44 protein-coding genes (1 of these 44 running past the window's edge) are annotated in these 57,671 nt (G+C 63.3%); 17 read left to right on the top strand and 27 right to left on the bottom strand.

Features of this window, described 5'->3' with window-relative positions; genetic code table 11:
- On the top strand, window positions 1-387 hold the 3' portion of the coding sequence (locus tag M5C71_RS15600; RefSeq protein WP_248768180.1) for an ABC transporter ATP-binding protein. The gene continues 1,257 nt to the left of window position 1, outside the view; only the last 387 of its 1,644 coding nucleotides appear in the window; its start codon lies off the left edge, out of view; its stop codon occupies window positions 385-387.
- Window positions 388-424: 37 nt separating this feature from the next.
- Window positions 425-1,261: an alpha/beta hydrolase gene (locus tag M5C71_RS15595; protein ID WP_248747680.1), complete on the top strand. Its 837-nt coding sequence runs from the start codon at window positions 425-427 to the stop codon at window positions 1,259-1,261.
- Here M5C71_RS15595 and M5C71_RS15590 read toward each other — a convergent pair whose 3' ends face one another.
- Both M5C71_RS15590 and M5C71_RS15585 read right to left on the bottom strand, forming a co-directional pair.
- Window positions 1,262-2,620 (bottom strand): HAMP domain-containing sensor histidine kinase, encoded by a 1,359-nt coding sequence (locus M5C71_RS15590; RefSeq protein ID WP_248768179.1) that lies wholly within the window; start codon window positions 2,618-2,620, stop codon window positions 1,262-1,264.
- A complete protein-coding gene (locus M5C71_RS15585) occupies window positions 2,598-3,287 on the bottom strand; it encodes a response regulator transcription factor (RefSeq protein ID WP_103495106.1) in 690 nt (229 codons plus the stop codon). Before M5C71_RS15585 ends, M5C71_RS15590 begins: the two co-directional genes overlap by 23 nt.
- A 172-nt stretch (window positions 3,288-3,459) precedes the next feature.
- Between M5C71_RS15585 and M5C71_RS15580 the strand changes: the two genes are divergently transcribed.
- The 5 genes from M5C71_RS15580 to M5C71_RS15560 all read left to right on the top strand — a co-directional run bounded on the left by M5C71_RS15580 (window position 3,460) and on the right by M5C71_RS15560 (window position 10,549).
- Window positions 3,460-4,182 carry a response regulator transcription factor gene (locus M5C71_RS15580; protein ID WP_248768178.1) on the top strand — a complete coding sequence of 241 codons (723 nt, stop codon included), beginning with the start codon at window positions 3,460-3,462 and terminating at the stop codon, window positions 4,180-4,182.
- Window positions 4,183-4,408: 226 nt separating this feature from the next.
- Window positions 4,409-5,851 (top strand): efflux transporter outer membrane subunit, encoded by a 1,443-nt coding sequence (locus tag M5C71_RS15575; protein WP_248768177.1) that lies wholly within the window; start codon window positions 4,409-4,411, stop codon window positions 5,849-5,851.
- The gene (locus M5C71_RS15570; protein ID WP_103495103.1) at window positions 5,848-7,053 is read left to right on the top strand and encodes an efflux RND transporter periplasmic adaptor subunit; all 1,206 of its coding nucleotides are present in this window, start codon (window positions 5,848-5,850) and stop codon (window positions 7,051-7,053) included. The genes M5C71_RS15575 and M5C71_RS15570 overlap by 4 nt, the downstream gene beginning before the upstream one ends.
- On the top strand, window positions 7,050-10,169 hold the full coding sequence (locus tag M5C71_RS15565; RefSeq protein ID WP_152741391.1) for an efflux RND transporter permease subunit: 3,120 nt from the start codon (window positions 7,050-7,052) through the stop codon (window positions 10,167-10,169). The genes M5C71_RS15570 and M5C71_RS15565 overlap by 4 nt, the downstream gene beginning before the upstream one ends.
- Window positions 10,170-10,339: 170 nt before the next feature.
- Window positions 10,340-10,549 (top strand): hypothetical protein, encoded by a 210-nt coding sequence (locus tag M5C71_RS15560; RefSeq protein ID WP_103495101.1) that lies wholly within the window; start codon window positions 10,340-10,342, stop codon window positions 10,547-10,549.
- A gap of 171 nt (window positions 10,550-10,720) precedes the next feature.
- On the opposite strand, the gene M5C71_RS15555 is transcribed toward M5C71_RS15560, so the two are convergent.
- The 3 genes from M5C71_RS15555 to M5C71_RS15545 all read right to left on the bottom strand — a co-directional run bounded on the left by M5C71_RS15555 (window position 10,721) and on the right by M5C71_RS15545 (window position 15,401).
- The gene (locus M5C71_RS15555; protein WP_248768176.1) at window positions 10,721-11,869 is read right to left on the bottom strand and encodes a PatB family C-S lyase; all 1,149 of its coding nucleotides are present in this window, start codon (window positions 11,867-11,869) and stop codon (window positions 10,721-10,723) included.
- Between the two features lie 92 nt (window positions 11,870-11,961).
- Window positions 11,962-13,542: a sensor domain-containing diguanylate cyclase gene (locus tag M5C71_RS15550; RefSeq protein WP_103495099.1), complete on the bottom strand. Its 1,581-nt coding sequence runs from the start codon at window positions 13,540-13,542 to the stop codon at window positions 11,962-11,964.
- Between the two features lie 233 nt (window positions 13,543-13,775).
- Window positions 13,776-15,401, bottom strand: a complete 1,626-nt coding sequence (locus M5C71_RS15545; protein ID WP_152741388.1) for an NADP-dependent glyceraldehyde-3-phosphate dehydrogenase — start codon at window positions 15,399-15,401, stop codon at window positions 13,776-13,778.
- A gap of 177 nt (window positions 15,402-15,578) precedes the next feature.
- On the opposite strand from M5C71_RS15545, the gene M5C71_RS15540 reads away from it, so the two are divergent.
- Window positions 15,579-16,208, top strand: coding sequence for a LysE family translocator (locus M5C71_RS15540; protein WP_100939226.1), 630 nt, complete (start codon window positions 15,579-15,581; stop codon window positions 16,206-16,208).
- Between the two features lie 63 nt (window positions 16,209-16,271).
- On the opposite strand, the gene mrdA is transcribed toward M5C71_RS15540, so the two are convergent.
- From mrdA to M5C71_RS15515, 5 genes are all read right to left on the bottom strand, one after another.
- The gene (gene mrdA / locus M5C71_RS15535) at window positions 16,272-18,164 is read right to left on the bottom strand and encodes a penicillin-binding protein 2 (protein WP_248768175.1); all 1,893 of its coding nucleotides are present in this window, start codon (window positions 18,162-18,164) and stop codon (window positions 16,272-16,274) included.
- A gap of 365 nt (window positions 18,165-18,529) precedes the next feature.
- Window positions 18,530-19,009, bottom strand: coding sequence for a hypothetical protein (locus tag M5C71_RS15530; protein ID WP_248768174.1), 480 nt, complete (start codon window positions 19,007-19,009; stop codon window positions 18,530-18,532).
- Window positions 19,010-19,230: 221 nt separating this feature from the next.
- Window positions 19,231-19,944 (bottom strand): ABC transporter ATP-binding protein, encoded by a 714-nt coding sequence (locus M5C71_RS15525; protein ID WP_103495094.1) that lies wholly within the window; start codon window positions 19,942-19,944, stop codon window positions 19,231-19,233.
- Window positions 19,941-20,786 (bottom strand): ABC transporter permease, encoded by an 846-nt coding sequence (locus tag M5C71_RS15520; RefSeq protein ID WP_103495093.1) that lies wholly within the window; start codon window positions 20,784-20,786, stop codon window positions 19,941-19,943. The genes M5C71_RS15525 and M5C71_RS15520 overlap by 4 nt, the downstream gene beginning before the upstream one ends.
- A 34-nt stretch (window positions 20,787-20,820) precedes the next feature.
- The gene (locus M5C71_RS15515) at window positions 20,821-21,813 is read right to left on the bottom strand and encodes an aliphatic sulfonate ABC transporter substrate-binding protein (RefSeq protein ID WP_103495092.1); all 993 of its coding nucleotides are present in this window, start codon (window positions 21,811-21,813) and stop codon (window positions 20,821-20,823) included.
- 375 nt (window positions 21,814-22,188) lie between these two features.
- Here M5C71_RS15515 and M5C71_RS15510 point away from each other — a divergent pair, with 375 nt between their 5' ends.
- Both M5C71_RS15510 and M5C71_RS15505 read left to right on the top strand, forming a co-directional pair.
- Window positions 22,189-23,313, top strand: coding sequence for an MFS transporter (locus M5C71_RS15510; protein ID WP_103495091.1), 1,125 nt, complete (start codon window positions 22,189-22,191; stop codon window positions 23,311-23,313).
- A gap of 107 nt (window positions 23,314-23,420) precedes the next feature.
- On the top strand, window positions 23,421-23,804 hold the full coding sequence (locus M5C71_RS15505) for a nuclear transport factor 2 family protein (RefSeq protein ID WP_103495090.1): 384 nt from the start codon (window positions 23,421-23,423) through the stop codon (window positions 23,802-23,804).
- 49 nt (window positions 23,805-23,853) lie between these two features.
- Here M5C71_RS15505 and M5C71_RS15500 read toward each other — a convergent pair whose 3' ends face one another.
- Window positions 23,854-24,819 carry an aliphatic sulfonate ABC transporter substrate-binding protein gene (locus tag M5C71_RS15500; protein ID WP_248768173.1) on the bottom strand — a complete coding sequence of 322 codons (966 nt, stop codon included), beginning with the start codon at window positions 24,817-24,819 and terminating at the stop codon, window positions 23,854-23,856.
- Between the two features lie 204 nt (window positions 24,820-25,023).
- Here M5C71_RS15500 and M5C71_RS15495 point away from each other — a divergent pair, with 204 nt between their 5' ends.
- From M5C71_RS15495 to M5C71_RS15485, 3 genes are all read left to right on the top strand, one after another.
- Window positions 25,024-25,377: a gamma-glutamylcyclotransferase family protein gene (locus tag M5C71_RS15495; RefSeq protein ID WP_248768172.1), complete on the top strand. Its 354-nt coding sequence runs from the start codon at window positions 25,024-25,026 to the stop codon at window positions 25,375-25,377.
- A gap of 93 nt (window positions 25,378-25,470) precedes the next feature.
- Window positions 25,471-26,217 (top strand): SDR family oxidoreductase, encoded by a 747-nt coding sequence (locus tag M5C71_RS15490; RefSeq protein ID WP_103495087.1) that lies wholly within the window; start codon window positions 25,471-25,473, stop codon window positions 26,215-26,217.
- A gap of 111 nt (window positions 26,218-26,328) precedes the next feature.
- Complete coding sequence (locus tag M5C71_RS15485) at window positions 26,329-26,904, top strand: GNAT family N-acetyltransferase (protein WP_248768171.1); 576 nt, start codon at window positions 26,329-26,331, stop codon at window positions 26,902-26,904.
- A 6-nt stretch (window positions 26,905-26,910) separates the two neighbouring features.
- Here the strand turns inward: M5C71_RS15485 and mapR are convergent, their stop codons facing one another.
- The 4 genes from mapR to M5C71_RS15465 form a co-directional block, all read right to left on the bottom strand.
- The gene (gene mapR / locus M5C71_RS15480) at window positions 26,911-28,329 is read right to left on the bottom strand and encodes a GntR family transcriptional regulator MpaR (protein WP_248768170.1); all 1,419 of its coding nucleotides are present in this window, start codon (window positions 28,327-28,329) and stop codon (window positions 26,911-26,913) included.
- Window positions 28,330-28,381: 52 nt separating this feature from the next.
- On the bottom strand, window positions 28,382-29,794 hold the full coding sequence (ccoG, locus tag M5C71_RS15475) for a cytochrome c oxidase accessory protein CcoG (RefSeq protein WP_248768169.1): 1,413 nt from the start codon (window positions 29,792-29,794) through the stop codon (window positions 28,382-28,384).
- A 206-nt stretch (window positions 29,795-30,000) separates the two neighbouring features.
- On the bottom strand, window positions 30,001-30,240 hold the full coding sequence (locus M5C71_RS15470) for a DUF3203 family protein (RefSeq protein WP_248768168.1): 240 nt from the start codon (window positions 30,238-30,240) through the stop codon (window positions 30,001-30,003).
- Between the two features lie 75 nt (window positions 30,241-30,315).
- Window positions 30,316-30,474 (bottom strand): hypothetical protein, encoded by a 159-nt coding sequence (locus tag M5C71_RS15465; protein WP_177143443.1) that lies wholly within the window; start codon window positions 30,472-30,474, stop codon window positions 30,316-30,318.
- 251 nt (window positions 30,475-30,725) lie between these two features.
- On the opposite strand from M5C71_RS15465, the gene M5C71_RS15460 reads away from it, so the two are divergent.
- The 3 genes from M5C71_RS15460 to glgB are packed head-to-tail and all read left to right on the top strand — an operon-like array spanning window position 30,726 to window position 38,328.
- Entirely contained in the window at window positions 30,726-32,723 is a 1,998-nt protein-coding gene (locus tag M5C71_RS15460) for an alpha-1,4-glucan--maltose-1-phosphate maltosyltransferase (RefSeq protein ID WP_248768167.1), read from the top strand.
- A 41-nt stretch (window positions 32,724-32,764) separates the two neighbouring features.
- A complete protein-coding gene (treS, locus tag M5C71_RS15455; RefSeq protein WP_248768166.1) occupies window positions 32,765-36,100 on the top strand; it encodes a maltose alpha-D-glucosyltransferase in 3,336 nt (1,111 codons plus the stop codon).
- Window positions 36,100-38,328 (top strand): 1,4-alpha-glucan branching protein GlgB, encoded by a 2,229-nt coding sequence (gene glgB, locus M5C71_RS15450; protein ID WP_248768165.1) that lies wholly within the window; start codon window positions 36,100-36,102, stop codon window positions 38,326-38,328. Before treS ends, glgB begins: the two co-directional genes overlap by 1 nt.
- Before the next feature lie 3 nt (window positions 38,329-38,331).
- Here glgB and M5C71_RS15445 read toward each other — a convergent pair whose 3' ends face one another.
- The 12 genes from M5C71_RS15445 to M5C71_RS15390 all read right to left on the bottom strand — a co-directional run bounded on the left by M5C71_RS15445 (window position 38,332) and on the right by M5C71_RS15390 (window position 56,552).
- Window positions 38,332-39,375 (bottom strand): autotransporter outer membrane beta-barrel domain-containing protein, encoded by a 1,044-nt coding sequence (locus M5C71_RS15445; RefSeq protein WP_248747656.1) that lies wholly within the window; start codon window positions 39,373-39,375, stop codon window positions 38,332-38,334.
- A gap of 307 nt (window positions 39,376-39,682) precedes the next feature.
- A complete protein-coding gene (locus M5C71_RS15440; RefSeq protein ID WP_248768164.1) occupies window positions 39,683-40,435 on the bottom strand; it encodes a PIG-L family deacetylase in 753 nt (250 codons plus the stop codon).
- Window positions 40,436-40,575: 140 nt separating this feature from the next.
- Window positions 40,576-42,735, bottom strand: coding sequence for a glycogen debranching protein GlgX (gene glgX / locus M5C71_RS15435; RefSeq protein ID WP_152741367.1), 2,160 nt, complete (start codon window positions 42,733-42,735; stop codon window positions 40,576-40,578).
- 190 nt (window positions 42,736-42,925) lie between these two features.
- Complete coding sequence (locus tag M5C71_RS15430) at window positions 42,926-43,207, bottom strand: DUF2934 domain-containing protein (RefSeq protein ID WP_152741366.1); 282 nt, start codon at window positions 43,205-43,207, stop codon at window positions 42,926-42,928.
- A gap of 16 nt (window positions 43,208-43,223) precedes the next feature.
- On the bottom strand, window positions 43,224-45,965 hold the full coding sequence (locus M5C71_RS15425; RefSeq protein WP_248768163.1) for a malto-oligosyltrehalose synthase: 2,742 nt from the start codon (window positions 45,963-45,965) through the stop codon (window positions 43,224-43,226).
- Window positions 45,962-48,043: a 4-alpha-glucanotransferase gene (gene malQ / locus M5C71_RS15420; RefSeq protein WP_248768162.1), complete on the bottom strand. Its 2,082-nt coding sequence runs from the start codon at window positions 48,041-48,043 to the stop codon at window positions 45,962-45,964. Before malQ ends, M5C71_RS15425 begins: the two co-directional genes overlap by 4 nt.
- Window positions 48,040-49,848, bottom strand: a complete 1,809-nt coding sequence (treZ, locus tag M5C71_RS15415) for a malto-oligosyltrehalose trehalohydrolase (RefSeq protein WP_248768161.1) — start codon at window positions 49,846-49,848, stop codon at window positions 48,040-48,042. The genes malQ and treZ overlap by 4 nt, the downstream gene beginning before the upstream one ends.
- Before the next feature lie 14 nt (window positions 49,849-49,862).
- Window positions 49,863-51,428: a glycogen synthase GlgA gene (gene glgA, locus M5C71_RS15410; protein WP_103494746.1), complete on the bottom strand. Its 1,566-nt coding sequence runs from the start codon at window positions 51,426-51,428 to the stop codon at window positions 49,863-49,865.
- Between the two features lie 462 nt (window positions 51,429-51,890).
- Window positions 51,891-52,844 (bottom strand): D-2-hydroxyacid dehydrogenase family protein, encoded by a 954-nt coding sequence (locus M5C71_RS15405; protein WP_103494747.1) that lies wholly within the window; start codon window positions 52,842-52,844, stop codon window positions 51,891-51,893.
- A 14-nt stretch (window positions 52,845-52,858) separates the two neighbouring features.
- The gene (locus M5C71_RS15400; RefSeq protein ID WP_103494748.1) at window positions 52,859-53,878 is read right to left on the bottom strand and encodes an alpha/beta hydrolase; all 1,020 of its coding nucleotides are present in this window, start codon (window positions 53,876-53,878) and stop codon (window positions 52,859-52,861) included.
- Between the two features lie 76 nt (window positions 53,879-53,954).
- The gene (locus M5C71_RS15395) at window positions 53,955-54,419 is read right to left on the bottom strand and encodes an SRPBCC family protein (protein ID WP_248768160.1); all 465 of its coding nucleotides are present in this window, start codon (window positions 54,417-54,419) and stop codon (window positions 53,955-53,957) included.
- Between the two features lie 138 nt (window positions 54,420-54,557).
- The gene (locus tag M5C71_RS15390) at window positions 54,558-56,552 is read right to left on the bottom strand and encodes a methyl-accepting chemotaxis protein (protein ID WP_248768159.1); all 1,995 of its coding nucleotides are present in this window, start codon (window positions 56,550-56,552) and stop codon (window positions 54,558-54,560) included.
- Between the two features lie 468 nt (window positions 56,553-57,020).
- Between M5C71_RS15390 and M5C71_RS15385 the strand changes: the two genes are divergently transcribed.
- The coding region (locus M5C71_RS15385) for a filamentous hemagglutinin N-terminal domain-containing protein (RefSeq protein ID WP_283094005.1) at window positions 57,021-57,671 on the top strand (651 nt) is incomplete at its 3' end.

The raw sequence follows: 57,671 nt of genomic DNA, 5'->3' as shown, positions 1-57,671 counted from the left end.
TTCGAGCGTTTTCCCCATGAGTTTTCCGGCGGTCAGCGGCAACGCATCGGTATAGCCCGAGCCCTGGCCGTACGGCCGAAGATCCTGATTGCCGACGAGTGCGTCTCGGCCCTGGATGCCCTGGTCCAGGTCCAGATTCTTGAACTGCTGGAGGCCCTGCAACGGCAGTTCCGCCTGAGCCTGGTGTTTATTACCCATGACCTGCGGGTCGCGGCCCGTCTGTGCGACCGCATCGCGGTGATGCAGGGCGGACGGATTGTCGAGCAGGGCGATACGGCCCGCTTGTTTGCCGAACCGCAACATCCTTACACCCGGACCTTGCTCGGGGCCGCCGCGTTGGCGCTGCCCGATACTTCCACCGAGCCGGCGGTGGTTGGCGCACTGTGAGTGCATCCTTTTTCTCTTGCGCAGGACTGTCACACCCATGACCGAGTTTCGATCCTTTAGTCATCTGCCCGTGGTGCGGGGTGAACGGCTGGAAGTCCGTCCCGGGCGACGCCTCAGCGTGGCCCATCGTCCGGGAACGGAGAAAGCCGCGACCGTGGTGTTTTTCTGCCATGGCGCGGGGGGCAACAAGGATCAGTGGCGTGAGCAATGGCAAGCTCTCGGCGAGCAGGGCTACAGCCTAGTGGCCTGGGATCTGCTGGGTCATGGCGAGAGCGACAAGCCGCGGCGGGCGGCGGCCTATGCCTGGAAGGAATTGGTGGCGGATGTCGTGGAGCTGCTGCGGCGCTTCGGAGGTGAGCGCAACCTGATCGTGGCCCACTCCTTTGGCACCGGGTTGACCCTCAGCGCGTTGTTGCAGGTGAATTCGGTCAGTGGCGCCTTGCTGCTCGGCACGCAACTGCATCGGCCCTTGAGTCGCGGCGGCTTGCTGGCGTTGCCGGCCTGGATACTGGAGCTGATCCGGCCGGTGTTGGCCAAGGGATTTCGCGAGCGGGCCTGGCATCCGTCCGTCGACCCGCGCTTGCTGGCGCATGAGGAGAAGTTGACCGAGCGTAATCGGCTGTATGTGTTCAAGGGGCTGGTGCAGGGTGTGCAGTGGCCCGAGGCCGAGCGGGTGGCGCAACTGAGGTTGCCGATCCAGGTCCTGGCCGGCGACAGCGACGGCCTGACCCCGGCCAGCGGTGGTGAGGCGCTGGCGCGGCAGTTGCCGGATGCACAGTTCCAGGTGCTGGAGGCGTGTGGGCACCAGTTGATGTTGGAGAAGCCGCAGCAGGTGCTGGCCGCGTTCGAGCAATTGCTGCAACGCCTCCCGTAATCAGGCGCTGACCATCAACTCGATTCGGCAACCCGGCTGGGCATCCCGCACCTCAAGGCGCATATCATGCAGCCGCGCCACCGCCGCCACCATGCTCAACCCCAGCCCGTTGCCCGCCGTATGCCGACTGGATTCGGAACGGTACAGCCGCCGGAACACCGCCTCGCGCTCGGCTTCGGGAATTCCCGGGCCATTGTCCATCACGCACAGGCCGCGTCTGTCCGGAGCGTCCATCACCGTCACCTGTACCTGGCTGTGGTCAGGCGAAAACTTGATGGCGTTGTCCAGCAGGTTGCAGGTTGCATCGAACAGCAACTGCGCATCGCCGAAAATCAGGCAGGGCGCGGGCGCGCAATTCAAGGTCAGTTCAATACCACGCTCTTCGGCCAAGGGCTCGAAAAACTCGACGGCATCGGCGGCGATACGGTTCAGGTCGATCTCGGCAAAGCTGCTGCGCCGGGCGCTGGCTTCGATCTCGGAAATCCGCAACAGCGCTCGGAAGGTCGACAGCAAACCCTGGGCATCCTCGATGGCGTTGTCGATGGCCGCCTGGTATTCCTCCTCGCGCAGGTGCCGGCGCTGGGCTCGCTCCAGGCCCGCGAGCAAGCGGGTGAGGGGCGTGCGCAAGTCGTGGGCGATATCGTCGCAGACCCCCTTGACCTCGCTCATCAGGCGCTCCAGCTCGTCAAGCATCTGATTCACTACAGTGGCGATACGGTCGATATCGTCACGGTTGCCACGGGTCGGCAGGCGCTCGTTGAGGTGGCCCTTGACGATGCGTTCGATGGAACGGGTCAGCACATCCAGCCGTCGGCGCGCCGCGTAGCCCAGCCCGACCGCCCCGAGCAGGCCCACCACCAGCAGCAGCGAGCCGCCGGAGACCATCGCGTTGACCAGCAACTCGTCGAACTCGCTGAGGTCATGGATATCCTGGGCCACCATCAGGGTCTGGCCATTGTCCAGGCGATGCATGACGAAGCGGATCGGCCGGCTCTTTTTTTGCGGCTGCTTCCAGTTGAATTCGGCGGGTTTGTCGTAGCCCTTGAAGGCCGGCATTTCAATGACCGGTCCGGCAATCAGCTGGCCTTGGGCATCATAGAGGCCGTGGGGCAGGCGACCGTCGATATCCTGTTCGGAGTGCTTGCGGATTTCCGCCAGGCGCAGGTCTTCGGGCTGCGCGCTACGGTTGTCGATCTGCCGATAAAGGGCGGTATCGACCTCGGCCATCAGGTAGCCGGCGGTTTGCCAATAGATATAACCGAACAGCGCGAGGAACGAGCAACTGAACAGCGCCAGGGACATCAGCGCCGTGCGGAAACTGATGGTGCGGGGGATTTCACGCAGGTGAGCGTAGAACATAGCCTGCCCCGCGAATGGTATGGATCATCGGTTCCTCGCCGTCGCCATCGACCTTGCGGCGCAAACGGCCCATATGCACTTCAATGACATTGGTGCGTTCGTCATAGGCGTAGTTCCACACGGCCTCGAACAGCATGGTCCGTGTCACCACCTGTTCGGCGTGTTGCACCAGGTATTCGAGCAGGGCGTATTCCCGGGGCAACAGCTCGACCATCCGTTCGCCGCGCTTGACACTGCGCTTGAGCAGATCCAGCTCCAGGTTGCCGACCCGCAGGCGGTTGACCCGTTCCTCGCTGGGAGCGACCCGGCGGCGGCTCAAGGCATCGAGGCGGGCGGTCAGCTCGATGAACTCGAAGGGCTTGGTCAGGTAGTCGTCACCGCCGGCCCGCAGGCCACGCACCCGTTCGTCGAGCGCGCTGAGGGCGCTGAGGATCAGCACCGGCGTGGCGATACCCGAAGCGCGCAAGGCGGTGAGCATGCCCAGGCCATCGAGGGCACCGGGGAGCATACGGTCGAGAACGATAACGTCGTAGCTGTCGCTGATGGCGCGCACCAGGCCTTCCCGACCGTTATCGACGTGGGTGACATCGAAGCCGTGGTCTTGCAGGGCGGCTTCGATCTCCCGGGCAGTGGCGGGGTCGTCCTCGACGACCAGAACATGGGTCATGGGCACTTCGCAGAATGAGAGAGGGTGGTAGTCTTGCATGGACCCCGGAGGAGTCTGGCTGGCCAGTGAATCGTGGTTGGCTGGTCGACCGGCATAGTGTGCCAAACCGGGTTTATCTGAAAGGTCGCGTCAATATGAAAAAAAGTTTAGCTGAACCAGCGCGGAGCCGGTCTTGAGAATCCTGGTCATCGAGGATGACGCCAAGGCAGCCAGCTACCTGGTGCGTGGTCTCAATGAAAGCGGGCACGTCACCGATACCGTCGACGATGGCCGCAGTGGCCTGGACATGGCCCTGGAAGGGATCTACGACGCCTTGATCGTCGACCGCAAACTGCCGGGGCTGGACGGTCTCGCACTGGTCCAGGAACTGCGGCGCCAGGGCTTGCGCACGCCGGTGCTGATGCTCAGCGCCCTGGATTCCACCGCCCAGCGGGTCGAAGGCTTGCGCGCCGGGTGTGATGATTACCTGGCCAAGCCCTATGCCTTTGTCGAGGTGCTTGCCCGGCTCGAAGCCTTGCAGCGTGGCCGTGATCCGGTGGTGGGATTGTCGCGGACCTTGCGGGTCGGTAGCCTGCAACTGGATTGTGCCGCCCGCACCGCGACCCGTGAAGGGCAGGTCATTGTCCTGCAGCAGCGCGAGTCGCTGATCCTGGAAAAGCTGATGCGCCACTGCGATGAAGTGGTGACCCGCAGCATGCTGCTGGAGAGTGCCTGGGACTATGACTTCGACCCTATCGACAACGTGATCGACAAACACATCTATCGGTTGCGCCGCAAACTGGATGCCGGCTTCAGCCATTCGCTGATCCAGACCGTGCCGGGGGTCGGGTACCGGTTGCTACAGGACGACGAAGACCCCCTTGATGCGCCACTGCGGTCAACGCCGCCTCTGTAGGAGCGAGCTTGCTCGCGATGGTCGTCCAGGCTCCGCTGGGTATCAGATGCCCCGCGTTATCGTTGACGTCCATCGCCAGCAAGCTGGCTCCTACAAGGAACCGCGTTCACATGATATTTACCTAAACTAAAATTTAGCTTTGGAGGAACGGGACGCGGGCCTGCGCCTGATAGCTTCGGAATCTGATCGATGGCTCTGCCACACAGGTTCTGGAGATATCCCGTAGATGCGTCTCACGCCGAGATTCGAGGTTTTTCATCCACCTCAGGCCCCAAGCCGACTGTTCCGCGCCCTGGCCCTGGCCGGCCTGGCGCTGTTGGGTGGTTGCTCGCTGGTGCCGGGCTACCAGCAGCCGGCCCTGCCCCTGGCCCCGCAATGGTCGGCCAAGGACCCGTCCGCCGCTTCAGCCGATGCGGCAGGCGGCCCCTGGTGGCGTGAGTTCCACTGTGCCGAACTCGATGGCCTGATTGCCCGTGGCCTGAACGACAACTACAGCCTCAAGGCCGCCGTGAGCCGGGTCGATCAGGCCCGGGCCATTGCCCAGGTGGCCGGCGCCGGGCAATACCCCAACCTGTCCCTGGGCGGCAACTACCAGCGCCAGAACAACTACGGCAGCACGAAAAAATCCAGCGTCTTCGCCGAAGCCACCTATGAGGTGGACTTCTGGGGCAAGCAACGGGCCACCGCCGATTCCTCCCAGGCCCTGGCCAATGCCAGCCAGTTCGATGCCCAGACCCTGCGCATGACCCTCGGTGCGAGCATCGCCGACACTTACTTCCAGGTCCTCTCGCTGCAGGACCGCGTGCGCCTGGCCCAGTCCATCGCCGCCGATGCCAGCCAAGTCCTCGATCTGGTGCAGGTGCAGGCCAGCCAGGGCGCGGTGTCGAGCCTGGAAGTCGAACAGCAGCGCAATGCCCAGCAAACCTTCCAGGCCGCCGTGCCGCTGTTGCAACAGCAGCTCGACGCGGCCAAGTATCAACTGGCGACACTGGTGGGCGTGCCGCCTGAAGGCTTCGAGGTCCAGCAAACCGGGCTCGACGCCCTCCAGGTGCCACAACCCAAGGTCGGCCTGCCCGTCGGCCTGGTGCGCCAACGCCCGGATATCCAGGCCGCAGAAGCGCGCCTGGTTTCAGCCAACTACGACGTCGGCGTGGCCCGGGCAGCGTTCCTGCCCAACCTTTCCCTGGACCTGCTCGGTGGTATCGACACCCTGGCCGGCGGGCATATCTGGAGCATCGTCGGCAACCTGACCCAGCCGGTGTTCAGCGGCGGCCAACTGACCGGACAACTGCACGCCGACCAGGCCCATGTGCAGGAACTGACCGCCAGCTATCGCGCCTCGATCATCGAAGCCCTGCGTGATGTGGAAACCCAGCTCAGCGCAGCGCGGCAACTGGACCAGGCCTACAGCCTGAACCAGGCCGCCGTCGGCTCCGCCCGCGAAGCCGCGCGCCTGGCCCAGGTTCGTTACCGCCTCGGCTCCACCGATTTCCAGACGCTGCTGGTGGTCGAGCGCACCCAGTACCAGGCCGAAGACAGCCTGCTCCAGGTGCGCCTCCAGCATCTGCAGGCCGCCGTCGGCCTGTTTCGCGCCATCGGCGGCGATTTCAGCGCGCCGACCCTGGCCGCTGCCACTCCTTCTTCTCCCTTTCAGGTCGTTCAGCCATGAAGCACTCACCCCAGGCGCCATCCCAACCTCGTCGTCTGCGCCTCGGCCTGCTGGTCGTGGCCATGCTCGGCGCTTCGCTGTTGATCAAGACCCAATGGATCGACCGCGTCCAGGCGGCACCGACAGCTCCTGTTGATAGCGCCATCCCGGTGGTGATGCAGGCGGCGGGGCAAAAGGACCTGCCGATCTGGATCGACGCCATCGGCAACGTCCAGCCCCTCAACACCGTCAATGTGCGGGTGCGGGTCGACGGCGAGCTGCAGAAAGTCCTGTTTACTGAAGGCCAGATGGTCAACGCCGGCAGTCAGTTGGCGCAGATCGATCCACGGGTCTACCAGGCGCAGGTGGCCCAGGCCCAGGCGCTGGTCAGCAAGGACCAGGCGCAGTTGGCCAACCTCAAGGTCAACCTCGACCGGGCCAGCAAGCTGGCAGCGGCCAAGGCCGGCCCGACCCAGGATGTCGACACCTACCGGGCCCAGTTGGCGGCCCAGCAGGCCACGGTCCAGGCCGACCAGGCGGCCCTGGAGAATGCCCGCCTGCAACTGGCTTTCACCCGGATCGACGCGCCGTTCACCGGTCGGACCGGGCAACGCCTGCTGGACGTCGGTTCGATTGTCCACGGCACCGATGCCACGGGCCTGGTGACCCTGACGCAGATGGACCCGATCTCGGTGGCCTTCGCGGTGTCCCAGGACGACCTGGCGCGGATCCTCAAGGAAAACGCCGTGGCCCCCTTGCAGGTGCTCGCCATGAGCCGCGACGGCCATCAGCAACTGGCGAGCGGCTCCCTGAGCTTTATCGACAGCCAGGTGATCGCCGCCAGCGGGCAGATCCAGCTCAAGGCGCAATTTCATAATGCCGGCCAGCAACTCTGGCCCGGCCAACTGGTGGGCGCGCGTCTGCTGGTGAATACCCAGAAGGCCGTCACCGTGGTGCCGGCCAATGCGGTGCAGCAAGGGCAGAAGGGCGACTTCGTCTATGTGGTCAATGCCGACCAGCGGGTCGAGCCACGGCAAGTGACGGCGGCGACGGTGGTCGACGGCCAGCAGTGGATCAAGGACGGCCTGGCGCCGGGTGAAGTGGTGGTGGTCCAGGGCCAGTCGCGGATCGCCCCCGGGCTCAAGGTCAAGCCGGTCAGTCTGGACACGGGCCCAGCGGCACCTGAGGTGGCGTTGAGCGGCAGCGCCGGAGGCAAGCCATGAACCTGCTCGCCGGTCTGATCCAGCGCCGCACGGGCCTGTGCCTGCTGGCCCTGGGGGTGATGCTACTGGGCACTTTTGCCTATTTTCAACTGCCGGTGGCGCCGTTGCCGACGGTGGACTTTCCCACCATCCAGGTCACCGCCAAGCTCTCCGGGGCCAGCGCCGAAACCATGGCGACCTCGGTGGCGACGCCGCTGGAACGGGCCTTCGCCGCCGTGCCCCAGGTCACCTCGATGACCTCCTCGAGTTCCTCGGGCAAGACCCAGATCGTCCTGCAGTTCGACCTGTCGCGTAATATCGACGGCGCGGCCCAGGACGTGCAGACGGCGATCAACACCGCCAGCGCGACCTTGCCGAAAACCATGACCAGCACGCCGACCTTCAACAAGGTCAACCCGGCGGAGTTCACCGTGCTGTCCCTGGCCCTGACCTCGCCGACGCGGACCTTGCCGGAGCTGGATCGCTACGCCGACAACTACCTGGCCCAGCGCCTGTCGCAGATGCCCGGCGTCGGCCTGGTGGATTTCCATGGCGAGCAGAAGCCGGCGGTGCGCATCCAGATCGACCCGGATGCCCTGGCGGCCCGTGGCCTGACCCTGGAGGAAGTACGCAGCATCGTCGGCCTCAGCACCCTCGATCAACCCAAGGGCAACCTCAACGGCCAGTATCGCTCGGTGACCCTCGATGCCACCGACCAACTGCTCGACCCCAAGGGTTATCGCGAACTGGTGGTGGCCTACAAGGCCGGGGTTCCGATCAAGCTCGGCGACCTGGGCCGGGTCATCGATGGTGCCGAGGACACCCAGCAGGCCGCCGGTATCGACGGCCAGCCGACGGTGATCGTCGACATCCACAAGCAGCCGGGCTTCAACGTGCTGTCGACCATCGCCAATATCAAGGCCAGCCTGCCGGCCCTGACCGCGTCCTTGCCCCGGGATGTGCAGGTCCAGGTGGTCGGCGACCGCACCCAGACCATCAATGCCTCGGTCAACGACGTGCAGTTCACCTTGCTGCTGTCCATCGCCCTGGTGGTCGTGGTGATCTTCGTGTTCCTGCGCAAGGCCACGGCGACCCTGATCCCGACCCTGACCATCCCGCTGTCGCTGGTGGCGACCTTTGCCGTGATGTACCTGCTGGGCTACAGCCTGGACAACCTGTCGATCATGGGCCTGGCGATTGCCGTCGGCTTCGTGGTGGACGACGCCATCGTGGTCATGGAAAACATCGTCCGCCACCTGGAAATGGGCAAGTCGCGGATCCAGGCGGCGGTGGACGGTTTGCGCGAGGTGGGTTTCACCATTGTCTCGATGACCGTGTCGCTGATCGCGGTGTTCCTGCCGATCCTGTTGATGGGCGGCATCGTCGGGCGGCTGATGCGTGAGTTCGCGGTGACGGTCAGCGTGGCGATCCTGATGTCCGGCGTGGTCTCTTTGACCGTGACACCGATGCTCTGCGCCTGGCTGCTCAAGCCGGAACACGAGTCGCGCCCGAGCCGTTTCGGCGATGCCTGCGAGGCGGTCTACAACCGGATTCACGAGGGCTACCGACGCAGCCTGGAGTGGGTGCTCGATCACCAGCGCCTGACCCTGGCCGTGGCGGTCGCCACCTTCGTCGCCACGGCCATGCTCTACCTGTATATCCCCAAGGGCTTTTTCCCGCAGCAGGACACCGGCCTGATCCAGGGCGTCGCCGAAGCCGCCTCGGATATCTCGCCGGAGGCCATGCGCCAGCGCGTTGCGCTGCTGGCCGATATCGTCAGCGCCGACCCGGCGGTGGCCAAGGCCTATTACTGGATCGGCCCCAACCCGACGGTCAGCCAGGGCCGGGTGATGGTCAACCTCAAGCCGTTCGACCAGCGCACGGCCAGCGCCCAGCAGGTGATCGCGCGCTTGCAGCCGGCCCTCGACAAGGTCCAGGGCATCAAACTGTTCCTGCAAGCCAACCAGGATATCCAGATCGGCGGCCGGGCCAGCAAGACCCAGTACCAGTACACCTTGCAGGACCCGGACAGCCAGGAGCTGGACCATTGGAGCGGGTTGCTGCTGGACCGTCTCAAACAGTTGCCGCAACTACGCAATGTCACCTCCGACCAACAGCGCGCCGCCCCCCAGGCGACCCTGGTGATCGACCGGCCCTCGGCGGCGCGGTTGGGGGTCAATGTGCAGGCGATCGACGACGTGCTCTATGACGCCTTCGGCCAACGGCAGATCGCGACCATGTTCACCCAGCTGGACCAGAACCACGTCATTCTCGAACTCGATCCGCGCTGGCAGATGTCCATCGACACCCTCAAGCACCTGTATGTGCGTTCGACCACCGGGGGCATGGTGCCGCTGGATATGCTGGCGAGTATCCGCAACGAGCTGGCGCCGATCATCATCAACCACCAGGGTGTGTTCCCGGCCATTACCCTGTCGTTCGACCTGGCCCCGGGGCAGGCCTTGAGCGATGCGGTCAACGCCATCGAGAAGGCTTCGCTGGCGGTGGGCCTGCCGGACACGGTGTCGGGGAGTTTCCAGGGCACCGCCCAGGCCTTCAAGGACTCGCTCAAGTCGCAACCCTGGCTGATCCTGGCGGCGATCCTGACGGTCTATATCGTTCTCGGGGTGCTCTATGAAAACGCCATCCATCCGCTGACGATCATTTCCACCTTGCCCTCGGCCGGCTTCGGCGCCTTGTTGGCGTTGATCATCTGCGGGCAGGACCTGTCGGTGCTGGGCATGATCGGGATCATTCTGCTGATCGGCATCGTCAAGAAGAACGCGATCATGATCGTCGACTTCACCCTGGAGGCCGAACGCGGCGGGATGGCGCCGCGGGAGGCGGTGCACGAGGCGTGTCTGCTGCGGCTGCGACCTATCCTGATGACGTCGCTGGCGGCGTTGCTCGGTGCCGTGCCCCTGGCCTTTGGGCATGGCGCGGGTTCGGAATTGCGTCAGCCCCTGGGGATCGCCATTGTCGGCGGGTTGGCGGTGTCGCAACTGCTGACGCTCTACACCACGCCGGTGGTCTACCTGTGGTTCGACCGGTTGCGCGGGCAAAAAAAAGCCCGCAACGAAGGCGAGCTGAATCAAGTTGAAACGAGGAGTGAATCCATCCTAGAGGGGCAGAAGTGAAATCGGCGTGAAAGGCCCGGCCAGGAAAATGAAAGTTTCGTGACCGGGTGGTCATTCGTCGGAACCTTGCCCCAGGGGCTGCGTGTCGCTGCCGGTCGACTACGCTCAATATTTTTGAAGCCGCCGGGGATTTGCCGGTGGGGATCAATTATGTTGATGAGGAGATGGCTATGAAGGATGCGTACATTTACGACAACGGGGATGAGTTTCCGATCAACAATCGGCTGCGTTGCGGCCAGACGGCCTATGTGGCGGAGTTTGGTGGGGAGGTGCCGGTCGAGGCGGCTGAGGTCAAGTCCGTGAGGCCCGCGCCCACGCTGCTGGTCAAGCCACCGTATTTCCCCAAGGCGGCCAAACCGCGTTTGAAAAAGCACGCCTGACCCCGTTCAGCCAGGTCTGAACACGGTCCCTGTAGGAGCGGCTTGCTGGCGATGGCGGTATTCCAGGCGACGGCGATGTCGACCATCGGATCGCATCGCCAGCAAGCCGTCTCCTACAGGTTGTGTGGTGTCTTCAAGAGCCCATTTGCGTAGTTGGCCGGCATCGCGCTTTCAGCGCCGACGCAAACTCTGCTCCATCCGGCTGATGCCTTCCTCCAGCAAGGCCCTCGGGCAACCGAAGTTCAAGCGCACGAACTGCTGCGCGTCGTCGCCAAACTCGATCCCCGCGCTCAACCCCACCTTGGCCTCTTCGAGGAAAAACCGGTACGGGTCCGCAAGCCCCAACGCGCTGCAATCGAGCCAGGCCAGGTAAGTCCCTTGAGCCGGGTGCAGGACCACACCCGGCAACCGGGTTTCCACCGCGTGTTGCAGGTAGTCGCGGTTGGCCTGCAGGTATTGCACCAGGCCAGCGAGCCACGGCCCGCACTCGGTGTAGGCCGTGCAGGTGGCTTCCAGCCCCAGGGCATTGACGCTGTCCACCATCCCCCCGCGTGCCGCGTTGAAGCGCTCGCGTACCGCCGGATCCTGGACAATGGCGTAAGCAGTCTTCAGCCCGGCGATGTTATAGGCCTTGCTCGCCGACATCAGGGTGATGGTGCGCCTGGCGATCTCCGGGCTCAGGGAGGCGATCGGTACATGACGACGGCCATCGAAGCAGAGGTCGGCATGGATCTCGTCGCTGATAATCAGCGCGCCCTGTTCCAGGCAGATATCTGCCACCTGTTGCAGTTCTTCCCGGGGGAAGACCTTGCCCAGCGGGTTGTGCGGATTGCTCAACAGCAGCGCGCCGCCACCTTGCAAGGCGTTACGCAGGGCACCGAAGGGCGTGACATAGTCACCCTGGGCATCGCGCTCGAACTCCAGTTCGACTTTCGGCAGGTTCCAGTGACCCGGCGCCAGGCGCAGCGGGCGGTAGTTGGGCGTCTGCACCACGACGTTCTGGCCCGGTTGCACAAACGCGCGTAGCGCCATGTTGAAACCCGGTTCGACCCCCGGGAGGAAAATCAGCTCCTGGGGCTCCACGTGCCAGGCGTACTTGGCCCGGAGGTCGGCGACGATGGCCTGGCGCAGGGCGTCCCGGGCCACGCTGTAACCCAGTTGCGGGTGTTCCAGGCGCTTGTGCAGGGCTGCGGTGATCGCGTCCGCCACCGGCAGGTCCATATCGGCCACCCACATGGGCAGGACGTCGGCCGGATAGCGGCTCCACTTGGTGCTGCCAGTGTCGCGGCGGTCGATCAGCGTGTCGAAGTTGAAGGTCATGCTGGTGGTCAAACTCGAAAGAAATCCCCGAAAGCGTCGGGTGTTCGTGGCCTGGGACGGCGGTCCGATGCGTGTCGCCAGGGGGCGTCAGTCTAACTGTTCGGCACATCCGGTGGGATCTCGTCATCGCTGCGCACCACCCGGTTGCGCCCGCTATCCTTGGCCCGATAGAGGGCCTGGTCCGCCGCCTGGAGGACTTGGCTCACGGTCTGCCCGCCCTGGGGCCAGCCGGCCACGCCCAGGGAGATGGTCACCGGGATGCCGTTCGGGCTTTCGGTATAGGCCATCGTCGCCCGCAAACGCTCGGCCACCAGGGCCGCCTGGGCCAGTGGCGTGGAGGGCAGCAGCATAAGGAACTCCTCGCCACCCTGGCGGCAGAGCACGTCGCTTTCCCGGGAGTGGCGGCGGATCTGCTGGGCCAGGTGTTGCAGCACCAGGTCGCCGGCGCTGTGCCCGTAGCTGTCGTTGACCTGCTTGAAGTGGTCGATATCCAGGGCGATCAGCGAGAACGGCTGGCGGCGGCTTTCCCAGTCGTCGAGGATCAATTGCAGGCCACGGCGGTTGGTCAGGCTGGTCAGAGGGTCGGTGACGCTTTCCTGGTTGAGCTTGCCCAACTGCTGGTGCAGTGACATCAACGCTTTCTGCATGGTGTTCTTCAGCTGGGCGGCTTCGTAGTACCAGGCCCGCACCTTGCTCACCGACTGGGCGGCGGTAGATGAACCCCAATACTGCGTGGTATTGGCCAGTTGCCAGAGCGGTTTGCTGATCAGTGTCGAAATCCACCAGATACCCAGCAACGACAGCAGTAACAGCGGCACGGCGTAACCGGCGACTTCCAGCATCAACCGCTGCAGGCCTTCCAGAGTGATGGCGGTAGGCCGCTGGCTGATCACGCCCCAGCCGATCCGCGGCACCGGGGCATAGCCGGTGAGCATGTCGACGCCCTTGGAGTTTTTCAACCTCAGGCTGCCGGTTTCGCCGGCGATCACCGCGTCGATGGCCGGGTTGCCCTTGATCACGTCGCCGACCCGCGCCGGGTCCTGGTGATAGATCAACTGGCCCTGGGGGTCGACCACATAGAGGTAGGAGCCGTCACGGTAGTATTGTTCGCCCAGCAGTGAGTGGAGGATGTTCGGTTCGTTGAGGTAGATACCGGCGCCCAGGTAGCCGAGGTAGTTGCCATCACCGTCGAAGATCGGATGCGAGATCTGGATCATCAGGTGATTGTTGGCCCCGACATAGGGGCTGGAAATATAGGGTTGGCGCGCCAGGCTGGCCTGGCGAAAGCCTTCGCTTGCGGAAAAGGTGCCGGTCAGGTTCATCGAGGTGGGCGAGGAGGCGATGATCTTGCCGTCCGCGCGGATGACGATCACCGAGTTGAAGCTGCCGGTCTGGCGGCGCAGTCGGTGCGCTTCCTGCCACAGTTGGTCCGGCTGGTCCCAGATCGCGGGGAGCAGTTCGCTGCTGAAGGCCAGTTGCTGCTGGGTCGACTTGAGGAAGTTGTTGGTGGTGTTGGCCAGCTTCAGGGCATAGATCCGATTGGCTTCCAGGGTCTGTTCCATCAGGAAGTTGCGCTGGGTCTGGTAGCTGGCGAAGAAAAGATTGCCGGCCGTCAGGGTGACGGCGGAAAGCGACAGCAACAGGATCAATCGGCGGAGGTCGATGCGTGGCATGGATTTCTTATGAAAATAATGGCGGGCTCGGGCAGCCTGAGGAGCAATGATAGATCAGAGCGCTCGGCAGCCCTAGCCCAGGCATGAAAATCCCGCGCCATTGCGCCCCCGTAGGAGCCGGCTTGCTGGCGATAGTAGCGACGCGGTTTCCTGTCAGACCGCGTCGCCTGGATCGCCGGCAAGCCGGCTCCTACAGGGGGGGGCGGTTTCCAGGTCGCGCCGCCCGGGTGGCATCAGAAGATGTAGTCGGTGGTCAGGAAGGTCGACTCGCGGTTATGGATGATATCGCTGATCAGCGCCTTGTTGCTGTCCTGGAACTTGGTGGCCACCAGGGTGCGGATCGAAAACACCCGCAAGGCATCGTGCACCGAGAGCGTACCTTCGGCCGAGTTCTTGCGTCCGTTGAACGGGTAGGTGTCCGGTCCGCGCTGGCACTGGGCATTGATATTGATCCGTCCGACCTGGTTGGCGAAGGTGTCCACCAGCCGGCCGACCTGGGCGGGATCGGTGCCGAAAATGCTCAACTGTTGGCCGAAATCCGACTCCAGTACATAGTCGATCACGGTTTCCAGGTCCCGGTAGGGCACGATGGGCACCACCGGGCCGAACTGTTCTTCCTGGTACACGCGCATTCCGGCATTCACCGGGTAGAGCACCGCCGGATAGAAGAACGAGGCGCGGGTCTGGCCGCCATTGGGGTTGATCACCCTGGCGCCCTTGTCCTGGGCATCGGCCACCAGGGCCTTGAGGTACTCGATCTTGCCGGCTTCCGGCAGGGGCGTCAGCGCCACGCCATTGTCCCAGGGCATGCCCGGCACCAGGCTTTGCACCTTGCGGTTGAATTTCTCGATAAAACCTTCGACCACGTCCTCGTGCACGAACAGGATCTTCAGCGCGGTGCAGCGTTGGCCGTTGAACGACAATGAGCCGGTGACGCATTCGTTGACCGCGTTGTCCAGGTCGACCTCGGGCAGCACGATGGCCGGGTTTTTCGCATCCAGGCCCAGGGCCGCACGCAGGCGGTGGGGCTTGGGATGGAGTTTCTTCAGGTCGCTGGCGGCCTTGTTGGTGCCGATAAAGGCGAAGATATCGATCTTGCCGCTGGCCATCAGCGCACTGACGGTTTCCCGGCCGCTGCCATAGATCACGTTGATCACCCCGGCCGGGAAGCTGTCGCGGAAGGCCTCCAGCAGCGGGCGAATCAGCAGCACGCCGAGCTTGGCCGGCTTGAACACCACGGTGTTGCCCATGATCAGTGCCGGGATCAGGGTGGTGAAGGTTTCGTTCAGTGGGTAGTTGTAGGGGCCCATGCACAGGGCCACGCCCATGGGCACGCGGCGGATCTGACCGAGGGTGTCCTGCTCCAGCTCGAAGCGGCTGGAACGGCGGTCGAGTTCTTTCAGCGCATTGATGGTGTCGACGATGTAGTCGCAGGTGCGGTCGAATTCCTTCTCGGAATCCTTGAGGTTCTTGCCGATCTCCCACATCAGCAGCTTGACCACTGCTTCGCGCTGTACGCGCATGCGCCGCAGAAAGGTTTCGACATGCTGGATGCGCTCGGCCACGCGCATTGTCGGCCATTCGCCCTGGCCGCGGTCATAGGCGTGAACCGCGGCGTCGAGGGCGGTGAGGGCGGTCTCGGCATCCAGCAGCGGCGTGCTGCCGAGGATCACCTGCTCATCACCGTGGGCGGTGGCGAGGTACACCGGGCTACGCACCTGGGCCAGCGGGCCGTCCCACGTGCGCAAGGTGCCGTCGACCAGGTATTCGCGTTGCTCCAGCTGGCCTTCGAATCGGTACTTTTCCGGGATGTCCGCGGCGGCGGGAAACAGTGAGTCGAGCAGCTTCTGGTCGGTCATGGGGCGATCACCCTGTCTGATGGAAAGGACGCTGAAACGCTTCAGTGCTTGAGCCTGTTTTATCACGAAACAGCTTAGTCGCGTCCAGCGCAAACGACGGGCTGGCGTATCGGCGGTTGAAGCGCGGCGGGGCTGGCCGCAGAATGACGCTTATTTTTCATTTTCAAGGCGACCTTCATGACGCTGGCAACGTTGCTCCTGTTCCTGATCAGCTCGGCGGCGATCATCGCCATGCCCGGCCCGACGGTGCTGCTGGCTTTGCACAACGGTTCCAACCACGGTGTGCGGGCGGCGGCCTGGGGCATGGGCGGGGCGGTGTTGGCCGATGCGCTGCTGGTGACGGCGGTGGCCTGTGGCCTGGGGATTTTGCTGCAGGCCAGCGAGACGTTGTTCCAGGCAGTGAAGTGGCTGGGGGCGGCGTATCTGGTCTGGCTGGGCTGGAAGATGTTTCGTTCGACCGGGACCCTGGCCGAACTGCCGGTTGAGCAGGGTTCGAACCGCTCCGTCGGCTTGTTCATGCGCTGTTTCGTGGTGGCGCTGACCAATCCCAAGGCGCTGCTGTTCATGTCGGCGTTCCTGCCGCAATTTATCGACAGCACGCAGCCGCAGTTGCCGCAATATGCGCTGCTGGCGCTGGTGCTGACCTTGCTCAATGTCAGCATCATGTTGTTTTACGCGTTGTGCGGGGCGCGCTTGTTGAGTCGCTTGCAGGGCGGACATCTGCGGGCGTTCAACCGGGTGACGGGTGGTTTGTTGATGACCTTGGGCGGGGTGTTGGCGTTTTATCGGCGGGGGGCTGCGGCCTGATGAGTAGAGGGTGTTCTCAAGGGCCTCTTCGCCGCACCGCCGCGAAGAGGCCGATAGCCTCAACTAAACCTTCGGATCCTCATGCGGCTTGAGCGGCCGCGCATACTCCGGCTTGAGCTTGCCATCCTTGTCCAGCAGCCAGGCATCAAGAATCTCCCGCACCACGGGCCCGGCGACCCGGCCACCGGCCTCGCCGTTCTCGATCATCACCGAAATCACGATCTGCGGGTCTTCCGCCGGGGCAAAACCGACGAACAAGGCGTTGTCGCGATTACGCTCCGAGGTCTTCAAGCGGTCATAACGCTCCCCCTGCTTGATCGCCACCACCTGCGCCGTGCCGCTCTTGCCGGCAATGCGATACTGCGCACCCACCGCTGCCGCCCGGGCGATACCGCGTGGATCGTGCATGACCAACTGCATGGCGTAGTTGACCTGTTCCCACTGCCGGGGGTCATGCAGCACGATATTGGGAATCGGATTCTGGTCCACCGGCGCGACCTGGCCGATGCTCCGGGCCAGGTGCGGACGATTCCACACGCCCTTGTTGGCGATCAGGGTCGTGGCCTGGGCCAGTTGCAGCGGCGTGACCTGCATATAGCCCTGGCCGATGCCGAGGATCACCGTCTCGCCGGGGAACCAGGCCTGGCGCCGGGTCGTGCGTTTCCACTCGCGTGACGGCATCAGCCCCGGCGATTCCTCGAACATGTCCAGGGAGACCTTCTGGCCGACGCCGAACTTGTTCAGGTAATCGTGCAGGCGGTCGATGCCCAGCTTGCTCGCCAGGTCATAGAAGTAGGTGTCGTTGGAACGCATGATCGCCGCGTTCAGGTCGACCCAGCCGTCGCCGCTGTGGTTCCAGTTGCGGTATTTGTGCTCGACATTGGGCAGCTGGAAGTAACCGGGGTCGAACACCCGGGTGGAGGGGGAGATCACCCCGCTGTCCAGGCCGGCGATGGCCACTTCCGGCTTGATGGTCGAGCCCGGCGCGTAGAGCCCGCGCAGGGCGCGGTTGAACAGCGGACGGTCGAGGGAATCGCGCAGGGCCGAATAGTCCTTGGCGCGGATTCCGGTGACGAACAGGTTCGGATCGAAACTCGGCTTGCTGACCATCGCCAGCACTTCGCCGGTCTTCGGATCGATGGCGACTACTGCGCCGCGCCGGTCTCCGAGGGCCTTCTCGGCGGCTTCCTGCAGATTGATATCGAGGCTCAGGACGATGTTCTTGCCGGGAATCGGATCGGTGTGCTTGAGCACCCGCATCACCCGGCCCTGGGCGTTGGTCTCGACTTCCTCGTAGCCGACATGGCCGTGAAGTTCGTTTTCGTAGAACCGCTCGATGCCGGTCTTGCCGATGGACTGGGTGCCCCGGTATTCCACCGGGTCCAGTTGCTTGCTTTCCTTTTCGTTGATCCGCCCGACGTAACCCACCGAATGGGCGAAGTGATCGCCCAACGGGTAATGACGGACAAACTGCGGCTCGACCTCGATGCCCGGCAGCTTGAACTCGTTTACCGCCAGCAGGGCGATCTGCTGTTCGGTCAGTTCATAGAGCAGGGTCACCGGCTCGAACGGATGGCGCGACTGCTTGAGGACCTTGGTGAACATCGACCGGTCTTCTTCCGGCAGATTGAGCACGCTCATCACCGTGTCCAGCACTTGGCCGACATCACCGGCGCGTTCGCGGGTCAGGGTCATGTTGAAGCTGGGCTGGTTGTCGGCAAGCACCTGGCCGTTGCGATCGAGGATGAACCCGCGTTCCGGCGGGATCGGCAGGACGTGGACGCGGTTGTTTTCCGAGACGGTGGAATTATAGGAAAACTCGGTCACCTGGAGGAAATACAGGCGGGCGACCAGGCTGCCGGCCAGCCCCAGGACCAGGATGCCGCAGGCCAGCAAGCGCTTGTTGACCAGGCGCTTTTCGTTCTCGTGATCCTTGATATGAATGGGATCGGTCATGAGGAACCTGTGTTGTGCAAAGAAAATTGAATATGAACGGAGCTGCTAAGAGAGAAAATGTATAGGTGGCTATTTAAATCGGCGCACACGATACCAAGAAGCGCCCGCTTTCGGGGCTTTATTGACGGTTGATCCGCCAAAAGGTTTGGACGACGGGACTGGATCGGTGAAGTCGATCTTCCGTCGATTTACCGTAAAGTGCCAGAGCAAGTGCTGGTTTACCCGGTGGGGGGGGGAGGGTAATTGTAAGTAAGTCGATACAAAAGAGTGAAACGAAAGGGCGGGCACTCCGCTCCGGGAGTAAGTCGAGCCCGCTTTTTTTGGCCGGGGAGCTCTTGATCAATGGTGCTTGCTGATGTGCTCGTTCATACTTGCAGATTATCTCTTGTCATCCTGAAGTGCCCTTTTGGAGCCAGGCGCAACGCTCGATAGACACTTTCAAATCGACCGTCGATCGTCCCTGTTTCCAGATCGAGAGACAGCGTCGTTTCTCCGGCGTCGGCTGCGACCGTCTGGACGCCATAAAAACCTTCCGGCGCAGGAATCGAATAGGTATGGCCCATCGATAGCAACTTATGATCACCCAACTTGAGCGTTATATTCTCGAAGGGGCCTCGTTGGTAGTCGATGATGATTTGGAAGTAGAAGTAGTTTTCTTGCTCGGGTGTTCCCGTCGAGCCGGAAAGCACCCAGTACCTCTGACCCGAACCAGGGGGGAACTCGCCCAAACCGAAGCTCGTTCTTTCTGCGTAAGTCTCGGGCCCGTTATCAATGCGCCAGACGAGTCTGCCGGCGTGCTGGGGGGGATGTCCTTTTTTGGGAAGATAGAGAATGGAAGGTTCCATGGCAATGTCCTCTTAATAGGCAGCATCAGGAATAGGGTCGGTTATCCGACCCTGAGCAAGTTAGTGCCGATAGAGATTGGCCGTCTACTGTCAAATATGACAGGTTTAAAAAGAGCGAAATTTATATCTGCTGGATATTAAGGCCAGGCAACAAGGCAATAACTTGCTGTTTCCCGGCATCAGGGGTTCGATCATTGATAAGCGGCTGTCGGGTCATCGGGCTAGATCACGTGGGCCTGCTGCAACTCGGTCAGGGAGCGAGCCTTGAGTTCCGCCAGCAGTGGCGCCCGACGATCACGGGGGTGAGCCAGATTCACCGACAATTCCTGGCGAATCGAGCCAGGACGGTTGCCCATGACCAATACCCGGTCACTCAGGTACAGCGCTTCGTCGATATCGTGGGTTACCAGCAGCAGGGCGATGGCGTGCCGGTCGGCCAATTGCAGCAACAGATCCTGCAGTTTCATCCGGGTGAAGGCATCCACCGCGCTGAAGGGTTCGTCGAGCAGCAGGATCCGTGGTTTGGAATACAAACCTCGGGCAATCGCCACGCGCTGGGCCATACCGCCGGAGAGCGCCTTGGGCAGCGCCTGGGCGAAACCGCCGAGCCCGACTTCCTCGATCAGTTGCGTCACCCAGGCCCGGTCGTAGTGGTCGTCTTCGCTGAAACCGATGTTTTGTTCCACCGTCAGCCAGGGCATCAACCGTGGTTCCTGGAACACGAAGGCGATCTCCGGGGTGTGCTGTTGCAGTGTGCCTTGAAAGTCTTTCTCCAGTCCGGCGACGATCCGCAGCAAGGTGCTTTTGCCACAACCGCTGGGCCCGAGCAGGCTCACGGTTTCCCGGGCCGCCAGCTCGAGGGTCAGCTGTTCCAGAACCGTGTGCCGGTCGAATGCTTTGTGCTCGACATGGATGTGCAACAAGGTCTCGCTCATGCCCGTCGCTCCTCGTCCTGGCCAGTGAAGGTGTCGCGCCAGGCCAGGAAACGTTTCTCCAGGCTTGCCAGTACGCCGTCGCTGATCTTGCCGAGCACCGCCAGGACAATGATGGCCGCCAGCACGATGTCCGGCCGCGAGGTTTCCCGACCGTCGCTGAGCAGATAGCCGAGGCCCTTGGTCGCGGCGATCAATTCGGCCGCCACCAGAAACATCCAGGCCAGGCTCATTCCGCTGCGCAGTCCGGTGAACAGACCGGGCAGGGCGGCCGGCAGGAGGATCCGGCGGACCAGGCGATAGCGACTGAAACCGAGCATCTGTCCGACTTCCACCAGCTTGCGGTCGATGTCGCGAATGGCCGCCACGCCATTGAGGTACACCGGGAAAAACGCACCGATGGCAATCAGGACGATCTTTGAGGTTTCGTCGATCCCCAGCCACAGCAGCAACAGCGGTACCCAGGCCAGGCTCGGAATCGAGCGCAGGCCGGCGAACGTCGGCTCGAGGTAGGCTTCGGCTTCCCGGCTCAAGCCGACCCAGGCGGCAAACACCAGGGCCAGGCTGGTGCCGATGGCGAAGCCGAGCAATACCCGCAGCAGGCTGGCGCTGATATGTTTCCACAAGGCGCCTTCGGCCAGGTCGCGCAGGGTCAGGACGATTTCGCTGGGCGCCGGCATCTGGTAGGACGGTATCCAGCCGATCCGTACCACCACTTCCAGCACGACAATAATCGCCACCGGCACGGCCAGGCCCTTGAGATTGCGTTTCCAGCGGGGCGCGCGCAGGGGGCCGCGCGCGGATACCGGGAGGAGCGCGGGGAGGGATTTGCTCTTGCTGGTCATGGGCACTCCTGACGCGGACCCTGGGCGACGGGATTTACTGCTGGGCGACAGCGGCATTGTTGAAACGGGTGTCGATCAACTGGTCGATCACTTGATCGACGTTGACGCCACGGCGCACCAGTTCCTCGGACACCAGGATCGGTGCCGCCGCTTTTGACGACACCAGGTCTGGCGGGCCGAGGCGGGCATTGCTCAGGTCGGTACGTGACAGTTGCAACTGGGCGACGTCCAGCGGCAGGCCGGACTCGGTCGCCAGCAGTTGGGCCAGTTCCTGGGGATTGTGCAGCGCCCAGTCACGGGCTTTTTCGTAGGCGGCCAGGACCGTTTCGATGGCCTTCGGGTGTTCCTTGGCGTAGGTCTCGGTGACGCTGATCACGCCGTAGCTGTTGAAGGCGGGATTGCGATACAGCAAGCGGGAGCCGGCCTGGATCTGGCTGGCGGCCATGTGCGGGTCGAGCCCGGCCCAGGCGTCGACATCACCTTTTTCCAGGGCGGTGCGACCGTCCGGGTGTTGCAGGTGGACCAGTTCCACGTCGTCTTTGCTCAGGCCGGCCTGTTGCAGGCTGCGCAAGGTAAAGAGATACGGATCGGTGCCCTTGGTGGCGGCGATCTTCTTGCCCTTGAGGTCGGCGAGGGTCTTGTAGGGCGAGTCCTTGCGCACCAGCAGCGCGGTCCATTCGGCGCGGCTGTAGACATAGACCGATTTGATCGGACTGCCGTTGGCGCGGCTGAGCACCGCCGCCAGGCTGGCCGAGGAGGCAAAGTCGACGCCGCCGCTGTTCAGGTATTCCAGGGAACGGTTGCTGCCCTGGCTGAAGACCCAGGTGACCTTGGTCTGCGGCAGGGCTTTTTCCAGCCAGCCGAAATGCTTGAGCACCAGGCTGACGGGGGAGTAATAGGCATAGTCCAGGTGGACTTCGGCCGGGACGGTTTCGGTGGCCTGGGCCAGGGGTTGCAGGCCCAGCGCCAGCGCCGCTGCGGCGGCCAGCAGACGGGCGGCCTGGGTGATCGGATTGAGGGATTTCATCGGGAGCTCCAGGGAGAGGGACTGCGGTGCTTATTTCGGAATAAGCAGTCATGAGTCCGATGAACTGCTTAAAAGGAATAATGCAGGCTCTGTGCCAGTTACCTGGAATGCGGACTTGCAGGAACCGGCTTGCCGGCGATGGGGCCAGCGAGGCTTGTGGCGTCTGATCGGTCGCTATCGCCGGCAAGCCAGCTCCCACAGTCGAGTGTTCAGACCGTTGGCAGGGGCAGCACGGAGGGGTGTCGCCTTGTGAACACTCTGTTGAAGCGCTGTTGCTCCAGCAACACCGCAAACAGATTGCACAAAAATATTGTCAGCGATTGTTTCAACCCGGCATGCTGGTGGGCTTCTTCCCCCTGCGGAGACCCGTCCCAGATGCCTGCCGTGGCTGCTCACCCGACCGATTCCGCCTCCCGCCGTTCCGCCACCGTCCTGGCCCTGTGCCTGCCCAGCGACGTACTGCTTTACCTGTTGCTGCCGATGAACACCCAGGCCTTTGGCGTGACCCTGGCCCAGGCCGGGGTGTTGCTGGCGGCCAACCGACTGGTGCGGATCTTCGGTTACAGCTATGTGCTGCGTTATTACGCCCGCCACGGCGACCGCTCGACCCTGATGCTGGCGGCCGGGGGCAGTGCGTTCTGTGCCGTGGGCAACTCGCTGATTTCCGGCTTCGGCTGGTTATTGCTGCTGCGCCTGGTCTGGGGCCTGGCCTTTGCCGCGATGAACCTGTCCACCCAGGTGCTGGCGACCCTGGAACCCAGTGGTGCCGCGCGCCGGGCGGGGCGTTCACGGGGCGTGATCGCCATCGGCCCGATGCTCGCGCTGGCCGTGGGTGGCTGGTTGAGCCTGCACTTCGGGCCTCGGCTGATTTTCCTGCTGCTATCCGGCGCATCGTTGATCGGGCTGTGGGTGGCGCGTGGGCTGCCGACGGTGGGGCATGAACTGGCAGCACCTTCCGGGCGGCGCTTCAAGCGGCCGGACAGCGTGGCGATATGGTCCTTTGTCGAGGGCGTGGCGCTGGATGGGCTGTTTATCTTCGGTTTGTCTTTGCAGGCCTCCGCGGTATTGGGTGGCAATGCGGTGATCATTGCCGGGCTATTGATGGCCTTGCGTTATGCCTCGGAAATGTTCCTCAGTCCTGTGGGTGGTCGCCTGGCCGACAGTTATGGCGTGGTGCGCATGTTGCTGCTGTTCTCGATCCTCAGCGGCCTGGCCCTGGCCGCTTTCGGCAGCCACTGGCTGATCCTTGGTGCCGGCGCCGTGCTGATTCTGCGGGCGTTGCAACTGCCGCTGGTGGTGACCCTGGTGGCCGAGCGCAATCCGGGGGGCGGACGGGTCCAGGCCCTGGCGTCGAATGCGGTGTGGCGCGATATCGGTGCCGGTGTCGGACCGTTGCTGGCGGGGGTGCTGTTGCCGGTGGCCTCGGCCAGTTGGGTGTATTCCCTGGCCGGCCTGGCGATAGCCCTGAGTGCACTGGGCTGTGTGGTCTGGCGGCGTTAGCCGATTGGTACCGCACAGATCGGTCGGAATGGACCTTTCCATCGCCGGTCGCCGACCTTAGCCTCGCTGGGGTGATGAATGCCGATTACCCCAGCCAGGAGCTGACCATGCCGAGCCTTGAAACCCTCGAACGCTTTATCGCCCAGGTCGAGGCCAATGCCCACGCCGAAGCGGTCGAAGCCTTCTACACCGCCGATGCTTCCCTGCAAGAGAACCAGGAGCCGCCGCGAGTCGGGCGTGACTTTCATGTCGCCAAGGAGCGGGCGATGATGTCCAGGGTGCGCTCCATGAGCTCGACTTGCGTACGCCCGGCCTTTCTCAATGGCGATCATGTAGCCATTCGCTGGATTTTCCGCTTCGAGTGGGCCGACGGCAGCGTGACCCGCATGGAGGAAATCGCCCACCAGCGTTGGGAGGGCGAGCGTATTGCCGAGGAACAGTTTTTCTATGATCCGCAGCAACGCATTCCTGTCCCCCGATCACTCGATTGAGTGTCGTAATCAGTCTGCTGTCCTGGTGCGAGGTCGTGTGTTCGCCTGATCAGGGTTGCCAGATACCGACGTCCCGGGTGTTGATCTTCTGCGGTAGCAGACCGGCCGCGAGGAACGCATCGGCGATCTGCTGCTGTTCGCTCAACTGGTCGGCCGTGACCGCCTGCACGTCATAGCTGCGATGGCGGTTGGCGGCCTCGACCGTTGGCGCATCCAGGTTGCCCCACAGCGGGCCGAGGATCTCGGCGGCGTCTTTGGGATGGGTCTTGATCCAGGCCCCGGACTTTTGCAGTTCGGCAAACACCTGCTTCAGGACTTGCGGATGGGACTGGGCGTAAGGCGTGCTCGCCAGGTAATAACGTTTGTAGTTTGCCAGGCCCTGGCCGTCGGCCAGGGTGCGGGTCGGCAGTTGCCGTTGGACGCCGCTGAGGAAGGGTTCCCAGGCGACCCAGGCGTCGACCTTGGCGTTCTCGAACGCGGCGCGCCCGTCGGCGGGGGTCAGGTAGGCGGGCGTGATATCGCTGAACTTCAACCCGGCCTTGGTCAGTGCCGCGATCAGCAGGTAGTGGCTGCCGGCGGCCTTGGTCACCGCGATTTTCTTGCCCTTGAGATCGGCCAGGGTCTTGATCGGCGAGTCGCTCTTGACCACGATCGCCTGGGCTTCGGGGGAGGCGGCCTCCTGGGCGAAGTAGGTCAGTCGGGCCTTGGCCGCCTGGGCAAACACCGGCACCGTATCGGCGACGTCGGCACTGATATCGACATTGCCCACGTTCAACGATTCGAGCAGGGGCAGGCCGCTGGGGAACTCGTGCCAGCTGACGTCGATATGCTCCTTGGCCAGGACTTTCTCCAGGGTGCCCTGGCTCTTGAGCAAGGTGATCAGGGTCGAGGATTTCTGGTAGCCGATGCGCAGGGTTTCGTTGGCGTCGACGCTGGAGGCGCCCAGGGACAAGGCAATGGCCAGTGCTGAAAGCAATAAGCGGGAACGGGTAGTGCCGGGAACCAGGGCGACCATGGACACCTCGCAGAGACAGCAGTGAGAAGGGCGGGGCCGGTGGTCCGGTGGGTGGAGCTTATGAGAGGAGAGCGGTTTGGTTAAATAACCTCTTCGCATAACCATAGAGACGACTGGGCGTATTTGCGGGAGTTGTGTTGATCGACTCGGCATCCGGGCGCGGAGCGTTTAGACTGTCTCACCTCTTTGGCAGACGAGGCCTTCATGACCGATTTTACGGCAGCACCGGTACTGCTGTTTTCCTACGGCACCTTGCAGGACAAGGCTGTGCAACTGTCCAATTTCGGGCGCGAACTGGCGGGCAGCGCCGACCGCATGCTCGGCTATGCTCAATCCTGGGTCGAGATCACCGACCCCCAGGTCCTCGCCACCAGCGGCAAGACCCACCATCCCGTCGTCCGTCCCGGCAGCAACCCCGAGGACAGCGTGAGCGGCATGGTGTTCCAGATCGGCACCGAAGAGCTGGCGGCGGCGGATGCCTATGAAGTCTCCGACTACAAACGCGTCTTGGTCCGTCTGGCCTCCGGTCTGGATGCCTGGGTCTATGTAAGCGTTTAGTACCGCGCTTGCGACCTTTGGCGACTACACAAATAAGGCCGCCGACAGGTATGCTTTTGCGGCAAGTTACAGGTTGATCGAGGGAGCGGGTTCATGGACAAAGTCATCGTCATCACCGGCGGCAGTCGTGGTATCGGCGCCGCCACCGCGCTGCTCGCCGCGCAACAGGGTTATCGCATCTGCATCAACTACCTGGCGGACGAGGAGTCGGCCCTGCGTGTGCTGGAGCAGGTGCGCGGGCTGGGTGCCGTGGCCATTGCCGTGCGCGCCGATGTCAGTACCGAGGACGAGGTGATCCGCCTGTTCAACCGGGTGGACGCCGAGTTGGGGCCGGTCACCGCCCTGGTCAATAATGCCGGGACCGTCGGGCACAAGTCCCGGGTCGATGAAATGTCTGAATTCCGTATCCTGCAGACGCTGAAGGTCAACACCCTCGGGCCGATCCTCTGCGCCAAGCATGCGGTGCGGCGCATGTCGCCACGCCATGGTGGCCAGGGTGGCAATATCGTCAATGTATCCTCGGCGGCGGCGCGTCTCGGCTCGCCCAACGAATACGTGGATTACGCCGCCTCCAAGGGCGCGGTAGACACCTTCACCCTGGGGTTGTCCAAGGAGCTGGCGGGCGAGGGCATTCGCGTCAATGGCGTGCGTCCTGGTTATATCTATACCGAGTTCCACGCCCTGAGCGGCGATGCCGACCGGGTCAGCAAGCTGGAATCGGCCATTCCCATGGGCCGTGGCGGTCGCGCCGAAGAAGTGGCCGAAGCGATTATCTGGCTGCTCTCGGACAAGGCCTCCTATGCCACCGGGACCTTTATCGATCTGGCAGGTGGACGCTAAGTCGGTTTTTGCGCCAGGCATGTCGCTCGGGCACAACGCCCTGTCGAGTAGACACCGCACACTGTAACGCTGCTGCCAGGGCTTTACCTGGCCCGTTACAGGGACCCCCGAATGACCGTTATCTTTCGTCCTGCGCTACGCTCGGACGCCCGCGAGATTGCCCGCCTGTTCCAGATTTCCTCGGAAGGGGCTTGCGACTATATCTGGAGCCAGTTGGCTGAAGGCGATGAGTCCTTGCTGGATGTCGGCGAGCGGCGGTATGCCCGTGAGGGTGTGGATTTTTCCTATGAGAACTGCTGGATGGCCGAGGCGAATGGCCAGGTTATCGGCATGTTGCACAGCTATCCGATGTTTGAAGACCCGCAGGCAACGCCGAGCAGCGATCCGGTGCTGGCGCCGTATGCCGATCTGGAGATTCCCGACACCCTCTACATCTCCAGCCTGGCCTTGCACGATGGCTGGCGTAACCAGGGCCTGGGCGCGCGCTTTCTTGAATATGCCCGCCAGCGCTGCCGGGCGCTTGAGCTCAAGGGCCTGAGCCTGATCGACTATGCAATGAATACAGGTGCCTGCCGTTTCTATCAGCGTCATGGTTTTACGATCGTTGGCGAATGTCAGATCGTGCCGCATCCAATGATTCGGGTGACCGGCGCGGCGTATCTGATGCACTGGCCCTTGGCGCAATAATACGGCTCACTGCTCCAGCAACGACCGCACAATCCGTCCCAGGGTCTCCATCGCCTGCTCCGACACCTCGTTCCACGGGCTGCCGTAATTCAAACGGATGCAGTTGCGAAAGCGCCGGGTCGGCGAAAAGATCGGTCCCGGGGCAATGCTGATGCCCTGGGCCAGGGCGATCTGGAACAGTTTCAGCGAATCCATCTGTTCCGGTAGTTCCAGCCACAGGAAGTAACCGCCGCTCGGCTGGCTGACCCGGGTCTGTGCCGGGAAGTAGCGGGCAATCGCCGCCAGCATGGCGCTCTGCTGTTCCTCCAATGCATAGCGCAATTTGCGCAGGTGCCGGTCGTAGCCGCCATTTTGCAGATAGTCGGCCAGGGCCGCCTGGGCCGGCATCGAGGCGCACAGCGAGGTCATCAATTTGAGCCGTTCGACCTGCTGCGCGTAACGTCCCGCCGCCACCCAGCCGATGCGATAACCCGGCGCCAGGCTCTTGGAGAAGGAACCGCAATGCATCACCAGGCCCTCGGTGTCGAACGCCTTGGCCGGTTTTGGCGCCTGCTGGCCGTAATAGAGCTCGGCGTAGACATCGTCCTCGATCAACGGCACCTGATGCAGGCGTAGCAATTCCACCAACTCCTGCTTCTTCGTCTCGGGCAGGGTCGCGCCCAGGGGGTTCTGGAAGCTGGTCATGCACCAGCAGGCCTTGATCGGATGGCGTTCCAGGGTCTGGGCCAGCACTCCGAGGTCGATGCCGTCGCGCGGATGCACCGGGATCTCCACCGCCTTGAGCTTGAGTCGTTCCAGCACCTGCAGGCAGGCATAGAAGGCCGGAGCCTCGATGGCCACCAGGTCGCCGGGCTCGGTGACGGCTTGCAGGCACAGGTTCAGCGCCTCCAGGGCGCCGTTGGTGATCAGCAGTTCCTCCATGGGCAGCATCAGCCCGCCGACCATATAACGCAGGGCGATCTGCCGGCGCAGTTGCGGGTTGCCCGGCGACAGGTCGGTGACCACCATGCGCGGGTCCATCTCGCGGCTGGAGCTGGCCAGGGAACGGGACAGGCGTTGCAGGGGAAACAGCGTCGGGCTCGGGAAGGCCGAGCCGAAGGGCACGGTGGCGGGGTCCTTGATGGAGTCCAGCACCGAAAATACCAGTTCGCTGACATCGACCTCGGTGGACTCGCTGACCTGGCTGCTGATCGCCGGCTCCGAGAACGGGCTCGGCGTGTGGGCGTTGACGAAGTAGCCGGAGCGCGGTCGGGCGCGGATCAGGCCGCGGCGTTCCAGCAGGTAGTAGGCCTGGAACACGGTGGACGGGCTGACCCCGTAGGTCTGGCTGGCATAACGCACCGACGGCACGCGCTGGCCGGGGCCGAGGACGCCGGTGCGGATCAGTTCAGCGATGTCGTCGGCGAATTTTTCGTAGCGTTTCATGGTAACTCTGGCGTTCGGGTTGATCGGCATCGGCGTTCGGGATTCTAAGGCATCAACGGTTCAGCGGGGCGACAAAGCGGCTCTTCGCCACGCTGTAGACCTCGGGCTCGTCGCTGTCGACCACCTTGAAACTCAGCTCCTGCGAGCTGCTTTTCGGCCTGTCGCCGAGCATCGCCACCGACACCGGCAGGTCGGCGATTTCGCCCGCCGCCAGGTTCAGTTCGGTCTTGCCCTGCAACTGGAAGCCCTCGCTGTCCAGTAGCTCCAGGCGATAGCGCTGGGGCTGCTGGGTTTTGTTGATGACCTTGAGGCTGTAGATATTCTCGATCTGGCCCTGGCTGTTTTCCCGGTACAGCCCACGGTCCTTGCTTACGTCCAGCGAGACCATGGGCCGTTCGACCAAGGCCAGGGCCAACGCACCGATCATGATCAGCAGCACGGCGCTGTAGCCGATCAGCCGTGGGCGCAGCAGATGGGTCTTGCCACCCTGCAACTGATGCTCGGAGGTGTAGCTCACCAGGCCACGGGCGTAGCCCATCTTGTCCATGATCGAATCACAGGCGTCGATGCACGCCGCACAGCCGATGCATTCCATCTGCAAGCCGTCGCGGATATCGATGCCGGTGGGGCAGACCTGCACGCACATCTGGCAGTCGATGCAGTCCCCCAGGCCGACACTGGCCGGCGCCACATCACGTTTGCGCGGCCCCCGGTTTTCACCTCGGGCGGGGTCGTAGGAGATGGTCAGGGTGTCCTTGTCGAACATCACGCTCTGGAACCGCGCATAGGGGCACATATGCATGCACACCGCTTCCCGCAGCCAGCCGGCATTGATGTAGGTGGCGGCAGTGAAGAACAGCACCCAGAACAGGCTGACGCCGCCGATCTGCAGGGTCATCAGTTCCTGGGCCAGGGGCCGGATCGGCGTGAAGTAGCCGACAAAGGTCAGCCCGGTCAGCAGGCTGATACCCAGCCACAGGGTGTGTTTGGCCGCGCGCCGGGCCAGTTTGTTCGGGCCCCAGGGTGCGGCTTGCAGTTTGATGCGCTGGTTGCGCTCGCCCTCGGTGACTTTCTCGCACCACATGAACAGCCAGGTCCAGGAGCTTTGCGGGCAGGTATAACCGCACCAGACCCGCCCGGCGAACACGGTGATGGCGAACAGGCCGAAGGCGCAGATGATCAGCAGGGCCGAGAGCAGGATAAAGTCCTGGGGCCAGAAGGTCGCACCGAAGATATGGAAGCGGCTTTCGGCCAGGTCCCAGAGCACCGCCTGGCGGCCGCCCCAGTTCAGCCACACCGTGCCGAAAAACAGCAGGAACAGAAAGCCCGCGCCACCCAGGCGCAGGTTACGAAACAGTCCGCTGAAGCTGCGGGTATGGATCAGTTGGTCGGTAGATTTGGCCTTCATCTTTGGACGCAAAGGCTCAAAGGTTTCAACACTCTGGACGGGGATTCTCTCGCTCATGGTCTTTCGCTCGTCAGCCTCCATCAGGCCTGGGCACTATGCCGAGCGAACTGTTTGCATAACAGACTCAGGTATTTGAATAAAAAGCGGATCAGATAGGCGTGGGTGGGGGCCTGCGACAGCTTGTCCTACCCCGTGCCGCTCCCTGCCATCGTGCCCTGTGGCGCCGGGCGTAAATGCCGGGCGCCGGTGCTGACACAGGTCAATCAAATCACCGAATCACCGTCACTGGCCTTCACATGATGGCGACCGTCGAAGGCACCGGCGGCGGTCAGGACGTCGGCTTGCGCTTCGGTAATCCAGATGAACCGACCGTCCAGTTCGGCGCGGGACATGCTTTTATCGTCGTCGGTACTGATGCGCACGGCGCTGGCCGGCCCGTGGAGGCGGACATCGCCTTGCTCCAGGGCACAGGTCTGGTTCGAGGGTTCGATATGCACGGGCATGGTGCTCTCCTTATGTATGTTCAGGGGACGGCGCGGCTGAGGCGACATTCCCGTCTATGCTTCAGGCGCGCCGCGTCAGGCAATCACCGGGGGCATGGTCGTCGGTGGATCGATCCTGGGCGGCGGCGTGCTGCCCGGCGGTTCCTGCTCGGGGATCGGCTGTGGCTCCGTCGGTGGCAGGGTGGGTTGATCAATATTGGGATCGGGCGTTTCTGCCGGAATCGGAATATTCATGAAGCTGGCCTCCTTTATGCGTGCTTCAGATAGGCGCCCTGTTATGGATCAGGGCACCCCATATAACGGTGGACCCTGCCCGAGTGCTTTTGACTCCCGCTTTATGACGAGTGGAGTTTCCCGATAAATCGGTCTGAACTTTTGTTCCGGCAGTGGGCTCCGAACTGAAGTGACTTTGTTTCAGGATGAAGCCGGTTGCCATGCAGATTACGCAGAGTAGAGCGTCCATGGGGCGTAAGGAGTGATGCTCGATGTCAGCTGATAAACCGTTGGATGAGGAGGGCACCGAAGTCCTGCCCTTGTCCCAGGCCTTGCTGCTGCCGCGCATCGCCATCGAAGACGTGGTGCCTACCGTCGATGGCGGGCAGTTCGCGGTCAAGGCGGTGGCGGGGCAGGAACTGGTGGTGAGCGCCAAGGTATTTGCCGACGGCCACGACAAGCTGGCCGTGCTGTTGGCCTGGAAAAACCTGGGCGACGCCGACTGGCAACGCACCGCGATGACCGATAGAGGCAACAATGCCTGGCAGGGCCGCTTGCGGGTCGGCGACCAGGGGCGCTATGTCTATCGGATCGAGGCCTGGATCGATCAGTTCGCCAGCTTCTGCTACGAACTGGAGAAGAAATTCGTCGCCGGTGTGCCCATCGATCTCGAATTGCAGGAAGGGCGGGCGCAAGTGCTGCACGCCATCGAACGCAGTCATGAAGAGGTGGCCATGGGCCTGACGGCCTTGCATGAGGAATTGCTGCATCTGTCGAACGATGGCCAGGTCGAGCGCTTTCTCAAGGCCACCACGGCGCGGTTGATGCGCAAGGCCGATCACCATGCCTACCTCAGCCGCAGCTACGACTATCCGCTGGAGGTGGAGCGCAGCCTGGCGCAGTTCGCCAGCTGGTACGAACTGTTTCCCCGTTCGGTCACCGACCGGGCGTCCCGTCACGGCACCTTCAATGATGTGCACAGTCGCCTGCCGATGATTCGTGACATGGGCTTCGACGTGCTGTATTTCCCGCCGATCCATCCTATCGGTCGCAGCTACCGCAAGGGCCCGAACAATGCCCTGGTTGCCGGCCCCGACGATCCGGGCAGCCCTTATGCCATTGGCAGCGAGGAGGGTGGGCACGAGGCGATTCATTCACAACTGGGCAGTCGCGAGGATTTTCGCCGGTTGGTCAGTGCCGCGGCCGAGCACGGCCTGGAAATCGCCCTGGATTTCGCCATCCAGTGTTCCCAGGACCATCCCTGGTTGCAGGAGCATCCGGGCTGGTTCAACTGGCGGCCGGACGGCAGCATCAAGTACGCGGAGAACCCGCCGAAAAAATACCAGGATATCGTCAACGTCGATTTTTATGCCGCCGACGCGATTCCCAGCCTCTGGGTCGAGCTGCGGGATATTGTGCTGGGCTGGGTCGCGGAGGGGGTGAAGATCTTTCGTGTCGACAACCCCCACACCAAGCCGCTGCCGTTCTGGCAATGGCTGATCGCCGATGTGCGCGGAGCTCATCCCGAGGTGATGTTTCTCGCCGAGGCGTTCACCACGCCGGCAATGATGGCGCGCCTGGGCAAGGTCGGCTATTCCCAGAGCTACACCTATTTCACCTGGCGCAACACCAAGGCTGAACTGACCACCTATTTCACCGAGCTGAACCAGTCGCCCTGGCGTGATTGCTTCCGGCCGAATTTCTTCGTCAACACGCCGGATATCAACCCGGCCTTTCTCCACCATTCCGGGCGCGCGGGATTCCTTATCCGCGCGGCGCTGGCCACCATGGGCTCGGGGCTCTGGGGCATGTACTCGGGGTTCGAGCTGTGCGAGTCGGCGGCCTTGCCGGGCAGGGAGGAGTACCTGGATTCGGAGAAATACGAGATCCGTCCGCGGGACTTCAGCGCGCCAGGCAACATCATCGCCGAGATCGCCCAGCTCAATCGTATCCGTCGCCAGCACCCGGCCCTGCAGACGCACCTGGGGTTGCAGGTCTACAACGCCTGGAACGACAACATCCTGTATTTCGGCAAGCGCACGGCGGACCTGGAGAGTTTCATCCTGGTGGCGGTCAGTCTCGATCCGCACAACGCCCAGGAAGCGCACTTCGAATTGCCCTTGTGGGAATTCGGCCTGGCGGATGATGCCGCCACCCGTGGCGAAGACCTGATGAACGGCCACACCTGGACCTGGTACGGCAAGACCCAGTGGATGCGTATCGAACCGTGGCACCAGCCGTTCGGGATCTGGCGGATCACCAGGATCTGACGCTGTGTCCCCTCGCCACAATGAATTCCAAGGAGTGACCCATGGCGAAAAAAAGCCGCCCAGCCAGCTTTATCGACGACCCGCTCTGGTACAAGGACGCGGTGATCTACCAGGTACACGTCAAATCCTTCTTCGACTCGAACAACGATGGCATCGGCGACTTTCCCGGCCTGATCGCCAAGCTCGACTACATCGCCGACCTCGGCGTGAACACCATCTGGCTGCTGCCGTTCTACCCCTCGCCACGCCGCGACGACGGCTACGACATCGCCGAATACCGTGGTGTGCACAGCGACTACGGGACTATGGCCGATGCCAAGCGCTTTATCGCCGAAGCCCACAAGCGCGGCCTGCGGGTCATCGCCGAACTGGTGATCAACCACACCTCGGACCAGCACGCCTGGTTCCAGCGCGCGCGCCTGGCCAAGCCCGGTTCCAGCGCCCGCAACTTCTACGTCTGGTCCGACACCGACGACAAATACACCGACACCCGGATCATCTTCCTCGACACCGAGAAGTCCAACTGGACCTGGGACCCGGTGGCCGGCCAGTACTTCTGGCACCGCTTCTATTCCCACCAGCCGGACCTGAATTTCGACCACCCGCCGGTGTTGCAAGCGGTGCTGGCGGTGATGCGCTACTGGCTCGACCTGGGCATCGACGGCCTGCGCCTGGACGCCATTCCCTACCTGATCGAGCGTGACGGCACCCACAACGAGAACCTGCCCGAGACCCACCAGGTGCTCAAGAAGATCCGTGCCGAAATCGATGCGCATTATCCCGACCGCATGCTGCTGGCCGAAGCCAACCAGTGGCCGGAAGACACCCAGCTGTACTTTGGCGACAAAAGAGGCGACGACGGCGACGAATGCCATATGGCCTTCCACTTTCCGCTGATGCCGCGCATGTACATGGCATTGGCCCAGGAGGATCGCTTCCCGATCACCGATATCCTGCGCCAGACCCCGGAAATCCCCGCCAATTGCCAGTGGGCGATCTTCTTGCGCAACCACGATGAGCTGACCCTGGAAATGGTCACCGACCGTGAGCGCGACTACCTCTGGAACTACTACGCCGCCGACCGCCGGGCGCGGATCAACCTCGGTATCCGTCGACGCCTGGCACCGCTGATGGAGCGCGACCGCCGCCGCATCGAACTGCTCAACAGCCTGCTGCTGTCGATGCCGGGCACGCCGACCCTGTACTACGGCGATGAAATCGGCATGGGCGACAATATCTACCTGGGCGACCGCGATGGCGTGCGCACGCCGATGCAATGGTCCATCGACCGCAACGGCGGCTTCTCCCGCGCCGACCCGGCCAGCCTGGTGCTGCCGCCGATCATGGACCCGCTCTACGGTTATCAGTCGGTGAACGTCGAGACCCAGGCCGGCGACCCCCATTCGCTGCTGAACTGGACCCGCCGCCTGCTGGCGGTGCGCAAGCAGCAGAAAGCCTTTGGCCGCGGCAGCCTGAAAATGCTCTCGCCGAACAACCGCCGCATCCTCGCCTATACCCGCGAATACACCGGGCCCGACGGCAAGAACGAGATCATCCTCTGTGTCGCCAACGTGTCCCGCACCGCCCAGGCGGCGGAGCTGGAACTGTCCGCGTTTGCCGGCCGGGTGCCGGTGGAGATGCTCGGCGGCAACGCGTTCCCGCCCATCGGCCAGCTCAATTTCCTGCTGACCCTGCCACCCTATGGTTTCTACTGGTTCCTGCTCGCCACGGAAACGCAAATGCCCAGCTGGCACGTGGAACCGGTGCAGAGCCTGCCGGACTTCACCACCCTGGTGCTGAAACACCGTATGGAAGAACTGCTGGAAAGCCCTTCGCGCAAGGCCCTGGAGCAGACGGTTCTGCCGGAATGGTTGCCCAAGCGGCGCTGGTTCGCCGGCAAGGATACGGCGCTGGAACAGGTGCGCCTGGTCTATGGCGTGCGCTTCGGTGACCCGCAGCATCCTGTGCTGCTCGCTGAAGTCGAAGTCACGGCGGATGGCCGGAGCAGTCGTTACCAGTTGCCGTTCGGGTTTCTGGTCGAGGAACAGACCAACGCCGCATTACCGCAACAGTTGGCCATGGCCCGGGTCCGCCGGGGGCGGCAAGTGGGCCTGATCACTGATGCATTCAATCTTGAGCCGTTTATCCGCGCGGTCATCGACGGCATGCGCGGCGACACGGTATTGGTCGGCAGCGATGGCGAGCTGCACTTCCAGGCCGAACCCGGACTCAAGGCCCTGGAACTGCCCGCCGACATGACGGTGCGTTACCTGTCGTCCGAGCAGTCCAACAGTTCGGTGGTGGTGGCCGAGCGGATCATGCTCAAGCTGATCCGCAAGGTCAGTGCCGGTGTGCACCCGGAACTGGAAATGAGCGCCTACCTTACCGCTGCCGGTTTCCAGCATATTTCGCCGTTGCTGGGGTCGGTGGTGCGTCGTGATGCCAAGGGCGAAGACAGCCTGCTGATGATTGCCCAAGGGATGCTCAACAACCAGGGCGATGCCTGGAGCTGGACCCAGAATAATCTGGAGCGGGCGATCCGCGATGAATTGGCCGACGCCGTTTCGGACCATGAGCAGCATTTCAACGCCCTCGGTGAACTGGCGGATTTCGCCGGCTTGCTCGGCCAGCGCCTGGGCGAGATGCACCTGGTGCTCGCGGCGCCCACCGTCGACCCGGCCTTCAGTGCCCAGGCGAGTACGGCCAAGGATGCGCAGCATTGGAGCAAGACGATCTGCAGTCAGATGGAGCACGCCTTGCGTTTGCTCAAGCAGCACCAGCACGGGTTGCCGGAGAATGAGCGGGCGCTGGTGGGCCGTCTGCTGGAGCAGAAAAAAGCCATTCTTGACTATATTCAAAAATTGGCCGGCCAGGTGGTGGGCGGTCTGCGCCTGCGGGTCCATGGCGACCTGCATCTGGGCCAGGTGCTGGTGGTACAGGGCGATGCCTACCTGATCGACTTCGAAGGGGAGCCGGCCCGTTCGTTGCAGGAGCGTCGCGGCAAACACAGTCCTTACAAAGATGTCAGTGGTGTGTTGCGTTCGTTCGACTACGCTGCGGCCATGGCCTACAGCAGCGCCACGGTCCTTGAGTCGTCGGGGGCTGTCGGGCCGGCCAGTCGACGCGTCACCCAGCGTTATCTGATAGATGCCCGCAAGGCCTTTATCCAGGCATATCGGCGGGCGACGGCTAATCTTGTTCAGGCATGGCAGGATCCGGCCGGCGAAGAAGCGGCCCTGACCCTGTTCAGCCTGGAGAAGGCCGCGTATGAAATTGTCTATGAGGCGGAAAACCGCCCTGCCTGGCTCAGCGTGCCGTTGCAGGGTTTGAGCGGGTTGTTGAGTGAAGTGAAAACCTTGTCCGGTGGAGAGCAGTGATGAGTTTGAGCAAGGAACAAGGTAAACCTGTGAACCGTGCATTGCCCGCGAAGAAGGATATCGAGGCCCTGGTACGGGCCGAACACCAGGACCCGTTTGCCATCCTCGGCCCCCACGACGACGATGTCGGAGGGCAGTATATCCGCGCCTTCCTGCCCGGTGCCCTGGGCGTCCAGGCCTTGGCCCGCGACAGCGAGGAGGTCCTGGGCAGTCTCGACGGCACCGAGGTGCCGGGCTTGTTTGTCGGTCACTTCGCCCAGCGCCAGCCCTATCTGTTGCGCATCCAGTGGGCGGCGGGGGAGCAGATCTGCGAGGACCCCTACAGCTTCGGGCCGTTACTCGGGGAGATGGACCTCTACCTGTTCGCCGAAGGCAACCACCGTGACCTGAGCAGCTGTCTCGGCGCCCAGGTGACCCAGGTCGACGGCGTCGATGGCGTGCGTTTCGCGGTCTGGGCGCCGAATGCCCGGCGGGTTTCGGTGGTCGGCGACTTCAATATCTGGGATGGGCGTCGGCATCCGATGCGCCTGCGCCACCCCAGCGGCGTCTGGGAAATCTTTGTGCCGCGCCTGCATCCGGGCGAGGCCTACAAGTACGAGATTCTTGGCAAGGACGCGATCCTGCCGCTCAAGGCCGACCCCGTGGCTCTGGCCACCCAGCTACCGCCGGATACCGCTTCGCGCGTCGCTTCGCCCTTGCGCATCGACTGGCAGGACCAGGCCTGGATGGAATCGCGCGGCGCCCGGCATCGGCATGACGCGCCGCTGTCGATCTATGAGCTGCATGCCGGTTCCTGGCAGTGCGAGATCGACGAAGTCGGCGAAGTGTCCCGCCAGTACAACTGGGGCGAGCTGGCCGAGCGGCTGATTCCCTATGTCCAGCAGTTGGGTTTCACCCATATCGAACTGATGCCGATCATGGAGCATCCGTTCGGCGGCTCCTGGGGTTATCAGCCGTTGTCGCAGTTCGCGCCGAGTGCGCGTTATGGCAGCCCGGATGATTTCGCCGCCTTTGTCGACGCCTGCCATCGGGCTGAAATCGGCGTGATCCTCGACTGGGTACCGGCGCATTTTCCTACCGACACCCACGGCCTGGCGCAGTTCGACGGCACCGCCTTGTATGAGTACGGCAACCCGCTGGAAGGTTTTCACCAGGACTGGGACACCCTGATCTACAACCTCGGGCGCACCGAGGTCCACGGCTTTATGCTGGCTTCGGCGCTGCACTGGCTCAAGCATTTCCATGTCGACGGCCTGCGGGTGGATGCGGTGGCGTCGATGCTCTACCGCGACTATTCGCGCAAGGCCGGCGAGTGGGTACCGAACCGTCACGGTGGTCGGGAAAACCTCGAGGCCATCGATTTCGTGCGTCATCTCAACGATGTGGTGGCCCTGGAAGCCCCCGGTGCCCTGGTGATCGCCGAGGAGTCCACGGCCTGGCCGGGTGTGAGCCAGGGCACCCAGCAGGGCGGGCTCGGGTTCGCTTACAAATGGAACATGGGCTGGATGCACGATTCGCTGCACTACATCCAGCAGGACCCGGTGTACCGCGCCCACCATCACAACGAACTGAGCTTCGGCCTGGTGTATGCCTGGTCCGAGCGTTTTATCCTGCCGATTTCCCATGACGAGGTGGTGCACGGCAAGCATTCGCTGATCGACAAGATGCCCGGCGATCGCTGGCAGAAGTTCGCCAACCTGCGGGCCTACCTGAGTTTCATGTGGGGGCATCCGGGCAAGAAGCTGCTGTTCATGGGCTGCGAGTTCGGTCAGTGGCGCGAGTGGAATCACGATCAGCAGCTGGACTGGTACCTGTTGCAGTATTCCGAGCACCTCGGGGTGCAGAAGTTGGTGAGCGACCTGAACCGTCTGTACCGCGAGGAGCCGGCGCTGTATGACCAGGACGATGTGCCCCAGGGCTTCCAGTGGTTGATCGGCGACGATGCGACCAACAGCGTCTATGCCTGGCTGCGCTGGAGTCGGGAAGGGCGACCGTTGCTGGTGGTCGCCAACTTCACCCCGGTGCCGCGCGAGGCCTATCGGGTCGGCGTGCCCTTTGCCGGGCAGTGGAAGGAAGTGATCAACAGCGATGCGGCGATGTATGCCGGCTCCAACTATGGCAATGGCGGCGGGGCCTTCACCGAAGACCACGCCAGCCATGGCCAGGCCGTGTCGCTGGTGCTGAACCTGCCGCCACTGGCGGTGCTGATGTTGCGGCCGGAGGGCTAGCGCCTACCAGCGCATTCGCACCCCGACGTTGCCGATGATGCCGTTCAGACCGGTGTCATCGGAGGTGCCGCTGTAGTCCGCGCTGACATACAGGCTGACCGTCGGCGACACCTTGGCCACCAGGCCCAGTCCCAGTTCCACGGTGGAGCTGTTGCGACTCATGGCGATCTTGTCGACCGGCTCCAGGCTCACCGGGCTGCCGCTGCCGAACGTATGCCAGAAGTTGGTGCGCAGGTAGGGTTCCAGCGGCAGGCCGTTCACTTCATAGCTGCCATTGAGACGGGCGCCGATCCGACCGCTCCAGAGCGAAGGGTCGGAGGTAGTCGCCTGTCCGAGCATGTCCACGCTACCTTGCTGGTTGACCACCTGGGCCTGGGGTTCGATGATCCAGTGCTGGCCCAGTCCGATCGGGAACCCGCCCTCCAGCGAAAACGTCATTTGCCGCGATGCCTGGCCTTGCAAGGTGCCCTGGTCGGAGCGGGTATAAACCGTGGTCTGATTGTTCATGGCCGTCAGGTTGACGTGCCAGCCCTGTTGTCCGGTCAGGCTCCAGAAGGCCCCGAGATTGTTCCCTTGGGGGCTCAGGCCATCCATGCGCGGATCACGAGGTGCCGTGACAAAAGCGTCAACCCGATCCAGTGGGCCGCTGTTCCCGGTAAAGACCCCGGCCGTCAGTGTCTGGCCGTCGCTGTGATTGCTGTAGAGGCCGGGAACAATCAGCAGGTCGCCAAAAGCGCCGGAAAACAGTGGATCGAGGTTACCTATCTCACCCTGGCCCAGGGTACGGTCGAGGAAGTGAACCGTCGGATCGGGATCACCGATGTTCGGGACGATGCCGGCGAACCGCCAACCCGGTAATGGGCCGCTGTTGCTCAGTATGGGTAATTGGCCCAGTGGCAAGGGCAAGGGTGTGTCGCCCTGGTATGAAGGTTGGAAGTCCTCTTCGAAAGGCGCCGCTTGCAGCTCCAGGGCGGAGCACAGCAAAAGGGCGGTCGAAACCGTATAAACCGTCATCCTCGGGTTAGGGTGGGCCATGAACGTTTTCATCGGGTGTTCCTTGCTGTCGCATAAATACCTGCATTAGCGTCTCTCCTGCCCCCGAACGAGGGACGGCCGAAATCATCGAGGCAAACCCTCGGCGACCCGCTTTGGCGGGGGGCCGAAGGCTTGCCCCTTGGGTTTTAAAACCGGGGGTAGTCACTTGTAGCTAAGGAGAGGTGCAGGTCGACGTCAAGAAAGTAGCGAATAAATAGATTGGTTTGATCAGGTTTTTCAAGTCATTGATCAATCGGCTATTTAGTCTATTCAGGCTGGATCTGAGCAAGCCCCGGAAGAGGCGCTTTTCCCGTGTTTCTCAGATAAACACTATCTCGAACGGTTGCCGTGCCCGTTCGAGCAGGGCCGGTACCAGGACCGGTGGCAGCCCCAGTTCCGGATCGCCTTGCAGGTGGCTGTGGTAGGCGTGCGCGGCATGCAGCTTGCGGGCGATGCCCCAGGTGTCGAGGCGAATCTTGCGCGCCCGATGCCAGGGGAGCAGGCCTTCGTCGCGCAAGGGCCGGAACCAGGCATGCACGGGTATCTCCAACAGTGTGGCGCCGCTGGCGGCGCAGGCCTGGGCGGCGGCCCGGCCAACGCTGTCATGATCGGCAATACCGTCTTCGCGCCAGGTGGTCAGCACCACATCGCCCGAGCGCAGGTAGCGCCGCAGGAATTGACTCAGCGGTTGTTCCTGTTGCTCCAGTGCGCCATGGCGAAAGCCGCCGCGAATCCATTTCAGCCGGTGCAGTTCCAGGCCCAGGCGGCGCAGGGCTTCGGCACTTTCCTGGGGACAGACCACGCTCAGGCGGCTCGAAGGCCACAGGGTGGAGCCAGGGTAGAGGGCGCTGCCGTCGGTAATCGAGATCAACAGCAGCGGATGTTCGAGGGTGGTGAGCAGCTGCAGCAGGCCGCCGCAACAATGCACTTCGTCACCGGGATGAGGGGCGATCACGACCACCCGGGCGCCGGGCCGGATCAGGCGGTGCAGGCCAATGGTCGGGACACGGGCCAACTGCCGCGAGTTCCAGATCAGCGGGGCAACTTCGTTGCGTGCAGCTTGGATTCTCATGATATTTGTCACTTCCTTGTGTGGACTTGCACGCATCCTCCATCAGCCCTGATGCGTTCGGTGTCGCCTGGCGACCCGGTAATGCGTGGGTGAGTATCGCCGATACAGACCGGAATGCGACTTTTATTGCTGAAAAAACGTCAGTTTTCTTCGTCACGTTGTAACTCGAACATCACCAGCGAACGCCCGGTGAGGGTGTATTCGCTGTTGAAGGCGAAACGCTCCTGACCCTTGACCTGCGGGTCGTTGGTGTCGATTACGCACGTCCAGTCCAGACCTTGCGGCACTTCCGGCAGGCGGAAATTGACGCCGTCGTGGTGGGCATTGACGGCAATCAGCAAGGTCGCATCGGCACCGGTACGGGAAACGCCGGAAACCTGGGCGCGGCCGTCGAGCAATATGCCCAGGCTGCGGCCGTTGCCGTCGTGCCAGTGCTCGGTGGTCATTTCCTGGCCGTCCGGCGTCAGCCAGGTGACGTCCTTGATCCCCAGTTGTTCGTTGTAGTCGCCGACCAGGAAGCGTCCGCGGCGCAGGATGGGATAGGCCAGGCGCAGCTTGACCAGGCGCTTGACGAACTTGAGCAGCGACTTGCCGTCGTCGTCCAGGGTCCAGTTGACCCAGCCGATTTCGCTGTCCTGGCAATAGGCGTTGTTGTTGCCGTGCTGGGTGCGGGCAAACTCGTCGCCGGCGACGATCATCGGCGTGCCCTGGGCCAGCAGCAGGGTGGCGAAGAAGTTGCGCATCTGCCGCAGGCGCAAGGCATTGATCGCCGGATCATCGGTGGGCCCTTCGACGCCGTGGTTCCAGGACAGGTTGTTGCTGGTGCCGTCCTGGTTGTTTTCGTCGTTGGCTTCGTTGTGCTTGTCGTTGTACGACACCAGGTCGTGCAAGGTGAAGCCGTCATGGGCGGTGACGAAGTTGATCGAGGTGTAGGGGCGTCGACCGCGCTGGTCGAACAGGTCGCCGGAGGCGGTCATGCGTTTGGCGAAGTCGGCGAGCTGGCCGTCGTCGCCTTTCCAGAATGCGCGCACGGTGTCGCGGAAACGGTCGTTCCACTCGGCCCAGCCCGGCGGGAAGCCGCCGACCTGATAGCCGCCGGGGCCGCAGTCCCAGGGTTCGGCAATAAGCTTGAGCTGGCTCAGCACCGGGTCCTGGCGACAGGCGACGAGGAAACTGTGGCGTTCGTTGAAACCATCGTGATAGCGCCCGAGGATGGTTGCCAGGTCGAAGCGGAAACCGTCCACGTGCATTTCCGTGGCCCAGTAGCGCAGCGAGTCGGTGACCATCTGCAACACGCAGGGATGGCTCAGGTCCAGGGTGTTGCCGGTGCCCGAGTCGTTGATGTAGAAGCGCTTGTCGTCCGGCATCAGGCGGTAGTAGGAGGCGTTGTCGATGCCGCGCATGGACAGGGTCGGACCTTGCTCGTTGCCTTCGGCGGTGTGGTTGTAGACCACGTCGAGGATCACTTCCAGGCCGGCTTCGTGCAGGTGCGCGACCATTTCCTTGAATTCGGCGATCTTGCCGCTGGCCAGGTAGCGCGGATCGGGGGCGAAGAAGGCGATGCTGTTGTAGCCCCAGTAGTTGGTCATGCCTTTTTGCAGCAGGTGCTGGTCGTTGACGAAGGCGTGGATCGGCAGCAGCTCCACCGAGGACACCCCGAGCTTGCGGATATGCTCCAGCACCTCGTCGACCATCAGCCCGGCGAAGGTGCCGCGCACCGCCTCCGGCACCGCCGGGTGGCGCATGCTGATGCCGCGCACATGGGTTTCATAGAGCAGGGTGCGTTCCCAGGGCACATTGACCCGCTGGTCGTGGCCCCAGGTGTGGGCCGGGTCGATGACCTTGCTCTTGGGCACGAAGGGCGCGCTGTCGCGTTCGTCGAAGCTGAGGTCGGCGTCGGGGTGGCCGATGGTATAGCCGAACAGTGCCTCGGACCATTTCAACTGGCCGACCAACTGCTTGGCATAAGGGTCGATCAGCAGTTTGTTGGGGTTGAAGCGGTGGCCGTTCTGCGGGTCGTAGGGACCGTATACCCGGTAGCCGTAGATCAGTCCGGGATGGGCGTCGGGCAGGTAGCCGTGGAAGATTTCGTCGGTGTACTCGGGCAGTTCGATGCGTTCCAGTTCGACTTCACCACTGTCGTCGAACAGACACAGTTCGACCTTGGTGGCGTTGGCGGAAAACAGTGCGAAGTTGACCCCCAGGCCATCCCAGGTGGCGCCCAGCGGGAAGGGCAGGCCCTCGCGGATTCGCGAGGGTTGGGCTTCGGGCGTGGGGTCGGGCTTTTTCGGCTTGGTCATGGGCGCTCCTGCGGGTGTGTTCGGTGGGGCGGTGTACGGATCGAAGGGGCATGCTGGCAATACGATCCAGCAAACACCACGTACCTGTAGGAGCAGGGCTTGCCCGCGAAGAGGCCCTTGAGATCGCTAAAAGCTTCGCGGGCAAGCCCTGTTCCTACAGGTTTTTGGTGTCTTCAATACCGTACACGGCTCAACTGGCTGAGGGCTTGCGCGGTGCTCGCGGTTTCTTTTCGGCGGCGGGTTTGGCGTCGGTCGCGGGCTTGGGCGCTGCTTTCGGGGCCGCCGCCGGCTTGCTGGCGACTTTGGGCTTGGCGGTGGGTTTGGCCGCTGTCGGTTTTTTCGGCGCCAGTGCCTCGGCTTCCGCCAGCTTGCGCGCCATCTCCCAATGCCGGGCCTCCTGACCCTCGGGGCGGCCCTCCGATTCCCAGATCTGATAAGCAAACTCACGGATGCGTTTTTCGTCGGTACTCATCGCCATGCTCCTGAACTCAAGTTTGGGTAAAGAGATTGACCGGGAAATCTCCGAGTGCCTCACCGACCATCAGCTCGTTATGGGGTGTGACTGCGCACATCGAAAAAAGTCCCTTTAATTTGCAGCCCGGTGCGGCGAACGGCAGTTTGACCCGCGTATCGCCCCAAACCGGTGCCGGTACCCACGGCAGTTGATCGCTGGCCAGCAGTCCGGCCGCCAGCCTGGGTACGATCACAATGGCCCGCTGCGTCGGTGTACTGCGCATAAAGGCCACTAGGTATTCGGCCTGCTCGCCGATCACGTCCAACGGCTGGTAATCGCCGCGACTGAAGACCCTCCCGTGTTCGGCCCGAACCGCCAGCGTACGGGCGATCAAGGCCTGTTTGAGCCGACCGCTGCGCCAGTCCGTCAACAGCGCCTTGGGCGATGTCGAGTGTTGCAGCGCCTGTTGCCGGGCGGTGAAATCCACCGGCCGGCGATTGTCCGGGTCCACCAGGCTGAAGTCCCAGAACTCGTTGCCCTGGTACAGGTCCGGCACACCCGGTACGGTCATGCGCAGCAAACACTGGGCCAGACTGTTGAGCGCGCCGGCCGGCGCGATTTTTTCCAGCGTGGCGACCAGGGCCCGGCGCAGCGGCAGGCCGACGGGGCGGGTCAGCAGCGCTTCGAGAAAGTCGCGGCAGGCCTGCTCGTAGGCTTCGTTCGGTGCGCTCCAGCTGCTGTGCAGCTTGGCTTCGCGCAGCGCCTTGTTCTGCCATTGCCAGAGACGTTCGGCGTAATCGTGCAGGCCGGCCGAATCGTCGCTCGACAAGGTCAGCGGCCAACTGCCCAGCAATGCCTGATAGAGGATCAACTCGTCCGCCGCCGAGGGTGCCTGGGGATCAGCACGCAGTGCGTGGGCCAGTCCGCGAAAGCCTTGCACCTGTTCGACGTACCACGGGCCGCATTCGCTCAGCACCGCCAGGCGTGCGCGGCTGTCTTCACCGCGTTTGTGATCATGGGTGGCGGTGGTCAACAGGCTGTCGGGGAAATGCTCCAGGCGCTCTCGGTTGGCTGCGTGAAAGTCTTCCACGGGCGCGCTGAAGCGTTCGGTGGAAAAGCCCACGTCGTTGCGCGAGAGCAGTACCGCCGAGCGATAGAACGCGGTGTCTTCCACGGCCTTGGCCGCCGTTGGCGAGGTCAGTTGCTGGAAGCGCACGCAGGCATGCCTGAGCAGTTTGCGCTGACGGCCCGGTGGGTGCTCGCGCCAGGGTTGTCCGCCGAGCCACTGTTGCAGGTAGTCGAGCACCGGCCAGTCGGCCTCGCCGAGGGTGGTACGGGCGCCGGCCAGGGCCTGTTGGAAAAATACTTCATCCTGGGCTGGGCGGCCATTGGCGTTGATATAGGTGCGGTACACCGGGTAGTGCACGATCAGCGCCTGCAAGGCCCGACGAATCGCGCCAAGGGTCAGGTCGCGGCTCATCAGGTCGTCCCGGGCCACTTGCAACAGGGCCTGGGCCACGCTTTCGAAATCTCCGGCCAGAGAGCCTGCGAGGATCTGCTGGCGGGCCAGCTTGGCCTCCTCGGCAAACTCGCCGGGGCGTTCGCTGAGGCGACTCCAGAGTTCGGGCAAGCGTTGTTCGCCACGGCGATCGTGTTGCAGCAGCGACAACTGGTCCATGAATTCGTAACCGGTGGTGCCGTCCACCTGCCAGTCGCGGTGCAGGCTTTCGCCCTGGCCGAGGATCTTCTCCACATAGATTGGCAGGTGTTCCCCGGGGACCAGACGGTCGACCCGTCGGCGCAGCTTGCGGCAATAACCGCGCGGATCGGCGAGCCCGTCGATATGGTCGATGCGCAGGCCGTCCACCAGGCCGTCCTCGATCAGCTGGAAGATTTTCTGGTGGGTGGCCTCGAACACTGCCGGACGCTCGACCCGCAGGCCACCCAGTTCGTTGACATCGAAGAAGCGCCGCCAATTGATATCGTCGGCGGCGGTGCGCCAACTGGCGAGGCGGTAGTGCTGGCGCTCCAGCAGCCGGTGCAGGCGCTGGAAACCTTCGGGTTGGCGTGAATCATAGCGGGCGAGGTTCTGCTCGATGGCGTCATGCAGGTCGCGGCGTTGCGCCAGTTCGGCGCGCAGGAGCTGCGCCTGGGCATAGGCGTCGGGCAGGTTGTTCAGGGCCTTGAAGTGCCCGGCCAGGGTTTCCAGTTCGGGGATGTCGGCCAGTATCTGCGCGTAGTCCCGGGGACAGATGGGAAAGCGATGCTGGTAATGCTCGATATGAAAACCGCCGTGCTCGGCATCGAAGCACAGCGGGATGCTGCCTTCCTGCAAGGCCACGCCGTAGTCGCTGCCGAGGAACGGCATGAGCAATTGCCCTTCGAGCAACGGATCGGGCGAGTGCCATTGGATATCGAAGAACTCGCTGTAGGGGCTCAGCCTGCCCCATTCCAGCAGGTCCAGCCACCAGGGATTATCCGCGCCGCCGACGGCCATGTGGTTGGAGACGATGTCGAGGATCAGGCCCATATGGTGCTGGCGCAGGGCTTGTACCAGACGCCGCAAGGCCGGTTCGCCGCCCAGTTGCGGATTGACCCGGGTCGGATCGACCACGTCGTAGCCGTGCATGGAACCGTCGCGCGCGGTGAGCAACGGCGAGGCATAGAGATGACTGATACCCAGCCGTGCGAAGTAGGGCACCAGCGGTACGGCGGCATCCAGGCTGAAGCCTTTATGAAACTGCAGGCGCACCGTCGCACGTAAAGCTGGCTTCATCGATCACGCTCGGCGGCCTGGAGGCGGGCGCAGGCCAGCAGTTCGAGACGACGGGCAGCGTCGACATCATCGAGCAACTGGCTGCTGTCGCCCGGCAGGCGCCGACGCCAGTTGGGGTGGCTGTCGAGGGTGCCGGGCAGGTTGGCCTGTTCCTCGACACCCAGGGCGTCCTCCAGCGGCAGCAGCACCAGGGGCGCGCGGGTATGGCCGAGGAAGCGCACGCTGGCGTCGAGGACCTGATCGGTCTCGTGGGATTCGTCACGGAAATTCTGCGGGTCGTTGCTCAAGGCGCGATGCAGGCCCTCGCGTTCGTGCTGACGGGTCTCGCGCCAGTGATCGGCGGTGCTGTCATCGATCAGCCCGAGCTGGACGTTCCAGTCGATATCCCGTGCATGCCACCAGCCATTGAGGGTCGGCAGGTCGTGGGTGCTGGTGATGGCCAGGGCGTCGTCCGGCCAGTCGAGTATGGGACGGAAACGATGGCCGTATTCCTGCTCGAACAACAGCACGCGCATGCCGAGGATGGCCCGGGCGCTGAGTTTTTCCCGCAGGCCCTCGGGCACCGTGCCGAGGTCTTCGCCAAGCACCACCGCCTGGTGGCGCGCGGACTCCAGGGTCAGCAGGCGCAGCAGGTCGTCCACCGGGTAATACAGGTAGGCACCGTCGCTCGGCGGCGAGCCGAGGGGGATGACCCAGAGCCGTTGCAGGCCCATCACATGGTCGATGCGCAGGCCGCCGGCATGGGCGAAGTTGGCCCGCAGCATTTCGATAAAGGCGCGGAAACCATGGCGCTTCAAGCCTTCCGGGGCGAAAGCCGAGATGCCCCAGCTTTGCCCGGCGCGGTTGAGGATATCCGGCGGTGCGCCGACGGTGAGTTCGGCGAGTAGTTCGTCCTGCCGGCTCCAGGCCTGGCTGCCACCGCCGTCGGCACCGACGGCGAGGTCGGCGATCAGGCCGATGCCCATGCCGCTGTCCCGGGCGGCGTTTTGCGCGCGCTCAAGGTTGCGAGCGATCAGCCATTGGCTGAAGGCGTAGAAGCCGATCTCCTCGGCCTGCTCCTCGGCGAAGGTGGCGAGGGCCGGGTTGTCGGGATGGTGCCAGGCCGTGGGCCAGTGTCGCCAGTCGGTGCTTTCGCCGCGGGCGGTGCAGGCCGCTTGCAGGGCTTCGAAGCGACAGTGATTTTCCAGGGCCTCGCCGCCGGCCTGGCGAAAGTGCGCGAAGTCCGTGGCGAGTGGGTGGGTGCCGAGGCGAAAGTCGTCGTATAGCGCGCGTAACAGGCGCTGCTTGGCGCGAGCAGCACGGGGCCAGTCGATCAGCGGCAGCGCTTCCAGTTGCCGCAGTTCATCGGCCAGTCCCGTGGTGTCGATGGCCTGGCGCAGGGCTTGTTCGCCAAGAATCGCTTCCGGCGCCGCATAAAGGCTGTTGAGAAACAGCCGGCTGGACGGCGAATAGGGGCTGTAGCGTTGCGGGTCGCAGCTGAACATGGCGTGCATCGGGCTGATTGCCAGGGCGTCGGCGCCGCGTTCGCCGGCGGCGCGGACCAGGCTCTCCAAGGCCAGGGTGTCGCCGAAACCGCCGTCGCCGACGCGTTGCAGGGCATACAGCTGGACCGTCAGGCCCCAGGCGCGAGGTGTCGCGCTATCGGTGGCCGCCGCCACGCTGTGGCATTGGGCCGGGGCCACGGCGAGGGTGAAGTGCTGGCCGGCGATATGCACCGTCTGGTAGCCCACCGGGATCTTGCCCGGCAGCACCGCGTCCTGGTCCAGGTGCAAGTGCAGGACCGTGCCGTTTTCCAGATGTACTTCGCAAGCGGTGCCGGCGGCGAAATAGTGGGCCAGGTCCAGGCTCTTGCCGACGTCCACGGTCAGCAGCGGCGGCAGGTATTTGTGTTGCTGGACGAGTTGCAGTTCCAGCAGGCTGTTCTCGATGGCCTGTTCCGTGTCGGCGGGATGGCCAAGCCCGGCCAGGACCTTGCGCAAGACCTCGGGCCGGACTTTCTGTGGTCGGCCATTGGCGTCGATCCAATCGACGGCCAGGCCGGCCCGGCTGGCGAGTATTTCCAGTTGCGCGTCGTTCATGGGTGCTCTCCGGTGGGTGACTGCAGGACGTCCCCGGGGGTCAGGGTAACCAGCGCGCAGTAGGGGGCCAGATGACCTTCATCCAATTGGCGACTGGCGCCGGCGGTGCTTTCGAACACTAAACGGGCTTGGCTGGGGGGGGGATGGCCGACGGACTCGGCACTGAGGTTGAGGTCGATGCGCAGCAGGCTGCCGTCACCCATCCGCCAGCGCGCGCTGAGGGCGCCGTCGGCCAGGACATCGCTGCCCAGGGCCTGGGCACCGGGGAGCCGGGGGATGATTTCACGGTGGCGCAGTTCCAGTAGCTGGCGGTAGAGGCGCACGGTGGCCTGGCGGTTGAAGTCGTCGCTGGCGTCGTTCAGGTCGGGGCGCGAGTCGTTGAAGCTGACGGCGGCGTTCGGGTCGGGAATATGCGCCCGGCGCGCGGGGTCGGCAAAGGCCGGGAAATCGGCGAACTCCGCGCGCCGGCCTTCGCGCACCGCGTCGGCCAGTTCACCGTGGTGATCGGTGAAAAACAGGAAGGGTTCACGGGCAGCGGTTTCCTCGCCCATGAACAGCAACGGGATCATCGGCGACAACAGCAGCAGCACCGTGGCCGCCCGCAGGGCCGGGGCCGGGCAGAGCTGGTTGAGCCGCTCGCCCAGGGCCCGGTTGCCGATCTGGTCGTGGTTCTGCAGGAACAGCACGAAGGCACTGGGTGGCAGGTGTGCGCTGGGTTCGCCACGACTATGGCCGTGGCGGTCGGGATGGCCCTGGAAGACGAAGCCCTGGCTCAGGCAGCGGGCCAGCTTGGTGGTGGTTTCCCGGGCATAGTCGGCGTAGTAGGCGTCGGTCTCGCCGGTCAGCAGGACGTGCAGGGCGTTATGGCCGTCGTCGTTCCACTGGGCGTCAAAGGACTCTTCCAGCAGGCTGGCCTGGTTGCGTTCGTTTTCCAGGGTCAGCCACACGTGTCGTGTCGGGTCCACCTGGCGGCGAACCGCCTGTGCCAGTTCGTGGAGCAGGGTGCTGTCGTTGATGGCGTGTACGGCATCTAGGCGCAAGCCGTCGAAACGGTACTCCAGCAGCCACATCAAGGCGTTGTCGATAAAAAAGTCGCGGACTTCGCGGCGGCGAAAATCGATCGCCGCGCCCCAGGGGGTCTGCTGGTCGTCGCGAAAGAAGTCCTTGGCGTATTGGCCGAGGTAATTGCCGTCCGGTCCGAAGTGGTTGTAGACCACGTCCAGCAGCACCATCAGGCCGTGCCCATGGGCCGTGTCGATCAGGTGCTTGAGGTCTTCGGGCGAACCATAGGCGGCATGCGGTGCATAGGGCAGCACGCCGTCGTAGCCCCAGTTGCGCTCGCCGGGGAACTGACCCAGGGGCATCAGTTCAATGGCGGTCACCCCCAATTCGGCCAGGCGTGCCAGTTGGTTTTCGACCTGGCGATAGCCGCCGAGGACGCCGACGTGCAGCTCGTAGATCACCGCCTCGTGCCAGGGCCGCCCCTGCCAGTCCTTGTGCTGCCAGTGGTAGGCCAGGGAATCGACCACCTGGCTCGGCCCGTGCACATCGCCGACCTGGCGCCGCGAGGCTGGGTCGGGCACCCGCCGCTCGCCGTCGATATGGAAGTGGTATTGGCTGCCGGCCGGGCAGCGGGCCTCGAGGACAAACCAGCCGTCGTGCTGCGGCAGCATGGCCAGTGAGCGGCCATCGTCCAGTTCGACGCTGACGTAATAGGCGTCCGGTGCCCACAGCGCGAAGCGGGTGTGCTCGGCGTCCAGCAGGGTCGCGCCATGAGGCCAGGTTTCCAGAGTCCGTAACGGCATCTATGAAGACCTCCTCAGTGCTGGCCCGACCTGCTCCGGGACTTGGTCACCAGGTTCTGGTACAGCTCGGCGTAGGGTTCCACCGCCTTGCACCAGTTGAACGGCGCGGCCATGGCCCGGCAGCGCATGGCGTTGAGCAATGGCGGATAGGCGAACACCTTGAACGCCCGGCGCAGCGCCTGGGCATAGCTTTCCACGGTGGACTCGTCGAACAGGAAGCCGGTGACACCGTTCTCGATGGTGTCGGCCAGCCCGCCGGTGTTACGCGCCACCGGCAGCGAGCCGAAGCGCTGGGCGTACATCTGGCTCAGGCCACAGGGTTCATAACGCGAGGGCATCAGCAGGAAATCGCTGCCGGCGAACATGCGTCGGGCATCGGTTTCGTTGAAGCCGATGCGCACCCCGATCCGGCCTGGAAAACGCAAGGCCAGTTGGCGCATGGCCTGTTCCTCTTCCGGTTCGCCACGGCCGATGATTGCGATCTGGCCGCCTTCGGCGACGATCATTTCGCTGACCGCTTCGGTCAGGTCCAGGCCTTTCTGGTAGACCAGCCGCGAGACCACGGCAAACAGCGGCCCGGTCGATGGGTCAAGGCCGAACAGGTTGCGCACATGGGCGGCGTTGACCGCCTTGCCTTCCCAGTCGCCCGGACTGAAGGGGTGGACCAGATGGCTGTCGGTGGCGGCATCCCAGCTTTCGTCGATGCCGTTGGGAATGCCGCTGAGCAGGCCCTGGTGGGTCTTGCTGGCCAGGAAACCGTCCAGGCCACAGCCGAATTGCGGCGTGGTGATTTCCTGGGCGTAGGTGGCGCTCACCGTGGTGATATGACTGGAGTAGGCCATGCCGGCCTTGAGGAACGACAGCTTGCCGTAGAACTCCATGCCTTCCTGTTGCAGGGCATGGGGTGGGATCCCCAGTTCCGGGCAGCAGGCAAGGCTGACCACGCCCTGATAAGCGAGGTTGTGAATGGTGAACAGGGTCGGGGTACGCTGGCCGCGCCAGTGCATATAGGCTGGGGCCAGGCCGGCGGGCCAGTCGTGGGCGTGGACCAGGTCCGGGGTCCAGTGGATCTGTGCCAGGTTGGCGGCGATATCGGCGGCGGCCAGGCCCAGGCGGGCGAAGCGGATATGGTTGTCCGGCCAGTCGCGCCCGTTGTTGGCGCCGTAGGGCGTACCTTCCCGCTCAAACAGCTCGGGGCAGATCAGCACGTAGATCACCAGGCCGTCGGGCAGGTCCATGCGACCGATCTTGCACGGCGGCAGTGCGGCATGGCCCCCCAGTTCGCCGATGATATGAATCGGGTTATCGCTGTTCATCACCTGCGGATAACCGGGGATCAGTACCCGCACATCGTGCAGGTGATGCATGGCCCGCGGCAGGGCGGCGGACACGTCGCCCAGGCCGCCGGTCTTGACCAGGTCGGCGAACTCGGAGGTGACGAACAGCACCTTTTTCTTGTTGGGATTGACAGCGGGGGCCGTCAACACAGGCTTTCCTCCCGCCAAGGGGGCTGACACGGGGACCGCTTCGCTGGCCTGATTCAAATGCTCTCCCTGAGTTTCCAACGCAGCGCTGATCATGTGTCTCTCCCGTCTTATTTGATCTGGTTCTTCCTTTCTTTCATACAGCGTGCCCAAACCGCTTCCTTTGGTCGGACACACCGGTTCCGGGCGACTGGGCGAAGCAGGCACGTCGCACGGAGGCAAGAAAGAGTGGGGAAGCGCCTGCCCGCCAAACACCCGGAACAGACGCCCTACCTTTAACCTGACCGACCGCGGTTTCAGAAGTTTCGACTTTTTTTCATCAAAATGACTGAGCGGTCAGCAAGCCCGAAAGTCAGTGTAGGAGAGATGTTGCCGCCGTGGAGGGCGTTGTTTAGACGAATGTTGGGAAAGTGCGGTGCATTTGATCTATGTCACAGGCGATCCGGGAGGGCTGCCCCGGAACGGCTGCACGCTACTGGCGCGGGGTCGAAGTTCGGGTGCTCTAGAATGGTGCGCTGGTGACTGGGCAGCAACTGCGCCACCCAGGCCGTCGCGCGTTTAACTCAGCAGGCGGATTGGCTGTCCGGCGGCCCAGGCCTGGATGTCCTCGATCATCTGGCTGTAGAACAGCCGGTAGTTGTTCTGGCTGACATAGCCGACATGGGGCGTAGCCAGGACATTGTCCAGGGTACGGAACGGATGGTCGGCGGGCAAAGGTTCCTGTTCGAAGACGTCCAGGGCGGCACCGGCCAGCCGGCCGTGCTCAAGGGCCGCGATCAGTGCCTGTTCGTCGACGATCGGCCCGCGCGCGGTGTTGATCAGGTAGGCCGACGGTTTCATCCAGCCCAGGGCCTTGGCGTCCACCAGGCCACGGGAACGCTCGCTCAGCACCAGGTGCACGGAGAGCAGGTCGGCCTGCTTGAACAGCTCGGCCTTGCTGACGTACTCCACGCCGGATTCGGCGGCGCGTTCGGCGGTGAGATTCTCGCTCCAGGCGATGACCCGCATGCCGAAGGCCTTGCCGTAGCCGGCAATGCGCTGGCCGATGCTGCCCAGGCCGAGAATGCCCAGGGTCTTGCCATACAGGTCGCCGCCCAGGCCTTGCTGCCAGTGCCCGGCGCGCAAGGAGTTGGCCTCCTTGAGCAGGTTGCGGTTGGCGGCCATGATCAGGGCCCAGGTCAGCTCCGGAGCGGCCTGTTTGTAGCTGTCGGTGCCACAGACCTGGATGCCCAGGGCGTTGGCGGCCTTGATATCGAGGGCGGCGTTACGCATGCCGCCGGTCACCAGCAGCTTCAGGCGCGGCAGTTGGCGCAGCAGGGCCTCGTTGAACGGGCTGCGTTCGCGCATCACGCAGATCACCTCGAAACCGCCCAGGCGCTCGGCCATGGTCGCGGTATCGGCCGGGTAGTCGTGGAGAAAGCTGACCTGGCCCACGGCATTCAAGGCACTCCAGTCCACCGCCTCGGCGGCCACGCCTTGCCAGTCATCGATTACCGCGATCTGTAGGGTCATTCACTCTTTCCTCATTATTGTTGGCTGGCCAGCCACTCGAGCAGGGCCTTGTGGAAACGCGCCGGTTCTTCCATCTGCGGGGCGTGACCCAGTCCCGGGAATTCCACCAGGGTCGAGCGCGGGATCAGTTTCGCCACCTGTTTGCCGAGTACGTCGTAGTGCCCGATCCGCGCCTTGACCTCGGGTGGTGCGATATCGCTGCCGATGGCCGTGGTGTCGGCGGTGCCGATCAGCAACAGGGTGGGCATCTTCAGGTCCTTGAACTCGTAGTAGACCGGCTGGGTGAAGATCATGTCGTAGATCAGCGCCGAGTTCCAGGCGACCGCGACGTGACCGGGGCCTTTGTTCAGGCCGGCGAGCATATCGACCCAGCGGTCGAACTCGGGTTTCCAATGCCCGGCGTAGTAGGTGTTGCGTTCGTAATTGCGGATGCCCTCGGCGTTGAGCTTCAGCTCGCGCTCGTTCCATTGGTCGACGCTGCGATAGGGTACGCCGAGGGCTTTCCAGTCTTCCAGGCCGATGGGGTTGACCAGCGCCAGGCGTTCGACCTGCTGCGGGTAGAGCAGGGCATAGCGGGTGGCGAGCATGCCGCCGGTGGAGTGACCCAGGATCAGGGTTTTCTCGATACCGAGTTTTTCCAGCAGGGCATGGGTGTTATTGGCCAGCTGCTGGAAGCTGTACTGGTAGCTGTCAGGTTTGCTGGAGGTGCAGAAACCGATCTGGTCCGGGGCGATCACCCGGTAGCCGGCGGCGCTCAGGGCCTTGATCGACGAGTCCCAGGTGGCCCCGCAGAAGTTCTTGCCGTGCATCAGCACAATGTTCTGGCCATTGGCTTTGCCGCTGGGCGGGACATCCATGTAGCCCATCTGCAGGGACTTGCCTTGGGATTGGAAGGCGAAATGCTGGACCGGATAAGGGTATTCGAAACCTTGCAGTTCCGGGCCATAGGCCGGGCCTTCGGCTGCGTGGGACAGGACAGGCAGGGACGCGGCCAGGAACAGGCCGCCGAGCATGAGCGCGCGGGCATTGGACATATCGGATCTCCAGAGGAATCTCAGCGATGCTGGTGACCGGCGATTAACCCTGGATTAACGGATGCGCCCGCGGGCGTCAGGCGGTAGAGCGCTGCGGCATTTCCAACAGATGCTTGAGATTGTCCATCGCCCGGGTCGAGAGTTCGGCCATGCGAGCGTGCAAACCGCCGAGGTTCAGTTCGGTGATGTACTGCAAGGTGCGGATAAATCGCGTGCCATGGCCGTCACGCAACAAACTGTAGTCGATGCAGCCATCGACCACCGAAGAAGTGAAGGCCATTTTGAACTCACACGGGGCCTCGGCGATGACGACCCGATAGTTCATCTCGATCCGCAGACCCAGCAGGTCGATGATTTCGGTGAAACGATGATCCTTGGGCAAGGGGCCATGGATGCCGTTATCGGCGCTGACGGAGGTGGGGTGCCATTCATGCCAGTGATCGGGCTGGGTCACGTAGGCGTAGACCGTCTCGATATCGGCTTCTATGTAGATTTCGTTGCTGAGCGTCTTGGCATAAGGCTGGAAAGAAGGTTGTTCCATAGCTCTGCTCCGACTGCGTTCCTTGTTAAAGGGCGGAAACAATGATGAGCATAGGTGATACAAAATATTTCGTAATGTACGAAATCGGTACAAGACCGGCGGTCGTGCCCGCCAGAGGCAGGCACGACCGGCAGGGGTTTACTTGACCTTGAAGCGGCCCATCAACGCGCTGACACGGTTGTTGGCGTCCAGCAGGCTGCGGGTGTTGTCATCGGTGGCATGGCCGCTCTGGACCAGTTCTTCGACCATATGACGGATCTGCACCATGCTGCGGTTGATCTCTTCGGTCACCGAACTCTGCTGTTCGGCGGCCGTGGCGATCTGGGTGCTGAGGCTGTTGATATGGCTGACGGAGCCGGCCATCTCATCGAGCCCGGCGTTGACCCGCGCCGTGGCGTCGGCCGCGGACTGACAGCTGGCCTGGGTATTTTCCATGGCCGCTACCGATGAACTGACGCCCTGGGTCAGGCGGGTCAACATCTCGTTGATTTCCGAGGTGCTGGCCTGGGTCCGGGCGGCAAGGGCGCGAACCTCGTCGGCCACCACCGCAAAGCCGCGACCCTGCTCGCCGGCGCGGGCGGCCTCGATGGCGGCGTTCAGGGCCAGCAGGTTGGTCTGCCCGGCAATGGCGCCGATCACCCCGAGAATCTCGGTGATGCGCTGGGCGTCCTGCTGCATGCTCTCGACCTTGTGGGTGGCGCTGGACACTTCGTCGATCAGCGCGACCACGCTGCTGGAAGCCTCGCCTACCACCACCCGCGAACGGTCGGCGTGTTCGTTGGCGCGTTGGGTGAAGGCCGCGGTTTCGGCGGCATTCTCGGCCACGGTGTCGGCGGTGGCGCTCATCTCGGTGATGGCGGTGACCGTCTGCTCGGTTTCCGAGGCGTGACGGGTAAGGATCTGGTTGGTATGGGCCGAGGTCTGTTGCAGCTTGTCCAGGCTGGAGGCCATGTCGCCGGTGGCCTGGGTGACTTCGCCGATCATGTTCTGCAGGTAGACGATAAAGCGGTTCACCGAGTGACCGATGGCCCCCAGTTCATCCTCGGCACGGATGGTGATGCGTCGGGTCAGGTCGGCATCGCCGGCGGACAATGCGTCGATATTGGTCTTGAGCGCGCGCATCCGGTTGATCAACTGACGGATGGCATACACCTGCAACAGTACCAGCAGCACGATCATCGGAATCTGCAGCAGGGCCAGGGTGTTGAGCACGTCATCGCGCTGGGCGGTGATCAACTGGGTCGGCAGGGCGGTGGCGAGGAACCAGGGGGTGCCTTCGATGGGGCGCATGAAGAAGGTGCTGGCCACGCCGTCGTTGTTGAATTCCACGCGGTGGGACGCGGCGTCACGGTTCTGCAGGGCGGTCTTGACCTGCGCGGCGAAGGCCGAGCTGCCGGCCAGGTCGCTGATGTTCTTGAGCACCACCGGGCTGTTGATATGGGTGCTGTTGCTGATGATCTTGCCGTCGGCTTCGACGATCAGCATTTCACCGCCGATGTCTTTTTCCTTGCGCGCCACCAGGTCGTTGAAAAAGCCCAGGGTCACGTCGATGGTCGAGACGCCGTAGGGCACGCCGTCGCGCTGGATGGCCATGGCGCAGTTGGTGCGTGGCTCCTGGCTGGCGTCATCCTTGTAGGCGGCCGCCCAGGCGCACTGGCCGCGCGGGGTGGCCATGCCGCCCTTGTACCAGGGCTGCTCGTAATAGTTGGGCGCTTCGGCGCTGTTCCAGAAGGTATTGACCTTCAACTGGCCGTTGGCATCGCGGTGCCAGAAGGTGCTGTGCTTGTTCCGCCCCGGCGTGCGCTGGCCGGGCAGGGGCCAGATGCCGCCGCCGAAGACCTTCAGCTCGCCGTACTGATCCACCAGGCCAGGCAGGACCTTGTCGATGGTGTCGCTGTCGAGCAGGGGAATGGTCTGGGTGATGCTGCGCTGCTGGGCCTGGACCTTGTTCAACTCGTTCTTGATCTGCTCGGCCACTTCGGCCACGCGGTTGAGTACGACCTGTTCCTCGGTCTTGCGCAACGTGGGCGCGACCAACTGGCTGATCCCGACCACGGTCAGGACGAACAGCAGCAGGACGAACAGGACCAGAAACAGCGTGTAGCGGGCTTGGATCGTGCGGAACATAGGCATGGGACCTGTCCTTGCAAAGCGGCTTTTATTATTCGGTCACCTGATCGAGTCAGGGCTTCGTTCGGTTATCGGCTTGGGTTGAGCGAGCTTTAGGTACGATCGTACAAGAAGGCGCTAAAAATTCCGGTGTAACGGATGGAGGGGGACATTCCCCCTTCAGAAGCTATGTATCTACATTGAAATAAATTGGTACATTTTATTGACGCCATTAAATGGCCACCCTATGATCGCGCCCGTTGATGGCACAAGGCTATCCAAAAGGATTTGCGATATGGAGGCAGGCACGGCGCCGTTTCTCCATCAAGACCATCGACCTGCAAGGTGCTGACTCGCATTTGCGAACGCCTGCTCTAGCCCCGTATCGATCCATGCCCTGACCTGGTGCTGCTCAATGAGCGGTTCGCTCGGGCGTGAGGTGCCGTGCTTTTTTAACTCAATTCATTGCCTTCGTTGCATCGAGATCCCGACATGGATGTTCGTCAGTTTGCCTTCCTCGTGGGCCAGCCTTCTGCTGCCCTGAAAAACCGTGAGCACTTTTGGGGACTACCCAAGCGCGGGCTGGCGTTCATTCTGGCGAACGCGATGTTCTGGCAGCCGTTGCTGGTTCAGGCGGATGGGATCGTGGTCAGTGCGCCGGGTACGACGCTGGGGCAGGCGGGCAATGGCGTACCCATCGTCAATATTGCCGCGCCGAATGCCCAGGGGCTGTCGCATAACCAGTTCACCGATTACAACGTCGGGACCAACGGGGTCATTCTCAACAACGCCACCGCGCGGACCCAGTCGACGCAACTGGGCGGGATTATTCTGGGTAACCAGAACCTCAACGGCACGGCGGCCAATATCATTCTCAATGAGGTGAATGGCGCGAGCCCGAGCCAGTTGCGCGGTTATACCGAAGTGGCGGGGCAGTCGGCCCATGTGATTGTGGCCAACCCCTATGGCATCAGTTGCAACGGTTGCGGCTTTATCAATACCCCGCAGGCGACCTTGACCACGGGCAAGCCGGTGATTACCAACGGCCAGCTCACGGGGTATCAGGTTGATCGGGGCAGCGTCTCCATCGATGGTGCGGGCCTGAACGCCAGCAATATCGACCAGTTCGAAATCATCACCCGT

The sequence above is a fragment of the Pseudomonas sp. MWU12-2345 genome (assembly GCF_023242385.1).
GTDB lineage: Bacteria > Pseudomonadota > Gammaproteobacteria > Pseudomonadales > Pseudomonadaceae > Aquipseudomonas > Aquipseudomonas gingeri_D.
Note: the sequence above shows the minus strand (reverse complement) of the source record. Positions and strands in the feature narration are given on the sequence as shown.

Excerpts from the sequence above, each read along its gene's own strand:
- M5C71_RS15395 (WP_248768160.1), bottom strand. The coding sequence starts at position 54,419 with ATGGAACAACCTTCTTTCCAGCCTTATGCCAAGACGCTCAGCAACGAA.
- M5C71_RS15515 (WP_103495092.1), bottom strand. The coding sequence starts at position 21,813 with ATGAAATCCCTCAATCCGATCACCCAGGCCGCCCGTCTGCTGGCCGCC.
- M5C71_RS15425 (WP_248768163.1), bottom strand. The coding sequence starts at position 45,965 with ATGAAGCCAGCTTTACGTGCGACGGTGCGCCTGCAGTTTCATAAAGGC.
- M5C71_RS15390 (WP_248768159.1), bottom strand. The coding sequence starts at position 56,552 with ATGCCTATGTTCCGCACGATCCAAGCCCGCTACACGCTGTTTCTGGTC.
- M5C71_RS15400 (WP_103494748.1), bottom strand. The coding sequence starts at position 53,878 with ATGTCCAATGCCCGCGCGCTCATGCTCGGCGGCCTGTTCCTGGCCGCG.
- M5C71_RS15405 (WP_103494747.1), bottom strand. The coding sequence starts at position 52,844 with ATGACCCTACAGATCGCGGTAATCGATGACTGGCAAGGCGTGGCCGCC.
- M5C71_RS15590 (WP_248768179.1), bottom strand. The coding sequence starts at position 2,620 with ATGTTCTACGCTCACCTGCGTGAAATCCCCCGCACCATCAGTTTCCGC.
- M5C71_RS15460 (WP_248768167.1), top strand. The coding sequence starts at position 30,726 with ATGTCAGCTGATAAACCGTTGGATGAGGAGGGCACCGAAGTCCTGCCC.
- M5C71_RS15530 (WP_248768174.1), bottom strand. The coding sequence starts at position 19,009 with ATGGAACCTTCCATTCTCTATCTTCCCAAAAAAGGACATCCCCCCCAG.
- glgB (WP_248768165.1), top strand. The coding sequence starts at position 36,100 with ATGAGTTTGAGCAAGGAACAAGGTAAACCTGTGAACCGTGCATTGCCC.
- M5C71_RS15470 (WP_248768168.1), bottom strand. The coding sequence starts at position 30,240 with ATGCCCGTGCATATCGAACCCTCGAACCAGACCTGTGCCCTGGAGCAA.
- M5C71_RS15595 (WP_248747680.1), top strand. The coding sequence starts at position 425 with ATGACCGAGTTTCGATCCTTTAGTCATCTGCCCGTGGTGCGGGGTGAA.
- M5C71_RS15495 (WP_248768172.1), top strand. The coding sequence starts at position 25,024 with ATGACCGATTTTACGGCAGCACCGGTACTGCTGTTTTCCTACGGCACC.
- M5C71_RS15575 (WP_248768177.1), top strand. The coding sequence starts at position 4,409 with ATGCGTCTCACGCCGAGATTCGAGGTTTTTCATCCACCTCAGGCCCCA.
- M5C71_RS15490 (WP_103495087.1), top strand. The coding sequence starts at position 25,471 with ATGGACAAAGTCATCGTCATCACCGGCGGCAGTCGTGGTATCGGCGCC.
- M5C71_RS15520 (WP_103495093.1), bottom strand. The coding sequence starts at position 20,786 with ATGACCAGCAAGAGCAAATCCCTCCCCGCGCTCCTCCCGGTATCCGCG.
- malQ (WP_248768162.1), bottom strand. The coding sequence starts at position 48,043 with ATGAACGACGCGCAACTGGAAATACTCGCCAGCCGGGCCGGCCTGGCC.
- ccoG (WP_248768169.1), bottom strand. The coding sequence starts at position 29,794 with ATGAGCGAGAGAATCCCCGTCCAGAGTGTTGAAACCTTTGAGCCTTTG.
- M5C71_RS15540 (WP_100939226.1), top strand. The coding sequence starts at position 15,579 with ATGACGCTGGCAACGTTGCTCCTGTTCCTGATCAGCTCGGCGGCGATC.
- treZ (WP_248768161.1), bottom strand. The coding sequence starts at position 49,848 with ATGCCGTTACGGACTCTGGAAACCTGGCCTCATGGCGCGACCCTGCTG.
- M5C71_RS15465 (WP_177143443.1), bottom strand. The coding sequence starts at position 30,474 with ATGAATATTCCGATTCCGGCAGAAACGCCCGATCCCAATATTGATCAA.
- glgA (WP_103494746.1), bottom strand. The coding sequence starts at position 51,428 with ATGATCAGCGCTGCGTTGGAAACTCAGGGAGAGCATTTGAATCAGGCC.
- M5C71_RS15555 (WP_248768176.1), bottom strand. The coding sequence starts at position 11,869 with ATGACCTTCAACTTCGACACGCTGATCGACCGCCGCGACACTGGCAGC.
- M5C71_RS15510 (WP_103495091.1), top strand. The coding sequence starts at position 22,189 with ATGCCTGCCGTGGCTGCTCACCCGACCGATTCCGCCTCCCGCCGTTCC.
- treS (WP_248768166.1), top strand. The coding sequence starts at position 32,765 with ATGGCGAAAAAAAGCCGCCCAGCCAGCTTTATCGACGACCCGCTCTGG.
- mrdA (WP_248768175.1), bottom strand. The coding sequence starts at position 18,164 with ATGACCGATCCCATTCATATCAAGGATCACGAGAACGAAAAGCGCCTG.
- M5C71_RS15500 (WP_248768173.1), bottom strand. The coding sequence starts at position 24,819 with ATGGTCGCCCTGGTTCCCGGCACTACCCGTTCCCGCTTATTGCTTTCA.
- M5C71_RS15585 (WP_103495106.1), bottom strand. The coding sequence starts at position 3,287 with ATGACCCATGTTCTGGTCGTCGAGGACGACCCCGCCACTGCCCGGGAG.
- M5C71_RS15550 (WP_103495099.1), bottom strand. The coding sequence starts at position 13,542 with ATGCCACGCATCGACCTCCGCCGATTGATCCTGTTGCTGTCGCTTTCC.
- M5C71_RS15445 (WP_248747656.1), bottom strand. The coding sequence starts at position 39,375 with ATGAAAACGTTCATGGCCCACCCTAACCCGAGGATGACGGTTTATACG.
- glgX (WP_152741367.1), bottom strand. The coding sequence starts at position 42,735 with ATGACCAAGCCGAAAAAGCCCGACCCCACGCCCGAAGCCCAACCCTCG.
- mapR (WP_248768170.1), bottom strand. The coding sequence starts at position 28,329 with ATGAAACGCTACGAAAAATTCGCCGACGACATCGCTGAACTGATCCGC.
- M5C71_RS15570 (WP_103495103.1), top strand. The coding sequence starts at position 5,848 with ATGAAGCACTCACCCCAGGCGCCATCCCAACCTCGTCGTCTGCGCCTC.
- M5C71_RS15560 (WP_103495101.1), top strand. The coding sequence starts at position 10,340 with ATGAAGGATGCGTACATTTACGACAACGGGGATGAGTTTCCGATCAAC.
- M5C71_RS15525 (WP_103495094.1), bottom strand. The coding sequence starts at position 19,944 with ATGAGCGAGACCTTGTTGCACATCCATGTCGAGCACAAAGCATTCGAC.
- M5C71_RS15430 (WP_152741366.1), bottom strand. The coding sequence starts at position 43,207 with ATGAGTACCGACGAAAAACGCATCCGTGAGTTTGCTTATCAGATCTGG.
- M5C71_RS15440 (WP_248768164.1), bottom strand. The coding sequence starts at position 40,435 with ATGAGAATCCAAGCTGCACGCAACGAAGTTGCCCCGCTGATCTGGAAC.
- M5C71_RS15505 (WP_103495090.1), top strand. The coding sequence starts at position 23,421 with ATGCCGAGCCTTGAAACCCTCGAACGCTTTATCGCCCAGGTCGAGGCC.
- M5C71_RS15485 (WP_248768171.1), top strand. The coding sequence starts at position 26,329 with ATGACCGTTATCTTTCGTCCTGCGCTACGCTCGGACGCCCGCGAGATT.
- M5C71_RS15565 (WP_152741391.1), top strand. The coding sequence starts at position 7,050 with ATGAACCTGCTCGCCGGTCTGATCCAGCGCCGCACGGGCCTGTGCCTG.
- M5C71_RS15545 (WP_152741388.1), bottom strand. The coding sequence starts at position 15,401 with ATGACCGACCAGAAGCTGCTCGACTCACTGTTTCCCGCCGCCGCGGAC.